Origin of the sequence: Bradyrhizobium sp. 197, from assembly GCF_023073375.1 — a bacterium.
Taxonomy (GTDB): Bacteria; Pseudomonadota; Alphaproteobacteria; order Rhizobiales; family Xanthobacteraceae; genus Bradyrhizobium.
The window spans coordinates 1-42,139 of the sequence record NZ_JADPJJ010000185.1 but is presented as its reverse complement, the minus strand read 5'-3'; the positions used below and the strand labels follow the sequence as shown (position 1 = coordinate 42,139).

47 protein-coding genes and 1 pseudogene are annotated in these 42,139 nt (G+C 61.3%); 20 read left to right on the top strand and 28 right to left on the bottom strand.

Annotated features, from left to right (window positions below; all coding sequences use genetic code 11):
• Window positions 1–415: 415 nt before the first annotated feature.
• Window positions 416–1,630 (bottom strand): cytochrome P450, encoded by a 1,215-nt coding sequence (locus tag IVB27_RS40255; protein ID WP_247398904.1) that lies wholly within the window; start codon window positions 1,628–1,630, stop codon window positions 416–418.
• A gap of 148 nt (window positions 1,631–1,778) precedes the next feature.
• Here IVB27_RS40255 and IVB27_RS40250 point away from each other — a divergent pair, with 148 nt between their 5' ends.
• Window positions 1,779–2,507, top strand: coding sequence for a TetR/AcrR family transcriptional regulator (locus tag IVB27_RS40250; RefSeq protein WP_247398907.1), 729 nt, complete (start codon window positions 1,779–1,781; stop codon window positions 2,505–2,507).
• A 406-nt stretch (window positions 2,508–2,913) separates the two neighbouring features.
• Here the strand turns inward: IVB27_RS40250 and IVB27_RS44000 are convergent, their stop codons facing one another.
• The gene (locus tag IVB27_RS44000) at window positions 2,914–3,054 is read right to left on the bottom strand and encodes a VapC50 family PIN domain-containing toxin (protein WP_524536563.1); all 141 of its coding nucleotides are present in this window, start codon (window positions 3,052–3,054) and stop codon (window positions 2,914–2,916) included.
• Window positions 3,055–3,381: 327 nt separating this feature from the next.
• Between IVB27_RS44000 and IVB27_RS40240 the strand changes: the two genes are divergently transcribed.
• The gene (locus tag IVB27_RS40240) at window positions 3,382–3,570 is read left to right on the top strand and encodes a hypothetical protein (protein WP_247398912.1); all 189 of its coding nucleotides are present in this window, start codon (window positions 3,382–3,384) and stop codon (window positions 3,568–3,570) included.
• Between the two features lie 111 nt (window positions 3,571–3,681).
• Here the strand turns inward: IVB27_RS40240 and IVB27_RS40235 are convergent, their stop codons facing one another.
• The 4 genes from IVB27_RS40235 to IVB27_RS40220 form a co-directional block, all read right to left on the bottom strand.
• The gene (locus IVB27_RS40235; RefSeq protein ID WP_247398915.1) at window positions 3,682–3,843 is read right to left on the bottom strand and encodes a hypothetical protein; all 162 of its coding nucleotides are present in this window, start codon (window positions 3,841–3,843) and stop codon (window positions 3,682–3,684) included.
• A complete protein-coding gene (locus IVB27_RS40230) occupies window positions 3,836–4,144 on the bottom strand; it encodes a hypothetical protein (protein ID WP_247398918.1) in 309 nt (102 codons plus the stop codon). The genes IVB27_RS40235 and IVB27_RS40230 overlap by 8 nt, the downstream gene beginning before the upstream one ends.
• Before the next feature lie 303 nt (window positions 4,145–4,447).
• A complete protein-coding gene (locus IVB27_RS40225; protein ID WP_256468510.1) occupies window positions 4,448–4,825 on the bottom strand; it encodes a response regulator in 378 nt (125 codons plus the stop codon).
• Between the two features lie 6 nt (window positions 4,826–4,831).
• Entirely contained in the window at window positions 4,832–5,221 is a 390-nt protein-coding gene (locus tag IVB27_RS40220) for a response regulator (protein WP_247398923.1), read from the bottom strand.
• A 529-nt stretch (window positions 5,222–5,750) separates the two neighbouring features.
• Here IVB27_RS40220 and IVB27_RS40215 point away from each other — a divergent pair.
• On the top strand, window positions 5,751–7,307 hold the full coding sequence (locus tag IVB27_RS40215) for an ISL3 family transposase (protein WP_247448071.1): 1,557 nt from the start codon (window positions 5,751–5,753) through the stop codon (window positions 7,305–7,307).
• A 134-nt stretch (window positions 7,308–7,441) separates the two neighbouring features.
• On the top strand, window positions 7,442–9,127 hold the full coding sequence (locus tag IVB27_RS40210) for an integrase catalytic domain-containing protein (protein WP_247398925.1): 1,686 nt from the start codon (window positions 7,442–7,444) through the stop codon (window positions 9,125–9,127).
• A 176-nt stretch (window positions 9,128–9,303) separates the two neighbouring features.
• Here the strand turns inward: IVB27_RS40210 and IVB27_RS43480 are convergent.
• From IVB27_RS43480 to IVB27_RS40150, 12 genes and pseudogenes are all read right to left on the bottom strand, one after another.
• Window positions 9,304–9,947, bottom strand: a pseudogene (locus IVB27_RS43480) (FMN-binding negative transcriptional regulator).
• Window positions 9,948–10,012: 65 nt separating this feature from the next.
• Window positions 10,013–10,231 carry a rubredoxin gene (locus tag IVB27_RS40200; RefSeq protein ID WP_524536562.1) on the bottom strand — a complete coding sequence of 73 codons (219 nt, stop codon included), beginning with the start codon at window positions 10,229–10,231 and terminating at the stop codon, window positions 10,013–10,015.
• A 301-nt stretch (window positions 10,232–10,532) separates the two neighbouring features.
• Window positions 10,533–12,086, bottom strand: coding sequence for a tripartite tricarboxylate transporter permease (locus tag IVB27_RS40195; protein ID WP_247448068.1), 1,554 nt, complete (start codon window positions 12,084–12,086; stop codon window positions 10,533–10,535).
• The gene (locus IVB27_RS40190; RefSeq protein WP_018456533.1) at window positions 12,087–12,554 is read right to left on the bottom strand and encodes a tripartite tricarboxylate transporter TctB family protein; all 468 of its coding nucleotides are present in this window, start codon (window positions 12,552–12,554) and stop codon (window positions 12,087–12,089) included.
• 10 nt (window positions 12,555–12,564) lie between these two features.
• Window positions 12,565–13,098: a helix-turn-helix domain-containing protein gene (locus tag IVB27_RS40185; RefSeq protein ID WP_256468509.1), complete on the bottom strand. Its 534-nt coding sequence runs from the start codon at window positions 13,096–13,098 to the stop codon at window positions 12,565–12,567.
• Between the two features lie 87 nt (window positions 13,099–13,185).
• Complete coding sequence (locus IVB27_RS40180) at window positions 13,186–14,136, bottom strand: PDR/VanB family oxidoreductase (RefSeq protein WP_018456531.1); 951 nt, start codon at window positions 14,134–14,136, stop codon at window positions 13,186–13,188.
• A complete protein-coding gene (locus tag IVB27_RS40175) occupies window positions 14,137–14,649 on the bottom strand; it encodes an MOSC domain-containing protein (RefSeq protein ID WP_018456530.1) in 513 nt (170 codons plus the stop codon). It lies immediately after the preceding gene.
• 32 nt (window positions 14,650–14,681) lie between these two features.
• A complete protein-coding gene (locus tag IVB27_RS40170) occupies window positions 14,682–16,325 on the bottom strand; it encodes a thiamine pyrophosphate-dependent enzyme (protein ID WP_247448066.1) in 1,644 nt (547 codons plus the stop codon).
• Window positions 16,322–16,999: a 3-oxoacid CoA-transferase subunit B gene (locus IVB27_RS40165; RefSeq protein WP_018456528.1), complete on the bottom strand. Its 678-nt coding sequence runs from the start codon at window positions 16,997–16,999 to the stop codon at window positions 16,322–16,324. The genes IVB27_RS40170 and IVB27_RS40165 overlap by 4 nt, the downstream gene beginning before the upstream one ends.
• Window positions 16,996–17,658 carry a 3-oxoacid CoA-transferase subunit A gene (locus IVB27_RS40160; RefSeq protein WP_247448065.1) on the bottom strand — a complete coding sequence of 221 codons (663 nt, stop codon included), beginning with the start codon at window positions 17,656–17,658 and terminating at the stop codon, window positions 16,996–16,998. Before IVB27_RS40160 ends, IVB27_RS40165 begins: the two co-directional genes overlap by 4 nt.
• Window positions 17,659–17,678: 20 nt before the next feature.
• Window positions 17,679–18,857: an acyl-CoA dehydrogenase family protein gene (locus tag IVB27_RS43475; protein ID WP_345946999.1), complete on the bottom strand. Its 1,179-nt coding sequence runs from the start codon at window positions 18,855–18,857 to the stop codon at window positions 17,679–17,681.
• A gap of 18 nt (window positions 18,858–18,875) precedes the next feature.
• Window positions 18,876–19,871, bottom strand: a complete 996-nt coding sequence (locus tag IVB27_RS40150; RefSeq protein WP_018456525.1) for a Bug family tripartite tricarboxylate transporter substrate binding protein — start codon at window positions 19,869–19,871, stop codon at window positions 18,876–18,878.
• A gap of 235 nt (window positions 19,872–20,106) precedes the next feature.
• On the opposite strand from IVB27_RS40150, the gene acuR reads away from it, so the two are divergent.
• From acuR to IVB27_RS40130, 4 genes are all read left to right on the top strand, one after another.
• Window positions 20,107–20,775 (top strand): acrylate utilization transcriptional regulator AcuR, encoded by a 669-nt coding sequence (gene acuR, locus IVB27_RS40145; protein WP_247397231.1) that lies wholly within the window; start codon window positions 20,107–20,109, stop codon window positions 20,773–20,775.
• Window positions 20,776–20,788: 13 nt separating this feature from the next.
• On the top strand, window positions 20,789–21,772 hold the full coding sequence (gene acuI, locus IVB27_RS40140) for an acrylyl-CoA reductase (NADPH) (RefSeq protein ID WP_247448062.1): 984 nt from the start codon (window positions 20,789–20,791) through the stop codon (window positions 21,770–21,772).
• Between the two features lie 98 nt (window positions 21,773–21,870).
• Window positions 21,871–23,079 (top strand): trans-sulfuration enzyme family protein, encoded by a 1,209-nt coding sequence (locus tag IVB27_RS40135; protein WP_247448060.1) that lies wholly within the window; start codon window positions 21,871–21,873, stop codon window positions 23,077–23,079.
• A 38-nt stretch (window positions 23,080–23,117) separates the two neighbouring features.
• Window positions 23,118–23,606: an ester cyclase gene (locus IVB27_RS40130; protein WP_247448059.1), complete on the top strand. Its 489-nt coding sequence runs from the start codon at window positions 23,118–23,120 to the stop codon at window positions 23,604–23,606.
• A gap of 1,108 nt (window positions 23,607–24,714) precedes the next feature.
• On the opposite strand, the gene IVB27_RS40125 is transcribed toward IVB27_RS40130, so the two are convergent.
• Window positions 24,715–24,882, bottom strand: coding sequence for a hypothetical protein (locus IVB27_RS40125; protein ID WP_198293368.1), 168 nt, complete (start codon window positions 24,880–24,882; stop codon window positions 24,715–24,717).
• Window positions 24,883–25,059: 177 nt separating this feature from the next.
• Entirely contained in the window at window positions 25,060–25,272 is a 213-nt protein-coding gene (locus IVB27_RS40120) for a hypothetical protein (protein ID WP_247406702.1), read from the bottom strand.
• Between the two features lie 1,277 nt (window positions 25,273–26,549).
• On the opposite strand from IVB27_RS40120, the gene IVB27_RS40115 reads away from it, so the two are divergent.
• The 5 genes from IVB27_RS40115 (at window position 26,550) to IVB27_RS40090 (ending at window position 31,326) form a co-directional block, all read left to right on the top strand.
• Window positions 26,550–27,128 (top strand): DUF2939 domain-containing protein, encoded by a 579-nt coding sequence (locus IVB27_RS40115; RefSeq protein WP_247448058.1) that lies wholly within the window; start codon window positions 26,550–26,552, stop codon window positions 27,126–27,128.
• Window positions 27,129–27,794: 666 nt separating this feature from the next.
• Window positions 27,795–28,412, top strand: coding sequence for a LabA-like NYN domain-containing protein (locus IVB27_RS40110; RefSeq protein ID WP_247448057.1), 618 nt, complete (start codon window positions 27,795–27,797; stop codon window positions 28,410–28,412).
• 820 nt (window positions 28,413–29,232) lie between these two features.
• The gene (locus IVB27_RS40100) at window positions 29,233–29,565 is read left to right on the top strand and encodes a hypothetical protein (RefSeq protein ID WP_026233190.1); all 333 of its coding nucleotides are present in this window, start codon (window positions 29,233–29,235) and stop codon (window positions 29,563–29,565) included.
• 521 nt (window positions 29,566–30,086) lie between these two features.
• Window positions 30,087–30,893: a PhzF family protein gene (locus tag IVB27_RS40095; RefSeq protein ID WP_247448054.1), complete on the top strand. Its 807-nt coding sequence runs from the start codon at window positions 30,087–30,089 to the stop codon at window positions 30,891–30,893.
• 286 nt (window positions 30,894–31,179) lie between these two features.
• Window positions 31,180–31,326 carry a hypothetical protein gene (locus tag IVB27_RS40090; protein WP_247448053.1) on the top strand — a complete coding sequence of 49 codons (147 nt, stop codon included), beginning with the start codon at window positions 31,180–31,182 and terminating at the stop codon, window positions 31,324–31,326.
• A gap of 104 nt (window positions 31,327–31,430) precedes the next feature.
• Here IVB27_RS40090 and IVB27_RS40085 read toward each other — a convergent pair whose 3' ends face one another.
• From IVB27_RS40085 to madL, 4 genes are all read right to left on the bottom strand, one after another.
• Window positions 31,431–31,535, bottom strand: a complete 105-nt coding sequence (locus tag IVB27_RS40085) for a LysR family transcriptional regulator (RefSeq protein WP_245288442.1) — start codon at window positions 31,533–31,535, stop codon at window positions 31,431–31,433.
• Between the two features lie 163 nt (window positions 31,536–31,698).
• Window positions 31,699–32,400 carry a GntR family transcriptional regulator gene (locus tag IVB27_RS40080; RefSeq protein WP_018456509.1) on the bottom strand — a complete coding sequence of 234 codons (702 nt, stop codon included), beginning with the start codon at window positions 32,398–32,400 and terminating at the stop codon, window positions 31,699–31,701.
• Entirely contained in the window at window positions 32,401–33,165 is a 765-nt protein-coding gene (madM, locus tag IVB27_RS40075) for a malonate transporter subunit MadM (RefSeq protein WP_247298855.1), read from the bottom strand.
• Window positions 33,162–33,596, bottom strand: coding sequence for a malonate transporter subunit MadL (gene madL / locus IVB27_RS40070; RefSeq protein WP_247448052.1), 435 nt, complete (start codon window positions 33,594–33,596; stop codon window positions 33,162–33,164). Before madL ends, madM begins: the two co-directional genes overlap by 4 nt.
• A gap of 193 nt (window positions 33,597–33,789) precedes the next feature.
• Between madL and mdcA the strand changes: the two genes are divergently transcribed.
• The 7 genes from mdcA to IVB27_RS40035 are packed head-to-tail and all read left to right on the top strand — an operon-like array spanning window position 33,790 to window position 39,801.
• Window positions 33,790–35,436: a malonate decarboxylase subunit alpha gene (mdcA, locus tag IVB27_RS40065; RefSeq protein WP_247448051.1), complete on the top strand. Its 1,647-nt coding sequence runs from the start codon at window positions 33,790–33,792 to the stop codon at window positions 35,434–35,436.
• 10 nt (window positions 35,437–35,446) lie between these two features.
• Window positions 35,447–35,764 carry a malonate decarboxylase acyl carrier protein gene (mdcC, locus tag IVB27_RS40060; protein ID WP_018456505.1) on the top strand — a complete coding sequence of 106 codons (318 nt, stop codon included), beginning with the start codon at window positions 35,447–35,449 and terminating at the stop codon, window positions 35,762–35,764.
• Complete coding sequence (locus IVB27_RS40055; RefSeq protein WP_247448050.1) at window positions 35,761–36,675, top strand: biotin-independent malonate decarboxylase subunit beta; 915 nt, start codon at window positions 35,761–35,763, stop codon at window positions 36,673–36,675. Before mdcC ends, IVB27_RS40055 begins: the two co-directional genes overlap by 4 nt.
• On the top strand, window positions 36,662–37,399 hold the full coding sequence (gene mdcE / locus IVB27_RS40050; protein WP_247360223.1) for a biotin-independent malonate decarboxylase subunit gamma: 738 nt from the start codon (window positions 36,662–36,664) through the stop codon (window positions 37,397–37,399). The genes IVB27_RS40055 and mdcE overlap by 14 nt, the downstream gene beginning before the upstream one ends.
• Window positions 37,392–38,039 (top strand): malonate decarboxylase holo-[acyl-carrier-protein] synthase, encoded by a 648-nt coding sequence (gene mdcG, locus IVB27_RS40045; RefSeq protein ID WP_247360224.1) that lies wholly within the window; start codon window positions 37,392–37,394, stop codon window positions 38,037–38,039. Before mdcE ends, mdcG begins: the two co-directional genes overlap by 8 nt.
• On the top strand, window positions 38,036–38,890 hold the full coding sequence (gene mdcB / locus IVB27_RS40040; protein ID WP_247448049.1) for a triphosphoribosyl-dephospho-CoA synthase MdcB: 855 nt from the start codon (window positions 38,036–38,038) through the stop codon (window positions 38,888–38,890). The genes mdcG and mdcB overlap by 4 nt, the downstream gene beginning before the upstream one ends.
• The gene (locus IVB27_RS40035) at window positions 38,884–39,801 is read left to right on the top strand and encodes an acyltransferase domain-containing protein (protein WP_247448048.1); all 918 of its coding nucleotides are present in this window, start codon (window positions 38,884–38,886) and stop codon (window positions 39,799–39,801) included. Before mdcB ends, IVB27_RS40035 begins: the two co-directional genes overlap by 7 nt.
• A gap of 138 nt (window positions 39,802–39,939) precedes the next feature.
• On the opposite strand, the gene IVB27_RS43995 is transcribed toward IVB27_RS40035, so the two are convergent.
• The 4 genes from IVB27_RS43995 to IVB27_RS40020 form a co-directional block, all read right to left on the bottom strand.
• Entirely contained in the window at window positions 39,940–40,206 is a 267-nt protein-coding gene (locus tag IVB27_RS43995; protein ID WP_524536561.1) for a styrene oxide isomerase, read from the bottom strand.
• 765 nt (window positions 40,207–40,971) lie between these two features.
• Window positions 40,972–41,394 (bottom strand): hypothetical protein, encoded by a 423-nt coding sequence (locus IVB27_RS40030; RefSeq protein WP_247448047.1) that lies wholly within the window; start codon window positions 41,392–41,394, stop codon window positions 40,972–40,974.
• Window positions 41,395–41,412: 18 nt separating this feature from the next.
• On the bottom strand, window positions 41,413–41,634 hold the full coding sequence (locus tag IVB27_RS40025; RefSeq protein ID WP_018457704.1) for a hypothetical protein: 222 nt from the start codon (window positions 41,632–41,634) through the stop codon (window positions 41,413–41,415).
• Between the two features lie 360 nt (window positions 41,635–41,994).
• Window positions 41,995–42,139 (bottom strand): transposase (locus tag IVB27_RS40020; RefSeq protein WP_247448069.1); only part of this gene is annotated, 145 nt, incomplete at its 5' end.

The following is a 42,139-nucleotide window of genomic DNA, read 5'->3' as shown; positions in this document are numbered from 1 at the left end:
GTGGGAATCGAATTTCGTGATTGCAGTTCGGACAATGTAAGGTAGGCTCGTATGCGCCATTCGTGGCTGCCGCTTTGAAGCTCATCGCGTTGATCTCATTCGTCGCTGAGTCGCGATTGAACCGTATTGGTGTGTCGGCGCCAGAGCGGAATGTGCGTGTCCACATGGGATTTCCACCTGTGGGCTTCAAAATCTGAAATCCGAACGTGCAGATCCGTCGAAATATTCCATAATCTATGTTATGCGAATCGAAAACGCCATTGAAATCAATTGGTTATACCTAGCAGCGACTGTTGCCCTCTCAATATCCTTGTTCCCGCGTCATCATCGTTGCAGGCGACGAGAAGCAGTGCCACCGGATCCGGTGTTGGAATTAGGTCGGTTCTAGCGGACTTCGCCCTAGGCTTGGCGGCCGCTAACGTGAGCCCCGGCGCGACCGCTGCGTGACAACGCGCACTGGTAACGAGCTGAGCGCACGCAATCCGCTGCTGTCCCGGTAGAGCGGCTCGCCTGCTATCTCAATCGATGCGACACGCCCAGCCAAAGCTGCCAGTACGGCTTCGCCTTCGAGCCGTGCGACCATCTGACCGACGCAGCCGTGGATGCCGGTACCGAACCCGATATGTCCGGCGACGCGCCGGGTGATGTCGAACTGATCGGCTCGCCCCCACCGCGCGTCGTCGCGATTTGCCGATGCAATCAGCAGCAACACCTTCTCGTGCTTGCCGATCGGCACACCAGCGACTTCGGTTTCGTGCGGCGTGGTCCGGAATACGTACGGCGCCGCCGAATCGTAGCGCAGGGTCTCGTCGAACGCCGCGCGCGCCAGCGACGGATTGGCGGCCAGGATGGCCCACTGCTGGGGATGACGGGCAAGGCTGTAGAGCGCCATGCCGATGGCACTGATGGTGGTATCCAGTCCGGCCGAGAGAAAGGATCGGACCAGCAGCGGCGCCTCTTCCTCTGTGATTTCGCCGGTATCCGCCGCCTCATAGACCTGCGCCCCGAAACTGCCGGGAGCCAACGCCTGCCGCAGGCATTTCGCGGCGACCCAGGGCAGCACCTTGGGCGCATGGGCCATCAGGCTTCGGAAGTAGTCGTTCTCCGGCCCCATGCCGGCAAACACCATCGCGCCATAGGTCAGGAAGTTTTCGCGGCCCTCATTGTCGATGCCGAGTGCGTCCGGGAACACGGTCAGCGGGAACACTTCTGCAAGATCGCGGATCGCATCGAACGACCCCTTTTCGACGAGGTCGTCGACCAGCGCGACGGCCTTGGCCTTGAACGCATCTTCCAACTTCCGCATCGCGCCAGGCGACATGATCCGCGCCAGCACTTTACGGGTGCGCGTATGCAGCGGCGGATCCGCCTCAAGGACGATGCTCGGTGGGCGCCAGGGCTTTTCCTTGAAGTAGTTGGCTAGTCCAGCACCGCCGGCATTACTGAAGTTCACATGATCGGCGAAGATTGCCTTGACCTCGGCGAAGCTGGGCACGGCGAAGATGCCGTACTTCTCAAGACGGATGATCGGCCCCGCGGCGCGAAGCTCGGCATAGGCCGGGTATGGATCGGCGCGGGTATCCGCGCCGAACGGATCGAAGTCACTGCAGGCATGATCGAGCGCCAACATCCCCATTGCTCCCTCCTACTGTCTGCCGTTTCTAGTTAATTGACCATAGTCATTTATCTTAAGCGCGGCAAGCCGCGAATGAACGATCTTTCTTCGCTTGTGATTCCAGTGACGTAGCGGCAAGGAGAGACCGGCGGAGATTCGGAAAATGTCGATCAAGCGGTCAGGAAATCCCGAGAGCGCGCGGCGGTTTCAGCGCCGCGCGCGCCAGGAAGCTGACAAGCAGGCGTTGCAGGTACGCATCCTTGAAACTGCGCGCAGGGAATTCGCGACGGGCACCCTCGAAACTGTGTCAATCCAGAAGATTGCCGACGCGCTTGGCTACTCGAAGGGCACGGTCCTCAAGTACTTCCCGACCAAGATACTTCTGTTGCTGGCGGTCAAAGAACGGAATCTTGAGGAAATGGCGGATCGGCTCGAGCGCGTCCGCGCGCGACATTCCAACAGCGAGGCGCGGCTGCGGCGTGTCATGGAGACCTATATCGACTACTGGGTCGACAACCCCGATCACTTCCGCTCGCTCTATTCGATGGCTGGGACTGTCGAGGACAGACGCTTTCCTGATGGCGTCTATTTCGGGCAGACCGACATTGCGCGGCGGGGATTTGGGATTTTTGTGACCTCGATCAGCGAGTATCTCTCCGAGCTGGGTGTGGAGACAACGCCGATGCTAACGCAACGACTGGCAACGGCCCTGCTCTCCGCGGCGCATGGAGTGATTTCACTGCCGCTCGGAACACCCACTATGAAATGGCCGGATATCCGTGGCAACGGCCGATTGGTACTCGGCAATCTCATTGACGCTTGGTCGGCGAAGATCGAAGCCGCGCGGCGAACGGACGCCTGGCCGAAAATTTCGATCATCAATTTCCTTTAGATCGGCCGCACGGAGCCAACAACTCGGTTTGTGAGACTCAACTTCGGCCATGTCTGTTCTATGCCAACCGCGGTCGCCGGCTTGGCCCCTACTGTGTGCCCTACGGCGCTCACCCTTGTCCTTCTTTATGTCCGCGTGACCTGCCTCTTCAGACGTCGACATCTCTCGCCACCGTCTCCCTGAATCGGGCCGACCTGCAAAAGTTCAGCGCAGCGCACCCTTACAGGAGCCACCTCCAATCCGCACGGTCGAGGAGCCGATGCAGGCCATGACGCTATCACCGATGCGTTCGTTAGCGCCGGTTCGACGCAAGCGCGACCATAACCTTCATTATGGAATATCCGAATCTGATTTGCGCCAGAATCTACCGAAAGCTGCGTCAAATTAATCACCAAATCGTCAAGGGCTAGAGAGATTCGACATGTGGCCTTAGTACGTCAACGCCATGTGGCCTTAGCACGTCAACCGTCTCGATCAGTCCCGCAGCCTCCATCACGAGCAATAGCTCCGCTGGCGTCATTTCCGGTTTCTTGAAACGTTCGCGCATACGCCGAATGGCGGCAACGGCGCGCGGCTGGTTTGCGTCGTGCGTTGACCTTGGTCACACCGTCTTTTATGCGCGCCTTAGGCACGCCGATGTCTTTTGCGATGATGTCGAGCGCGATCTTTCGCGCCGCCATGGCGGACCTATCGACAGCGCGCCGAATGGCATTGCGCATGCCGCGAGCGGATAGCTCAGTTGCCCACTTCTCCAATTTGCTGGCATCAACTGTCACGCTGATCGTAGACATGGTGCGTTATTACCTACTTGTTAGTTTGTAGATCGCGGTCGCTGTGCTAACAGCGCCGTCCATCGAAGAACTAAGGAGCTAACTTGAAACGTCCCGCCAAGAAGAAGAAGTTGATGCGCCGCGAATGGACGACCGCTGATTTGCGGTCACTTAAGAAGCACTCGAAGGATCGAACGCCAGTCCTGAAAATCTCGAAGGAGATGAAGCGCACCATCGGTTCGCTACGTCAGAAGGCCCTCGTCTTGGGCATCGGCTTGGGTCACCAGCGCTGACAAAAACAGAGCTGCGCAGCGAATATGCTGCGCGGCCTGCCCTTGAACTATACTTTCGGCGGTGTCCGCTTCGAGCGCTCAGCGGGTTGCGGCATCATTGCGGTGTACCGCTCACCCTGCTCGACCATGCGCGCGACTGGCGAGCCCCGGGGCAACGTGCGGCAAGAGCCCGCTCGCGACAGCGCTGCGGCTGATTGCATCGAGCGTCGCGGCGGCCTCATTCAGTGTATCGGCGAGATCGTTGAGCGCTGTTATCGTGGCACGATCATTCATCGCCGCTCTCCGCGTTGTCGGCGTCACACGCAAACGGTTTGGCGCCGTTGCCGGTGCGCAGATAGTTGAGCGGAGCTTCACTGCTAACCCGCTCCCCTTCGGCGTAGCACCGAGCGGACCCGACGCCGATGCAACTCGCGAGCAAAGCGGTCAGCGTCTCCATGGCGTCGGCTAGGCGCCCAAGTTGACGCGCCGCAGCCGCGATCTTTTCGAGCGCATCGGCGGCACGCCCTAGGCGGGCGTCTTCAGACAGCGCAAGCAAGTCGCCCACGCTGATCGTCTGGTCAGGTTGATTGGTCATGACGGCTTTCCGTTGGATGGCGGGTAGCGGGAGACGCCGCGCCAATCCCCGCCCGAAGCAGTAACGGACCGGCGCGACGGCTTTCAGTGCGCGGCGTGACCCAATCTGCGCAGAGGAAGCGCTCCCGCTCCGCGCCCTCCTACCATGGGCGACGCGACCAATAGAATCGTCCAATTCCCGGAATTGGTCGGCTAAGCCATGGAGCGATCTTTGCTTCTACGGAGGTCTGCTCCCGCAGGCGAAGCAGACCTATCGGGCCTGTGACCCGAAGCGATAAAGGGAGACTAGGAGCGTGGCGGGCACTCAACGCTCTCTTGCTGCGAGGAGCCGTCGAATGTGGTCAAGAACAGGACGATGGTCCAGCCGCTTCGACGCAGGAGGTCCCTCTTGGCAGAGGTCGCCTGCCAATGCGAGAACCTTAGCGATTGTCCCGCCCAGCAGCGTCTTCACGCTGGGGTAGTTGGTTTTGATCCACGTCGAGAGCGCGAACCCGGCGTTGGTGGGCTCGTTCATGTCGATCAGCGCAACGTCGATGGCATGCCTGTCATCGCGGAGGCACTCACGCGCTTCGTCGTAAGTGATCGCTTCTAGGACCCGATAGCCGCATTCACGGAGGTATTCGGCGAGCGGATGTCGCACCAGCACATTGTGCTCCACGACTAAAACACATGCTGTCTTCATGCTGCGTTACAGCGTCATCCCGAGTATCTCAGCGATCAGCTTGCCGATGCGTTTGGGGTCGTAGGGCTTGCTGACGAACTTACCTACTCGGCTCGCGACGCTCTCCAATGCTACGTTCCCAGAGGCAACTACGATAGGCAACATTGGTTGCTCGGCTCGAAGTCTTTCAGCTAAAGCTAGTCCGTCGAGATCTCCAGGCATCTGAATGTCGGTGACCAGCACGTCAATCCGCTCTCCGCTCCCTATGTATTGCAGAGCGTCGTCGGCTGATGCGGTTTCAATGACTTCAAAGCCGAGGCCACGAAGCTGATCAGCCAAATCTTCGCGGATAAAGAACTCATCCTCAACGATCAGCACCTTGACTCTCTGACCGTCCAATACCTCCAACGGAACCATTTCGACCTCCCGCCAAACCCTTGAACTTTTAAGAAGTGCGTGGTTCCTAGCAAGTTAGCCGCCTCCTTTGGCCACACGATGTTACCCGCCCCCTTTTGATATTGGCGACGGCTCACGCCATGAGCGGCAGCGGACCGCGGATGATCTTTGAAGAGCGGTTCTTTAACGGACCAGTCGAGCCGGGACAGGCACAACCGCTTCAAGGCTAAGAACAGATGATCTGACCATCTTCTCTACCCGTTCCCAGTCCATCCGTGCCACCCGCAGCCTTTCAGGCTGCGGGGAGGTGAGACATGGGGAGTTTGGACCGAAAGTGTGTCAGGTGACACGCTCTGACACGCGTGACACGACGGTCGCTTTTTCGATCATCATCTCTATAAAATTCAGCTTCCTTTGAAATGACGCAGCACGGGCCGCCAAGCGACCACGTTAGGCACTTTTGATGCCGGTTCGAAGGGCCGTTCCACACCATCACTTTTGATGAAGTTCAAGCGCCGGCTCGTGTTGGTTTCACAAAGGAATCAATATGATGCAGCGAGCACTACGTCCGTCGGCTCTGGTCCCTCACGGGTTTGACGTGGAAAGCGCCTTTTGTGATGGCGCTACGACCGTGATCACCGTGCGTCCCACGAGCGGGACGAGTCTCTGTCCCGGATGCGGGACCAGTTCTGGGCGGATCCATAGCCGATATCGGCGGCGCCTAACCGATCTGCCGCTTGCGGGGCGGCAGGTTCGCTTGGTGGTCGTGGCGCGCCGCTTCCGCTGCGTTACTGCTCTCTGCGGTCGGCGTATTTTCACCGAGCGCTTCGATGACGGCGCTCTAGCACCGTGGGCGCGGCGAACGACCCGGCTTGATCTGATCGTCCATCACCTTGGCCTCGCCTTGGGTGGCCGCCCGGCGGCGAGTTTTGCCCGTCGACTTATGCTGCCCGTGAGCAACGACACATTGCTTCGGGTGGTTAGAAGGCGCGGATGTCCGCCCTTTGCTGCGCCGAGTGTTATCGGCATCGACGATTGGGCCTGGCGGCGCAATCAGCGCTACGGAACGATCGTCTGCGACCTCGAGCGGCGACGGCCTATCGCCCTGTTACCCGACAGAGAGCCGGCCACCGCGCAGGCCTGGCTCGCGGGGCAGCCACAAATCGCTGTGGTCGCGCGTGACCGCGGCGGTGGTTATGCCCTTGCTGTGGCCAAGGCACTCCCGCATGCCACCCAGGTCGCCGACCGTTGGCACCTCATGGAGAACGCCAGCCACGCCTTCCTGGATGCGGTTCGCAAATCCATGCGCCAGGTCCGCGTCGCGGTCGGCTCCGCCACCATAAATCCCACTTTATTGACCGCCGCCGAGCGCATACAATATGAGGGCTATCTTCGGCGAGAAGACACCAACGCGGCAATCCTCAAACAGGCTGAGACGGGCATCTCCATAAAGGAGATCGTACGGCTCACCGGCCATAGCCGGGGCCTCATCCGCAGGGTATTGCGAGGTCAGCGATCCGACGTGTTCAGGGTGCGCGAGAGCTCGCTCGAGCACTACCTGCCATGGCTCGATGTTCAGTGGGCCGCTGGCCATTGTAATGGCGCCGACCTGTGGCGTTGCCTCAAGGCGCGGGGATTTAGAGGCTCGGTGCGAGTCGTTACCGAATGGGCGACACGCCGTCGGCGTGCCGAAATGCCCGATGCTCAGAGCCTGCAGCGCGTACCGTCCGCGAGAACTATCGCCCGCCTGATGACCAATGGCCGCGATACACTATCAAGGTCAGAGACCGTCACCATTGCGGCGATCGAGCAAGGCGTTCCTCTTCTAGTGGAAGCTCGAGAGATCGTAGCCGCTTTCCATGCGATGATCCGCAAGAAGGCTCACATAGAGCTTGAACCATGGTTGGAACGGGCACGCGCAAGCCTCGTCATGTCTTTCGCTAACGGAGTCATCAAGGACAAGGCCGCCGTCAGCGCAGCGATCACAACGTCCTGGTCCAACGGACAGACCGAGGGCCAGATCACCAGGCTTAAACTGGTGAAGCGCCAAATGTACGGACGCGCCAAGCTCGACTTGCTGCAGGCTCGACTAATCGGTGCCACATGACCAGTGCTGCACCAAAATTGCGTCAGAGCCCCCTTTGGACGCCGATCGGGGGCGCATTGCCTCACCCAGAATGTTACTGGACAACTTCTCGCCGATGAATGCAGCGGCGCCACCAAATTGGTTCGGTGGCCTCCATGGCGGGAAAGATCAGCATGGGCGCGAGGCGCGAGGTGGTGTCGGCGGTGATGGAACGTTACCGATCGGCCAAACGAGCGGAGAAGGGGCGGATCCTTGACGAGCTGTGCGCGACGACGGGCTGGCATCGCAAGCATGCGGTGCGCGCACTCCGGCGACGCGCAACGGTTGGGCCCGGCGCAGTTGAGGCACCGCGAGAGCGCAAGCGTAGATATGGTGCGACGATCAAGGACGCGATGACGGCGCTGTGGGAGGCGTCGGATCGGGTGTGCGGCAAGCGGCTCAAGGTGATGATCCCGACCTTGCTGCCTGCCCTCGAGCAACATGGCCGATTGCGACTTGGCCAGGCGGATCGTGACTGTGTTCTCTCGATCAGCCCCGCAACCATCGACCGCCTGCTCGTGGACGTGAAGGTCGCGGCGAGCGGTGGCAGGCGACGCCGTGCCGGATTTTATTCGGCAATCCGGCGCGAGGTCCCGATCCGCACGTTCAATGACTGGAACAGCCCGCCGCCTGGCTTCTGCGAGGTCGACATGGTCGCCCATGGCGGAACGTCGGTGGCTGGCTCGTTCATCCAGACTTTGACGATGGTCGATGTCGCCACGGGCTGGACGGAGTGTCTGCCGTTGGTGACGCGGGAAGGTTCGCTGGTCGTCGAGGCGATCAACCGCGCACAGAGCCTGTTCCCCTGGCTGTTGCGCGGCGTCGACTTCGACAACGACAGCGCCTTCATGAACGATGTCGTAGTGCCATGGTGTCGCGAACAGAAGCTCGAAGTCACACGCTCGCGCGCCTACAAGAAGAACGATCAGGCGTTCGTCGAGCAGAAGAATGGTGCCGTCGTCCGCCGCCTCATGGGTTATGGCCGCTTCGATGGCGTCGAGACGGCGCGCGTGATGGGTCGCCGCTATGCGGCGGCAAGGCTCTACGTCAACTTCTTCCAGCCGTCATTCAAGCTGAAGGAGAAGCGCCGCGAAGGGGCTAAAGTGATCAAGCGCTATCATCTCCCATCAACACCCTATGAGCGTGCATTGGCGCATCCCAAGGTCACCGCAGCCGTAAAGAAGCGGCTGCGCGATCAGTATCGCTCGCTCGATCCGGTCGGGCTGTTGGCCGAGATTCGCGCGACCCAGGACGAACTCGGCAATCGCGTCGATCGTCGTGCCGGACAAGTGCGCGGCCTGCAAGCCGCCAGCACGAGCACCGCGCCAGCCACCACAGCCACCTTTGCGAAGACGCTCGGCAAGACGACGACCTCCGGCGAGCCACGTGCCACACACCGGCGCACCCGTCGGCCCTACAAAACCAGGGTTCGCATGCCGTCCAAGCTCGATCCGCATATTGCTGTGATCGAGGGTTGGCTCGCCGAGCAGCCGCAGCTAACTGCGCTCGCCATTGTCTGCCGGCTGAGCGAGAAATACCCCGAGGATTTCGGGCCGACGCAGCATTCTATTGTGCAGCGTCTGCTGAGGGTGCTTCGACGGAAGACTGTTAAGCAGTTGCTCGCGAAGGAGCCGCTTGCGGACGTCACGACCGCAGCCCCATTGCCCGGGGTTGTGGACGGCTCGGGCTATGTAGGGCCCGACCCGCCCACAGCCCCTCTCATCGAGCAAGCCGGGAAAGCTACCTGGCGCGACCCATCAGGCGACCTCGGATCGTCATCGGCCACGGCGCCGCCAGGGTAACATCTGCAAGTGAGGCAATACGGGGGGTCCCAGTCCAACGCCGATTGACAGGCCGGATGCGTACGTTGGAGCGCAAGGCCGCCAAAATGAGCAGGTCAACCGAGGTGTTTCGATCGGAGATCGTTGCGGTATCGACGATCGGCGTCGCCGCGATGGTCGTTTTTTGGGATCTCTGGCTATGAGGCCTGCTCCGCCTTGACGGCGGCAACGGCCAGCATCGCGTCGCCGATCATGTTGCCCTGTGCCTTCAGGGCATTGCCGGCGCCGACGATATCCCGGACCTCTTTGTTCTGGCTGAGCTTCGACTTGCCGACCAAGCGTGTGATTTCGATCTCGATGCCGACAATCATCTTGAGCATCGTGTCGATGTAGTCCTTGGGGCTGTCGGTCATCTTCCAAGGATCGGCCTGTTTCGCCTCATGAATGCGCGTCAGGCGCGCGACCATGCCGCGGCGTTACGCTCATCATCGCGGATCGTGACACGTCCGTACACATGCGCAACCATGTAGTTCCACGACGGGACCTGCTTCTTGAACTCGACCTTGCTCGGATACCAGTTCGGCGAGATGTAGGCATCCGCGGCGCGGAAGACGATCAGAACCTCATCACCGGTGGCGAGATCCTGCCAAACAGGGTTCGCACGAGCTACATGCGAATGAAGCACGCCCTGCCGACCTTCGTGCGCATGCAGTTCGAACGGAATATGATTCGCGTCGAGTCCACTCTTCCCGTTCGTAAAGAGGATGCCGAGTGGATTATTTTCAATGAGATCGTGAAGCACCTCGGCGCGAGCCTCAACGAAGTGCGGAGGGACGTACATGACAACTCCTTGGCTATTGCAGGACGCTGTGCACCCTTGGGTCGCGCAGCATCAACAGGCTTGGTTCAGACCTCGGTCATCTCGAATTCACTCTTGCCAGCACCACATTCGGGGCAGATCCAATCTGCGGGCACGTCCTCCCAGCGGGTGCCGGGCGCAATGCCCTCGTCAGGCCATCCGTCTCGCTCGTTGTAAATGAGCCCGCACAGCGCACACATCCAGGTCTTGTAGACGGGCGCATCGCCTGCGATTTCCGTGTTCACGTGAGCAGTTTCGTTGCTCATGACAACTTCCCCTATTCCTGTGGCAGGGTTCACGAGTTCGATTTAGGGCAAGGCTGGCCTATCCAACAGTGCCAGATAACTGCAGTTTACCGGACCAGTTTCTTGCCTGCGATACTACTTTTCCCTTTGTTTCGCCGATCGTGATCATCACCTGCACCTTGCGTTTGCTGGCGTGCCGATGCTGCGCCATCGCGCGGGTGGCGCGTTCGTCGAGATACGACTCATCTTGGGGCTCTTGTTGCCTGGAGTGCCTGTCGTCTTTATTGGCCCGCGAAGCGACCTGCTCTTGAACGAATGAAGCTCACTCGGCAGGCCGGGCGGTCGAGACGGCGTTCCCCTCCGCATTGTCGAGCGCCGCAAGAGCCTTCGGCTTGCGCAAACGCACATAGACCTGCGCCGCCAGAAGCGCCACGCAAAGAAAAAGAAAGAACGCGCTGATCGGCCGCTCGACGAAAATCATGGCATCACCGCGCGAGACCAGCAGCGAACGGCGGAAGTTCTCCTCAAGTCGTGGCCCCAGCACGAAGCCGAGGAGGATCGAGGCCGGGTGGAAATCGAGCAGCAGGAGTAGATAGCCGATCAATCCAACGACGACGGTTTCGCCGACCTGGAACATGTCGTTGTTGGTCGAGTAGACGCCGATCGCGACGAAGAAGAGCGCGCTAGGATAGAGATATTTATACGGAATCATGAGGAGCTTCACCCACAGCCCGATCAGCGGGACGTTGAGCAAGACCAGCATGACGTTGCCGATCCAGAAGCTCGCGATCAGGCCCCAAAAGATGTCGGGGTGCTCTTTGATCAGTTGGGGACCGGGTACGATGCCCTGAATCATCAGCGCACCCAGGATCAGCGCCATGACTGCGTCCCCGGGAATACCAAGGCTCATTGTCGGAATGAAGTCGCCCTGTACCGACGAATGCGTCGACGCCTCTGGACAGGCGACGCCTTCGATCATGCCGGTGCCGAACTTCTCCGGCGTCTTCGAAATCTTTTTCTCGGCTGCGTAGGAGATAAAGGAAGCGATCGTTGGTCCCGTTCCCGGAATGAGCGAGCAAAGGCTCCCGATGACGGTGCCGCGCAACATCGCAGGGATGGAACGGCGCAGTTCGTCGCGTGATGGGCGCAGATCGCGCAAACCGACTTTCGAATAGCGCGTGTTCACCTCGGAGTATTGGTTCACGCTCTTCATGAACTCGGCGATGCCAAATAGGCCGAGAGCGAGTCCGACGAGTTCGATGCCGTCAAGGAGATTCGGGATGCCGAAGGTGAAGCGCTCCGAGCCGGTCTCGACATCCGTTCCCACGATTCCTAGAAACAGGCCGAGCAACGTCATGGCGATGCCTTTGAGAGGCGAGCCTTTCGCCAGCGTCGAACCGGCGAGCAGGCCCAGAAGCATCAGCGAGCATATTTCAGTTGGACCGAACTCCAGCGCGACCTTCACCAGCACCGGAGCCAGAAAGATCATTTCCAGGATGCCCCAGGAAGCGCCGACGAACGACGATAGGACCGTGATGCCGAGCGCCGCACCGCCGCGGCCCTGCTTCGTCAGCGGAAACCCATCGAGGCACGTCACCGCGTGCGGCGGATGGCACGGTAAGTTGAGCAGGATCGAACAAATCGCGCCGCCGTACTGGGCCCCATAGAAAACTCCTGACAGCATCAGGATGGCGCCGACCGGCTTGATGCCGAACGTCAGCGGCAGCAGCACCGAGATGGTGGCGAGTGGCCCCATTCCCGGCAGAACACCCACCATGTTGCCGACCAGGACGCCGACAAAACACCACATGAAATTCTGCGGCTCGAAAGCGACACCAAAGCCGTACCAGAGATCGGAAAGCGCGCTCGCGAACATCTAAAACCCCCAACGGTACAGCGGGAAAGGAACCTTCAGCACGTAGGAAAAGAGGAGGCAGCCGACGACCGCGACGACCGCGGCCAGGACGGCTGAGCCTTTCAGCGTGGCGGTCCTGTCGCCGAGCGCGGAGACGAAGACGCACATGAAGGTGGCCGCGGCCATTCCGAAATAGAGGCCGAAGAGGACGAACATCAGAGGACCCGCGAGGATGCAGGCCCAGCCACGCCATTCCATCGCCGCGGGCAAGACGCGCTCTCCCTCTTCGAGAGGCGTCGCCAATCCGGTGACGAAGATCAGGGCTCCGACGAGAACCATCATGAGGCCGAGCATCAACGGAAACATGCCCGGTCCCACGTGCGCGAAGGTCCCGAGCGAATATGTTGCTGAGTTGACGCCGATCCCGGCGCCCAGCAGCACCATGAGCAGCCCGGCGTAGAAGTCCTTCTTCCGCAGCATCATCGGCATATCGGCACCTCTAGTTGGTTGTGGTCGCTATCACGACGAGCGCCGAGGCTGGTTCGGAAGACACCTGCGTCAGTTTGTGCGGAATCGTGGAGTCGAACTGGACGCAATCGCCTGGCTTCAATGTCTCCTTGCGCTTTCCGATGACGAGCTCGATCCGGCCGGTCAGGATGAACAGGATTTCCTCACCTTCGTGGTGACTCATGATGCGACCGCGTTTCGCCGTCTTGGTCGGTCGCACGATAAAGGCGCGCATGGTGCGGTCGGGAGCCAGACCGGCGACTAGCGACAGGTGCGTGTCGACGTCGCCGGCCTTCCCGTTCTTCGCGCGGACAATTGTGATCGGGTCGTGGTCGTCCGGCTGGCCGTAGAAGCGGTCTAAGGTCGTTCCGAGAGCCGCGGCGATCTTGAGGGCGGAGCCTATCGACGGAGAGGAGAGCCCGCGTTCCAGCTTGGAAAGATAGCTGCGGGTCAAACCGGAATCGGCGGCAAGCTGCTCCAGCGTCATGCCGCTCTGCACGCGAAGGAATTTGAGGTTGAGTGTCATTGCGCTCGGCTCTTTCCCAAGTTACTGCCCGCATCGATCTCGCACCAAACCACCGATAGTTCAAACCTTTGGAAGGGTGCCGACTGATCACAGATCCAGCACTAGCCGTTGTCCGGCGCAATCGCCCACGCAGACGATGAGCTCATTCTGCCGCTCAGCAGGCGAAAGCACGCGATCGCGATGGATGGGGGGCCCTTCGGTCCAGCGCGTGCGGCAGGCGCCACAGATGCCGCCGCCGCAGGACACGGGGACGTCGACGCCGAGGGCATCGAGCGTTCCGAGAAGACCAACATCTGGCGTGACAGTTGCAAGCTTCTGGCTCGCCGACAGATACAGCTCGTAGGGAGGCACGTCGCTTCGGACGATGGCCTTGGGCGGGGTGAACATTTCGATGTGTTTGCGCTCTTCCGGCCAGGCCGAGACGGCATCTTCGAAAGCCTTCAGCATCGCTGCGGGTCCGCAGCAGGCCGCCAGGCCACATCTGGCAAATTCCCCGACAATTTCGGCGATGACGGGCTTGGCCTGCGCGGTCGTGTCGTACAGGCGGACACGGCCTGCTCCGATTGCCGGCGCGATCATGTCGGTCAGGACCGGTCGTCCGCGGCTGGTCCAGTGCAGCACGTAGTTCGAGCGCCCTCGTCGTTCGAGATGCCGAATTGCGGAGATGAACGGGGTTACGCCGATGCCTCCCGCGAGGAATACGTTCGTTCCCTCCTGGTCCAGTGCGATCCCGCCGCGCGGCAGCGAGACCGAAATCGGCTGTCCCGCCTCCACGCGATCGTGCAGGAAGTTCGAGCCGCCGCGGCCTTCGCGTTCGCGCTTCACCGCGATCACGTAGCGCCGATCATCGTCCGGTTCATTGCAGAGCGAATAGGTCCGGACGAGACCCTGCTCCAGGTGAACGTCGATATGGGCCCCGGCCCGAAAGGGTGGCAGCTCCCAATCGTCCTGGTCGACCAGCGTGAAGCGCTTGGTGTCGTTGCCGAGATCCTCGACCTTCGAGACGACGGTGGAGACCGTCTTGATCGCCTTCGCCATCTAGATCGGCCTCACGGCGTCGCCTACGCGTAGCGTGCCCCCTGCGATGATCTTGCAGTTCAGCCCCGACCGGTTGATCAACGGATCGAAGACGGACTTGCCGAGTATCTCCTCGATGTGCCGGCACGGCGTTGAAAGGCGGGTCGCCTCGACAATCGCTTCTCCGAGCCGGAAGCGACGGCCGACGAGATGATTCAGCGGGACGCCTTCGACGGTCACGTTCCGGCGATGTTCCTCGGGCAGCAACTCAATCTTGTGGTCGCGTTGCAGGGCCTCGAGCGTCTCCATCTCGAACAGGGTGACCTGCCGCCCCTCCTCCGGCTTGTGGGAGTAGAATCCTGTTTCCTGGCCGGCGAAATATCGATCGCCCTCGATACCGCGTCCAGCGACGAGCTCGAGCGAGGGAAACGAGCGCATCGGCAAAAAAGCACGCGGGGTCTTGTGCAAAAAGCGGACGACGCCCTGCCAGGACATGGTGACCTCGGGCTCATTGATTGCGGTCGCGTCCATCATGTTCTCTCCATGGGCCTTAATCCGAACTGGTCTCAACGTGATGCGGCGAGCGATTTGTCGAGGGTCTGGCGCACGTCTGATCGCACCTCGATGACGACCGGTCCCTTGGTCGTCATCGCCTCCGCGACGGTCCCGGGGGCACGTTCCGCATCCTCGATGACGAAGCCGGTCGCGCCGAAGGCGCGCGCCAAAGCGGCAAAGTCGGGATTCGAAAGATCCGTGCCGTACGGACGACCGGGATAGGCACGCTCCTGGTGCGACCGGATGGTCCCGTAGGACTGGTTATTGGATACGACGATCGTGAGGTTCGCGCCTCTGGCGACGGCCGTCGCAAGCTCATTGCCCGTCATCAGGAAGCCGCCGTCTCCGCAGAAGGCAACCACCTGCCGCTCCGGAAAGCGAAGGCTGGCAGCGAGCCCGGACGGGACCCCACTGCCCATCGCCCCGCAAGCCGAGCCGAGCAGCCGCGCGGTCGGCTCGAGGCTGAAGATGCGATGGACCCAGCCGGCGAAATTGCCTGAATCCGTCGTGACGATGCCATCGGGCCTGAAGTGCGCGGCGATCGCCGCCACCGCGTGACCGAAGACGTCCGCCGATGGTACGCCGAACTGAGGCCAACCATGCGTGGCCGTCCGCGCCGCGGCAGCCGCGGAGGACCACTCGGCGCAGGCCCGCGCCGTCGCGGGAGCTGCGAGCATCGCCGACACGAATGCATGCGATCCAGAGACGACCGCGACGTCGGTTCGGACGCGCTTTCCGATCGCATCGGGATCTGGATAGACATGGACCAATGGCTGGCGAGGCTCGGCCTGTCTCGGAAACGCAAAGCCGAGCGAGGACAGATCGCCCAGACGTGTTCCGACGGCAACGACGAGGTCGGCGCGTTCGAGCAGTTTCACATGAGGCTGAGACGTGAAGAACCCGAACTGACCGGCCCACAGCTGGTGAGAGTTCGGGAATTGGTCCTGCATCTTGTTCATAGTAACGACCGGCACGTTCCATTTCTCGGAAAACGCGATCAGATCTTGGCGGAACGATGCCGTCCGGCATTCGCCGCCGACCAGCAGGATCGGCCGCTCCGCGGCCCTCAACAACGCCCTCGCCTGTTCAATGGCCGCAGCACCGGGCTCTGGACGCACAGCTCCGTTGGCTGTGGCCACAAATCCCTTGGCCGGGTCTTCAAGGAGATCTTCCGGCAGTTCGATGGCGACGGGACCTGGCGTTCCCGCATGGGCCACGGCGAACGCGCGGGCCATCATCTCTGGAACGAGATCCGCCGAGTTCAGACGCACCGACCACTTCAGCACGCCATCGAAAGACCGGCCACAGTCGATCTCCTGCACCGCGTCCCTTGCGAGGTTCGGACGATCGACCTGACCGACCAGCATCACCAGCGGAATCGCCTCCTGCGCGGCCACATGCAACCCGAGCGCTGCGTTGAAGGCGCCCGGACCACGGCTCGTCATCACGACGCCTGCGCGCCCTGTGAGTTTGGCGTCAGCGACCGCCGCGAGGCTCGCGCTTCCTTCGTGCCGGCAAGTCACCAGATCGAAATCGTTACGGTCGCGCAGCGCGTCCAGCAGCGCCAGAAAGCTTTCTCCCGGGACGCCGAAGGCCCTGTCCACCCCGTGCGCGACGAGACAGTCCGCGACGAGTTCCGCGACGCGGTAGGTCATGCGACGCTCCCGTCCTGCCTGATGGTCAGGGGATCGCCCATGACGCGCAGTGGCGCCTCCGTCCGATCTCGCAGCGCCTCGATCGCGAGGCCGTCAAGTAGGGCCCGAACGGCAAGGCCATCCTCGGTTATGTCGATGATGCAGAGGTTGGTGAAGATGCGGGTCACCACTCCGCGCGCCGTGAGCGGATACCCACATCGCTCCACGATGCGGGAGCGGCCGTCCTTGGTGGTGTGGTCCATCATTACCCAGATCGACTTGGCGCCGACCGCCAGATCGATGGCTCCGCCGATGCCGGGCGGAGACCCGTTGTCACCCGTCGTCCAGTTGGCGAGATCACCGTCCTTGGACACCTGAAAGGCGCCGAGCACGGCCACGTCGAGATGACCGCCTCGCATCATCGCGAACGAGAGGCTGGAGTCGAAGTAGGAACCGCCGGTTCGGATCGAGATGGGCATCTTCCCTGCATTGATGAGATCCCAGTCCTCTTCGCCCGCCGGTGGCTTCGGACCCACGTTGAGGACTCCGTTCTCGCTGTGAAGGATCACGCCAGACCCCTCCGGCAGGTAGTCAGCGACGTGCGTCGGTGCGCCGATACCGAGATTGACGAATCCCTCCTGCGGCAGATGAAGTGCGACCATGCGGGCCAGCGCATCGCGTGCAAGCGGTGTCATCGGGAGCTCCTTGCGAAAACGCGATCGACGAAGATGCATGGAGTGACTATGGCTTCCGGATCCAAATCCCCGACGTTGACCACGCGGTCGACTTCCACGGCGACCGTCCGGCCGGCGGTCGCCATCACCGCGCAGTGGTTGCGCGCGGTCTTGTTATAGGTGACGTTGCCGAGCGTGTCGGCGAGATGACCTTTGACGAAAGCGAAATCTGCATGAAGCGGTAGCTCAAGAATAAATTCGCGGCCGTCGACGACGATCTTCTCCTTGCCGTCAGCGAATACCGTTCCGACGCCGACGGGAGAAAGGAAACCGCCGAGACCGGCGCCGCCCGCCCGGATGCGCTCCACCAACGTGCCCTGCGGAACGAGTTCGAGCTCGACCGTGCCGGCACGATATTGTTCGGCGAACTGCTTGGCGCTGCGCGGATAGGAGCAAACGATTCTGCGAACGATCCTGGCTTCGAACCACAGCGACAGATCGTCCTCCGTGGAGCCGGCGTTGTTCGATATCAGCGTCAGGTCGCGGACACCCCGGTCGAGCACCGCCTTGACCACTCCGAGCGGAAGACCCGCTCCGCCGAAGCCGCCCATCATGACGGTGTCGCCGTCCTTGATGCCTTCCACGGCCGCGGCCGCGTCTTCAACCACTACGTTGCGCATCGTTTCGTCCGCCGTGTTTGCTACGGGATTGATTTGAGGTACGTCGTGGACAGGCCACGGCCGACCCGGTCGAGCAGCATCTCGTTGGTGCCGTCGGCGTAGGCCGCCATCCGGACCTCGGCGAAATGCATGTTCAGGCGGTGGGCTGCGCCGGCGCCCGTCGCGCCCACGATCCGGACGCACTGATCGATGCCCCAAAGCGCGGTGTCGACAGCGAACTTCTTGGCTTGCGCCGCGAGCGCGACCGGATTTCCCCCGGTCTGTATCTGCTCGGCGGCGCGGAAGACGAGCGCGTTGGCGGCCTCAAGCCGGACCGACACCTCCGCCAGCTCCCAGCGCAGGCCCTGATGTCCGGTCAGCGGCTTTCCGAAGGCCTGCCGGCCTTCGCAGTAGTCCACCGCCTCGCACAGCGCCGCATGCAGAGTTGCGACGCACATGGCGGCCACGTGAACGCGGGCCGCGTTGACCGATGCCATCGATGCCTTGAGCGCGGCGCCGGGCGCTGCGATCAGACACCAATCGGGAATGAAGTGGGCGTCAAAGGCCACTTCGGCCAGACGGAAGGAACGCGCTCCGGGAACGACGATCTCGGTCCGCTTCACCGTCTCGGCCTGGCCGAAAGGCACGTAAAAGCTGGCGATCTCACCGGTCCCCGCAGCGTCTCCGACGCGGGCCAGGACGATCAGACCCCCGACCAGCAGGCCGTCGGTCATCCACGCCTTGGTGCCGCTCAGAGCCCAGCCGCCGTTGACTGGAACCGCGGTGGTGGTCAGGGCGGAGACATCGCTGCCACCAGCTGGCTCCGTCATGGCGGTTGTCAGAAGAAGCTCGCCGCGCAACGCGGGCTGCAGCAGGCGCTCGATCTGGATCGACGTACCGGTTTGTGATAGGCGCGTCGCTCCGCCTTGATGGTGGTTCAGGCAGAACGCTGCCGCAAACCCGTGGTGCGCCATTTCCTGCGCGACGCGGACTTTGCACAGATAAGACGCTTCCAAGCCACCGTGAGCGCGCTTGGCCTGGAGGCCCAGCATGCCGAGAGCGGCCCAGTCGGCGATCCACTTCTGCGGGAACGCGTCACCTGACACGTGCGCGGCGAAGACGCTCTCGGAGAAGGCACCCGCGCAGAACGCCCGCGCCTTCGCCACGTGATCACGCTCTTCGGCGGAGAGATGAACGTCATACTGGTAATAGAAGTCCACAGGAGATCCTTCGGCGAGCTACTTCTGAAGAGGCGCCCCAATGTCCTTGGCCCACTTATTCCAGTAGGCCTCTTCCTGTCCGACCTCGGCCGTGAAGGTCGAGACCGTTGAACCTGTGATCAGCGTGGCGCCGATCGTTTCCAGTTGCTTGAGGAATTCCGGGTCGCTCGAAGCCTTGTCAAGTGCGGCGCCAACCTTGGCGACGACGTCCGCGGGAAGGTTCGGCGGACCCGCGACCCCGAACCACGGCGAGATATCGAGAGGCTTGCCAGCGGCCTGCTCGATCGTCGGCAGATCCGGGAAGGCCGGCGACCGGTCGGCCGACGTCACCGCGAGCGCCTTCAGGGATCCGGCCTTGACCTGCTGGCCGATCGTGGCTTCGGTGAAGAAGCCCACCTGCAGGATGCCCGACATGCAATCGACGATCGGTTGATTGCCGCCCGAATAGTTGATGAACGTCATCTTCGTATCATAGGCCATGTCGAACAGCGTGCCGCCGACATGGGACGTCGCCCCGAACGTCCCGCCGAAGTTTACTTCTCCAGGGTGCGCTTTCAGATAGGCCACGAGTTCCGGAACAGTGGACACTGGAAGCTTCGGGTTCACCACGAGCAGGTTCCGCTGTTTCGCAACCTTGCGGATATAGGTGAAGCCCTTCTGCTGATCGTAGCGCACCGACGAATACAGTGCCTTTGCGCGAGTATTGGAGGACTCCACCGCGACGAGAAGCGTGTAGCCGTCAGGGTTTGCGCGGGAGACGTTGGACGCGGCGATCATGCCCCCGGCGCCGCCGTTGTTCTCGACGATAACGTTTTGATTCAACTCCTTCGCCAGCAGACGACCGATCACCCGGCCGATGATGTCCGTTGGCCCTCCGGGGGGAAATCCGACGACCAGCTTGATCGTGGTCGAGGGATAAGCATCGGCGGCCTCGATGGGTCCAGCAAGGAAGCCGAGACAAAGAACGGCGGCGCCGGCGCCAATCGACGCAGTTTTTCGGAGTGATCGAAACATGCAGCACCTCCCTCGAAGGACGACCCACCTTCAAGCCAAGGACACTTTGTGTCAAGTGTGAAACGATCGTGATCCGACCAGGAGGCGCACATTGACCGGGCAAACGTTGCGGAAAAAGCGTGCATCATGCCTATTAAGCCACATATAAGCCGAATGTGCCGCCCGGCAGTTCAACCTTCCAGGGTTGCCAAACGCCGTCGTTGTGTTCTAGACGATCGGTCTACAGAGAACACAGATGGCGAAATCTACAGACAACCACCGCGAGCTCAATTGGCAGGGCCGAAACCAAGTCGGCTATGCGCCGACCCGCGACGTTCTGATCCGTTGCGGAATGGAGGTGATGACCCAACAAGGTTTTGCAGCTACGGGCCTGGACGCGCTGCTGCGCCGCGCCACCGTGCCAAAGGGTTCGTTCTACCACTACTTCGAAAGCAAGGCCGACTACGGCCGCGAAATCATGAAGGCCTACGACTCCTTCTTCCGGCACAAGCTGGACCGCGCCCTGGACGACGGAACGCTTGCGCCGTTGGCGCGCATGCGAGCTTTCGTCGAAGGCGCCAAAGCGGGCATGGCGAAATACAGCTATACGCGCGGCTGCCTCGTCGGAAACCTCAGCCAAGAGGTCGAAGCGCTGCCCGACGATTACAGGTCCGCCTTGGACGAGATCGTCAAAGGATGGCAGCGGAAGGTGGCGCATTGCCTGGAACGCGCATACGAGGCTGGCGAGATCGGCAGCGCGGACTGCGATGCCCTGGCTGAGTTTTTCTGGATCGGTTGGGAGGGAGCGGTGATGCGTGCGCGCCTCGTCAAGAACGGCCTCCCGCTCGATACCTTCATCGCCGGCTTCGTCGCCGGCCTGCCGCGTCCGGACGAGCCGAAGGCCAGGTCCAGAAGAAAATCGTGAAGAGGAGTTCGAGTTGTTCAAAGCCGTGTTGATCGAGAAGGACGAGCGGGGATATCGCGCCGACGTCACTGAATTACCGGACAGCCGCCTCCCCGACGGTGAGGTGACGGTCGAAGTCGAGTTCAGCACGCTGAACTACAAGGATGGCCTCGCGATTACCGGCAAGGGCCCGATCGTGAGATCCTTCCCGCTGGTGCCCGGGATCGACTTCGCTGGCGTGGTGTCGTCGAGCTCCGACCCGACCTACACGCCGGGGGACCGCGTAGTTCTCAACGGCTGGGGTGTCGGCGAACAACATTGGGGCGGCCTGGCGCAGCGAGCAAAGGTCAAGGCCGACTGGTTGATCAAGCTGCCGCCCTCGATGCCTTCCCGCCGCGCGATGATCATCGGTACCGCCGGGTATACCGCGATGCTGTCGGTCGTAGCCCTCGAGAAGTATGGCATCCGTCCCGGCGCAGGCGACGTGCTGGTGACCGGCGCCGGCGGAGGCGTCGGCAGCATGGCCATCATGCTTCTCCACAAGCTCGGTTTCCGCGTCGTGGCTTCGACCGGCCGACCGGACGAGGAGCCCTATCTCAAGAGCCTGGGCGCTGCCGAGATCATCGACCGGTCACAATTGTCGCCGCCCGGCAAGCCGCTGCAGAAGGAACGATGGATCGCTGCGATCGACTCTGTAGGCAGCCATACGCTCGCCAATGTTTGCGCCGGAATCAAAGCGGACGGAGCGGTCGCCGCGTGCGGCATGGCGCAGGGATTGGATTTTCCCGCAAGCGTCGCCCCCTTCATTCTACGAGGAGTGGCGCTGTTCGGCATCAACAGCGTGACCCGCCCGAAGGCAGAACGCGTCGAAGCCTGGGATCGTCTCGCCTCCTTGCTTACCGAAATCGATCTGGAGAAGACGGCGGTCGAGATCGGTCTGAACGATGTCGTCGCCGCGGCCGGCGGCCTGATGAATGGCCAAGTGCGCGGGCGCACGGTCGTCAACGTCAATAGATGACATCGTCCGAAAAGTAGAGCGATACGACCGTGGCGGTCCGCCTCGGGGTAAATCTGAAAGCAATGACCGCTCGTCCAAAAAATGGGAGATCCCCAAATATGGCTGCTTCGGAACGAATTGGAACGGATGAACCTGCGTTCGGGTTCTCGACGCGAGCGATCCACCATGGGTATGACCCTGCCCATCACTCTCGCGCGGTATCCCATCCCATTCATATGACGTCGACCTTCGCCTTCGACAGCGTCGCCGAATTAGATGCGGTGGCCGCATTGGGGGGCAAACTGTATGGGCGGGAGTTCAATCCGACGACCGCATTGCTGGAATCCCGTTTGGCAAACTTGGAGGGTGCCGAAGACGCCGTCGTACTGGCCTCGGGAATGGCCGCGTTCGGTGCCTTGGTACTTTCGCTCCTATCCCAAGATGACGAACTCATCGTCCATCGGACCTTGTATTCGAATACGACGACCATGACGGAACAGGGCTTGCCGCGCTTCGGCATAAAGACCATCCCTGTCGATCTCAATGACCCCGCCAATCTGGATACTGTTCTCACATCTCGCAGTAGAGCCGTCTACTTTGAGACGCCGGTCAATCCCACAGGAGACGTGCTCGACATCGAAGCCATTGCGCAACGTGCTCGGCGGGCCGGCCTCCTGGTCATCGTCGACGGCACATTTGCATCTCCCGCGCTGCAGAGGCCTCTCCAATGGGCGGACATCGTGCTCCACTCCCTTACCAAGTATATCAGCGGGCATGGAGACGTTCTTGGAGGGGCTCTGCTGGGACGGACCGAGTTGATCGAAAAAATACGTGATCGCGGCTTGCGCTACATCACCGGTGCCGTCATGTCGCCGATGGTTTCTTCTCTGATTCTGCGCGGGATCAAGACGCTTCCTCTCCGAATGGACCGCCACGGGTCCAACGCACTTGCGATTGCGCGCATGCTCGATGCCCACTCGGCGGTAGAGTGGGTGAACTATCCATTTCTGCCGTCCCATCCGCGGCATGCAATCGCAAAGAGACAAATGTCAGCGGGCTCTGGAATGCTGTCCTTTGGTTTACGCGGGGGTTTTGATGCCGCCCGATGTTTTCTCGACCACCTCAAGCTCATTACGCTTGCCGTCAGTCTCGGAGATGCTGAAACGCTTATCATGCATCCCGCGAGCCTGGTTCATGCCCGGCGCGCCGTTCGTCCTGAAGCGCGCCTGCAAAGGGGAGTCGGAGATGACCTGATTCGCCTCTCGGTTGGTCTGGAAGACGAGGCAGATTTGCTCGGCGACCTTGAGCAGTCCCTGACTCGTCTCTAGGTCGCCCGCAACGAACGTAAGTCAAGGAGAGGCCAAAGATGATTGCGCCGCCGCCAGGACTCGAGCCCGCCATGGACTTTGCTCGGATTACTCTAAGCCCTCAGAAAGAGATCGTCCGAAAGTTCTACAAGGAAATGTGGGACAATGCGGATGTTGCTCTAATCCCCGAAATATTTCAGCCTGGGTTCACCATCCGGGGCTCTCTCGGTCCTGTCCTCGTCGGCTTCGATCAGTTCGCGGACTACGTCAGATGGGTGACAGACTCCCTCGAAAACTACACGTCTGACATCCTCGATCTCCTCGAGGAGGACAACGCAGTCTCGGGAAAGCTGCGCTTCCACGGCATCCATCGAAAGCCGATGTTCGGCCACGCGCCCACCGGGCGCCACGTGTGGTGGTACGGTGCGCCGATCTTCACGTTTCGAGACAAGGTGAGCGATCTGTGGGTCTTGGGCGACATCCATGGACTGATGGGTCGTCTCGCGCCGGATACAACTAGCGAACCGGAATTCACAACAAACAAGTAGCCCATGCTCCATGCCCCTTCGCGCCGAGCGGACCACCTCTGGAAACGCAGACAAGCGATGTAGACGCCTCCAACCTTCAAGAACGAAGACGTCGAGAATATCCGCTGAGGGCGGGCGCCTCGTTGTGCGGTAAGACGCGGCGGCCTCACCATCCCTGCTTTCCCGTAGGGTTTGGCGGAGCCAGCATAGAGGAATTTTAGCAGCGCCTTTTACGGCTACTCTCTGTGTGCAGCACCCCTCTCGCTTCGCAGCAAAATGTCGATGTCTCCTGTCGCGCGTTTTACGCACGCGATATACCTCAAACCTCGGTTAAGATTTCAGCCGCGGCCAAGCCGAAAGTTTGATCAGCGTCTACCGCGCCTCGGTCCACTGCTTGGGTTTGTCGTTTGGCACCGCCACGCTCTGGCTCGCCGGGAGAACAGCAAAATCGTTCCGTTCTCGGACCTAAATGCCCATTCAGTGGAGTTCGGTTCCGCCGAAATGGTGGTTGCAAACGAGACAAAGCTAGGGCAGATTTTTGTCACCGGGGCTGGCTACATATTTCACTTGTTTTTTTTAACCCGGCTTCATTCGACCGTGCGCAGGCCGCAGCGGTTTAAATCTCCCGCTGCGGCCTTTGTATTTGCCATTCGCCCTCCAGCATGAGCCGGCGACCACCACAGATTCCTAAGGTCAATAGCTATGCGCGGCCGCAAAGGCCCCATAGCCGACGATGAGGACGGCTCCGTCGCCAAGGGCTAGCAGCAATAGAAAGGCTGTGTCCTTCGAACCGTTTCCTGCCTAGAAGAAGAGGCTTTACGCCAGGGACGTTCTCGCCAACAAGATGCAGATACGTCGCTATTCAGCCCCCGGCGGCGCTCGAGGGCTGCTCCAGGGGCGAAACTCCAATGAAAACCGGCAAGCTGGCGGACGAGATATTCCAACTTCCGATGTTCTCATAGAAGATCGACAGTCGTGACACATGCGTTGGAATGCGAGTTAAAGAATGAGATTGCGCGGGAGCAGAGCAGCTCGAAGCCGGGGTGAGCACCCGTACCAGCGTTTACCCTCTGCGGACGTGCACAAATTGACGGCCTGAACCATTGCGCGGGCGGGTCGATAAAACCGGTCAATGCTGTCGGTCGAAGCTGCGCGAGATCAACTGCCGATCTAGTTCGATCAGGCGCTGGAGCACCTTCTCCACGATCTCCACGCAATCGGAATACCCCAATGATTGTACGCCTCGCGCAACTAGCTCGCGCTCCAGCATTGCCGCCATGACAACTTTGATGCTCACGATTCCCGCCGAACGTTATGGTTGATAAGGTACTGCCAAAGCAGCGGGGGTGGGCTGATCCGTACTTTTATTTCGGAGGATCAGAGAGCCCGCCAAAATTGACATGCGACCACACGCAATCTAGCCCCAGCTTGTAGAAGGAAGTCAGATGGAGCTACCCCGGCGATTTAGCAGCGATCATCCTGCAACTGGTCCAGAAAGGGTATGCAAGCCCGCTTCGATAGCCGCGATGTCCTGCTCGACCTGTGTGATTGACAAACCATAGTCGAAACCGGTCCTTGCCTTCAAATCGACTGCCAACCGCCGGCGGTGCATTCTGAGCTCTTCAAGCGATCTCCGGTCGTTCAGTTGGGTGAAGCCTTCGACGATCAACTCAATGGCACTCGACATAACGCAACCCCACAATGTCATTTTCGCAATGTTGGAAGGCTAGAGGGAAACCCGATTTGAGTAAATCCAAAAGTCCTGCCGAGCTTGCGATCAGCGGGAGTAGTTTGATCAAAGACTGTTGACCGCCGCCGGGCACTGGCCGCTGTTGTGTGTATCATGATTCCGACATGGGTCCGGATCGCAGGATGAGCCGGCCGCCTCCACATCTCTCGAGCTACCAAGAACGGGGGCCGATGGACGCGTTCGGGGCGACCGAAACTATCAGGCAACCCCAAGGATGGTGCTTAGGCTCCTCCACAAAGGGTGGGTCGAACGCGCCGGTGCTGGCAATTATCGCCTTACCGCGGGAGGCCACTTGGCACTCAGATCGAAGGTGTAAATTCCCCACTCAAACCTCCCCCGCCAACCACCCGTAATGGCCCAATTGAACAACCCGCCACCTCGAAGGCAGCGCGTTATCACAATGCCCCAGCGTGCCTCGGTACTCGTCACTAATCCGCGTTGATCAATCGTACCGCGACACTTGTCGACGGCGGGTTAGCGCCTCAGCTGACGATGGTGGAGAAGATCAACAAGAAGTCCAGAGACAAGCAACAGTGAGATCGCTGCTGGGATGGTGCGCGGTCGAGCATAGGCGGGGGCGTCACAAAAACAGGCTGTGGCCCCGGTCCTTTCGGGACCGCTCGGCGCATCTAAGCCATGATCAGACGCGAACACGAAACAAGAAACAACATGGAGTGTTGACAGACAAGTGTACAATCCGGAGAAAACGGCCTGTAGGTCAGCCGGTCTGGATTTTCCGAAGCGCCCGAGCGTGCTCGCTCACCGCTATGTCTCGGTTTGCGGAGTTTAAGCATGAGCCACTTTTTATCCGTGCTGCTGTTGGTGACGGCCGTATTGCTGACCGGCTGCTTTGGCGTGGCGGCCTGGCGGACCCCGGATGAAAGGGGTGTGGAAATCACCGGCTAAATCCCGCACCAGTCCTTTGGTTTAAGCCCGGCCGCTCATTAGGAACGTTTCGACGGCAGAAGGGTCGGATGCCCATAAAGCTGCCCTCGGACCAATGGACCAAGCGGTTGCCTATGCGATCTCATTCATCGTCGTCCTCGGCGTCGGCATCCTTATTGCCGGTATCGCTTCCAGCTCGCCAGCCTTATGGACGTGCCTTGCGGTCGGTCTCAGTTCGATTGATCTCGTGAGTGCCTTTGGCGACTGTTAACGAGCGTCCGGCGCGCGCGGGCCTTGGAACAATGCTCAGTTGGCTCCATTGCAATTCCATGAAATGGCTGATCGGCGTCGTGTTGGCCGTCCTGGTCTGTGTAGGAATCTATGGCGGATCGGCTTTCGTTTCGCTGGTGGGTTTAGTTTCCGCAGTCCGGGGTGCCGATGTTGCGCAAATCCTGGCTCGGACGGATATGCCGCGCCTCCGCCATTCCATCGTCGACCAGGTGATGACGGCCTACCTGGACCGGCTCGGACAAAAACGCCAGCTGCGGCCGATCGAGCGAATAGCCATCAACGCTTTTGGTGCAACCATCGCTGATGATCTGGCAGCCAAGCTCATGACCTCGGAAAATCTGTCGGTACTTCTGAAAAGCGGAGCTGTTCGCAATGCCACGGAGAACATTACTTTCGGAACCATGTCCTCAGTGGCCGAGCTCGACATCTCGAGCATCTTTGCCTTGGCCGGACGGATCACCTTTGTGAAGCCCGTTGAGTTTGCATTGCGGCTTGGAGGAGGCCAGGAGGCAGGCAGCATCAGCATGCATCTTGAAGGGACAACTTGGAAGCTCTCTGGAATCGGGCTGCCACCCAAGATTCTCACCAACATCGTGGACCGACTCCCGGCGCGATGAGGCTTGCGACGAAGCGCTTTCGGAATCTCGTTCGGGTGGCCGGTCTGCTCGGTGGACCAGTCCTTCAAGGTCTCCGTGGCACCCCGCTTCTATCCGGTCAGCCGCTCCGATAGCGTCTGCAGACCCGCCTCAATGGCCGGGATGTCCGTCTCGGCCCATGCGATGCACCGCCGAAATCCCTTGCTGGCATTCAGGTCGACGCCACCGCGCCGACCTATCTTTAGATCTCATTCCGTTGCGATAAGGAGCGGTCAGCAGCAACTGGAACATAGCTCGAGAAGCCATGTAACGCGCTGCGGACCGGCTTCTCTCCCTTCCAACCAACAGAAGGTCTCCGGATGGACTCGAAACAGACCACCGCCAGCCGCGGCCGCGCCGATCAATCCAAAGATCAAAGAGAGCAAAATCGCCAACTCTCATGGCGCGAGCACCCTGAAATAAGCACTTGGAAATAGACAGGACACATTACAAATCTGACAGCCCAACTTTCGGCTAATGTCGGGTTTCCAAGGCGTGATACCGTTTGAAAAAAGTAGAAGGTTGAAGCGTCTGTCTACTCGACGATCTTCGGTAGTGATCTATATAGAATGCGACCGCCCGTGCGCATCGCGTATCCGAGATGCTTCCAGGCTTGCTCCGAGCTGCTCCACCGAAAGCGTGAATCGAATGTCAACTTCCTCTACGGACAAGATCGCGCTCTTCATCGATGGAGCCAATCTCTACGCGACGGCGAAAACTCTCGGCTTCGACATCGATTACAAGCGCCTGCTGAAGGAGTTTCAGAGCCGCGGGACGCTGACGCGAGCGTTCTATTACACCGCCATCATCGAGGATCAGGAGTACTCCTCGATCCGACCGCTGATCGATTGGCTCGACTACAACGGCTACACCGTGGTCACCAAGGCGACCAAGGAGTTCATCGACCCCTCCGGCCGCCGCAAGGTCAAGGGCAACATGGACATCGAGCTCGCCGTGGATGCCATGGAACTCGCCGAGCACATCGACCAGATGGTGCTGTTCTCGGGTGACGGCGACTTCCGCTCCCTGGTCGAGGCCGTTCAGCGCCGCGGCGTGCGGGTCACCGTGATTTCCACGATCGCCAGCCAGCCGCCGATGATCGCCGACGAACTGCGCCGTCAGGCCGACGTTTTCACCGACCTCGTCGAGCTCCAGTCCAAGCTCGGCCGCGACCCGTCCGAACGCCCCGCCCCGCGCGACCGCGAAACGCGCGGACACCTGCCAAAAATCTTGCAAGAGCCGAAAGGAAACGACCCACACGATTAGACGGCTAAGGCCGCGCACGCTTCGATCAATTTGGGCAGATTAATCACGATCGATTTCAGAAGAAAAAACGCCGCCTGCTTGAATGATCGCAGGCGGCGGCTTCCCAGCCCCGGGGGATGAGCAAAATCCCGGTGCCAAAGCCTGAGCATAAGTCGTGCCAAGAATTGGCATCGGTTCTGACCTTCTATGTCAGCGCCCTGGCACCGCTATTGCTCAGTCACCGCTAATAAGCAGACCCGTGACGGCGTTTGTTTCAAATTGGAGCGATCACATGCACCGACATCCCCATTTCGATGCAACTGCGTCCCTCCACCTCCACGCTCTCATTTCCGACTTGCATCGACGGGTCCGGATGCTGGGGAGCGATATCCAAGAGGAGGAGCGAAAGGCGGGAAATCCCGACCCGGCCAGCCTCTCCTACCCCATGCTCGCGCTGGACCTCCGAGCTCGGCGCGCCAATCTTCACGATACGATCGCGACGCTCGAACGCACATCTAAGCGTCACCCGGGTTTCGAGGTGGCGCGGGCGGCCTAAGCCGCACCGGCCGATCTCGTCGCGGAGCAAAATTTCTTATGCGATCTCAGGATGGTGGACGGAGTTCTTTATCTGGAACCCACTCAGTCCCGCCGCCTCCTATCTATAGAGCAGAATTTTGCGACTGGTATCGCAGCAGAGGAAATCGAATCGAAGCCGACCATCCATAAGCGGACCATAAGAATGGCTCGGGGGGCCCCCAGCCGGTTCGCGACGGCTCGATCCTGCTTGCATGAAAGGATCGGGATCCGGCATTATGCTTTTGCTGGGCGAAGCGAACCTGCCGTGGCTCTCAAGAACCCCTACGCTATTGCGGTAATCGTGACCGCCCTCCGGCTTACTCACGGCGATGAAGCTGCACGAGCCATGCTGGTCGGCGGCATGAGCCTGACCGCCCTGATAGAGGCGATGTTCTCCGCACCGGTGGGGCGACGCGATGCCGTTCACAACATCACAAGCGCCTTGGACGACTTCGCCATTTCGCCGGAACTCGGCCCGGTCTGGCACCTTTGCTACGTCTACGAAAATCATGGCTCGTTTCGCGTCGTCGATATGGAGATCGCGACGCCAACCGGCACGCTATCCAGTAAAGACGTTTGGCTTCGTCTGCCCGACTAGCTACTCATTCAATCCAAGTCCATATAACGCTGGCCGCACAATGCGAGTTCGGATCTGTGAAGGGAGGCGTCGTCTGGCGGCGGCGCGGGGCCAAGTATCCTATGGCTTAAGGGGTCGAGTGAAAGCCGATCATCTCGCGCAATAGATCGGCAGTCGAGACACTCTCTCGCCTTGACGACCGATGAAGCAAAACAGTTGCTCCGATTTGTCCCAGTGTTCTGAGAATGCCAATCCTGATTGATTGGGCTCCGTCCCGCTCTGAATGATCTCGCACGGATTGCCTGATCCAGAAGCTACTGCCCGCCGGGCACAATGTTGGCGAGACATCAAACTATGCCTCTCACTTCAGGAGTCAGTAGCCTACAGCGCAGTATCGAGCGCCAGGTCGCCTATGGGCTATGAGCCGATGTTGTAAGTGGGAGAGTGAAGTCATAGTTTGGCTTCCTGAAGAAGGCAGCTTGGTCCGAGCGAGCAACGAGCGCCAAAAGCGATTACGAGCGACGCGCCTCCGTGAGGTCCTCATGCGCATGTATCAGGTCGACGCCTTCACAGACCGTCTTTTCACGGGAAACCCCGCGGCTGTCCTAGTACTAGAAGACTGGCTGACCAACGAGCTGATGCTTGCGATTGCGCAAGAGAATAATTTGGCCGAAACCGCGTTTGTCAAGGCCCGATCCGATGGGGCGTGGGATCTGCGCTGGTTCGCTCCGGCTCACGAAGTCGATTTCTGCGGCCACGCCACTCTTGCGACAGCGCACGTGCTATTCACTGCAGCCGGAGCCGCCTCGCCTCTTATCTTTCACACCCGGGTCGGCGAATTGCGGGTGGCGCGCAGTTCGCTCGGTTATCGGCTCGACGTTCCGCGTTTGCAGCCAGAGCCGCTGGAGGAGGTTCCTGAAGAAATCAAAGGCATTTTCGAGGTGGCTCCCATCCGGCTCTTCCGCAACTTTGAGAACATCTTCGCCGACCTAGGCAGTGCGGACGCCGTGATTCGCTTCATCCCCGATCTGACCGGTATTGCCCGCCTTGGGACGGTCGGCCTAGTCGTGACCGGGCGGGCATCCGACGGCGGGCGGGCGGATTTCTTCTCACGCTATTTCGCCCCCGGTGCCGGCATTCCTGAGGATCCCGTCACCGGGTCAATCCATGCTACGCTTGTTCCGTACTGGGCCAAGCAATTAGGGCGCGAAAGGCTCACCGCCTATCAGGCATCGGCACGCGGCGGCTGGATCGATTGCGAACTCGCTGCAGACCGGGTGTTTTTAGGGGGCAATGCCGTGACTTTTATGGAGGCCAATATTTCTCTGCCTGGCGATTTCATCAAGTAGTGCGGCCAGCGGCAGATTTGTCCTGAACGCGTGGGGCGGCCGAAGTGGCCCAGGATCACAGTGGCAGTCACTGCAAGCGCCGCCAACTCCGGTTGTGTGGCCCATCACGACCGTGAGCGCAGCGTTTCATCTGGGCAGCGGAGAACGGGCATGCAGGGATCGCGTTTAAGGCCGGCGTCTCCATCTGCTCGGTCGCGGAGGACAGTCGATCCGCATCGTGCCGGAGTTAGAGAGAGCCGATCTACGGGATCGACACCTGGATTTTTAGCCACGACAGATAGGCCGCGTGATTGAAGTGATCAGGAGTGCGCTTAAAGCCCCCAAAAGCGGCTTGGCGGCCATACGCAGGTGCAAGGCCGAACTTGGGCGTTTCGCGCAGTTCGTCACGAGCCGCGTCGCCTACGGCGTGAACAAGCCGGTCATGGTCAGCTAGCGCCTGTCGCGCCCATGCAAGAATGTTTTCGCCTCGGCCGAAAACCCATGGAAGCCCGATTGGTGCCGAAGCACGATCGCGACAGCAAAACACCAAAATGCTTCTCAGTCTGCTGGACCCGCCTGAGACAGCGCCGGCTGGCTGATCAGTAATCCCTTTGCCGCCCTGCCAAAATGCCGCTCCCTCGCTAAAACGAGGAGATAGTGCAAATGCTTGATCTGAAGGTTTGTCTTCAATACCCATGTCGCCCCTAAGTAGCTCGAACGGCTGAACTAACCGCAACTCCAACGAACAAGGCTTCTGCCTGAATAGTAGAGCGGAGATCTCACCCGACCAGCGATTACCGAACGCGCAAGTAGGGTGATCCTACTGTCACGCTCGACCTTCTCCGCTCGCGCGGTCGTCGATGTAGCGCCGAAGCGCCGCGGCGGCGTTCAACATGTGCGCGCGCATTCGGCGAGCGGCCGTATCGCCATCGCCCTCTGCAATCGCCTGCATGATAGAATCATGCTCGTCCCGGGACTTGCGGATACGATCGCCCTGCCGCAATTGCGTGCGGCGGAAGGCGCTGAGACGCGCACGGACCTCCTGCGCCTGCTCGGCCATGAACGCGTTGTGCGTTGCGCTATAGATGCCTTCGTGGAACAGCCGGTTAAACGCATCGTAGGCATCCACGTCGTTGGCGTCGACCATTGCCAGCGAGCTGTCGTGGAGCTCGATCAGATCGCTGCGCTCCAGCGGTGTCATGCGATAGGTCGCGAGCCTGACGCACATGGCTTCCACCTCTGCGCTGGTCTCAAACATGTCCATGATGCGTTCGGGTGTCATCCGTGCCACGACGAGCCCGCGACGGCCCCGCACCTCGACGAGCCCGCTGACGACAAGCTGCCGGAGGGCTTCCCGCACCGGCGTGCGGGAAGCCCCAAAGCGATCGGCAAGCTGCTGCTCTTCCAGCGCCGAACCGGCAGCCAGCGCACCGGAGGCAATCTCGTCGGTGAGCGCATTACGGATGCGATCGGAGAGAAGGCCGCTATCTTCTTCTGCCTCAGCCGCAACTTTAAACAGACCTGCCATTCAGCTTCCTATGATTGCGCGCACCGTGAAGTAGAGAATGGACGGTGCGACGAGGCATCCCAACCCGGTATGAAACGTTGCTGTTAATGCGCCGTAAGGCACTAGACGCCGATCTGTTGCCGCCAGGCCTCCGGAAACGCCGCTGACCGTACCCATCAAGCCGCCAAACACCATTGCGCTGCGCGGATTATTTAGGCCGATCATCTTCGCAACAAAGGGCGTACCGATCATCACGATCACCGCCTTGAATACACCGGTCGCGATCGACAGCGCAATAACCGGCGAGGAGGCGCCAATCGCCGCTCCCGTGACCGGCCCGACGATGTAGGTGACCGCGCCGGCGCCGATCGTCGTCAGCGATTCGGCGTCAGTGTAGCCAAAGGCTGCGGCGACGAGAACGCCCAGAATGAACGGAACGACCGTCCCCAATCCGAGCGCGACCGCACCGATCAGTCCGGCCTTGCGCGCATGGACGACGTCGACCTCGAAGGCGGTGGCGACGATGGCGAAATCCCGCAGCATCGCGCCTCCCATCAGTCCGATCCCGGTTAGCGCCGGCAGGTCGGCGAGGCCCTTTTCACCGCCGGTGGCGAGGCCTCCGAAAAACGCGAGCAAAAGCCCGAGCATGATCGCGATCGCCGAGGCGTGAATGCGCCCGAAGGTGAGATATTTCGAGATCGCTCCGGAGATCCACATCAGGATGCCCACCGCGGCGAACGCCGTGATCAGCGAGTTTGCGGCAAGAACGTGGGATATCATGGTCATCCGATCCTCCCGGACTTGAAGTGGGGCACATTCGCCTCGATCGCCTCGCGCGCCTCGATCTCGTCCATCGTCTCGACACGGCCGCTGAGTCGACTGATCAAATCGACCTGGGCGAAACACACCGCCACCGCGCCGATCCCCGCAATGACAACGATGGGACCGCCTTTTGCCGCAGCGACGACGTTCTGCTGCGCGGCCATGGCGACCACGATGGGAATGTAGAAGCTGCCCCAGAACTCGACGCCCGTCTTCAGCCCGTGGCTGAGGAGACCGTGGCGTAGCAGCCAAAGCCGGGCGGCGATCAAGAACATCATCGCGATGCCGACGCCGCCGACATTGGCCTTCACACCGAGGACGACGCCGAGCAGGTCGCCGAGCAGGACCCCGAGCAGCGTGCAGATCGCGAGCAGAGCTACGCCGGAAATGGTCACGGGCGCCTCCCGGCTGTGAGCGGGGCGCTGACCCCCAGAGATCGAAGCTGTGTATGCACTCGCATCGAAAGTTCCCCCCTGTGTATGCGATTGTCTGCCGCTTTGCACCCTGCGTATACATTAATTGACATCGGAAGGCAACACGCATACACTCTGCCTCATGGAAGCCAACCTCGCATGCCAAGGAGCCGAAATGAGTAGTTGGGGTATGCAAAGGGCCGCCCTGGGAGAGCGCTTGGCGGCCGGCCGAAAGCACGCGAAGGGAAAGGTCGTCCCGATCCCGAGCCTGCCCGCATTTTTGAATGCGGTGATCCGGTCAGGAGACCGGGTGTGCCTGGAGGGTGACAATCAGAAGCAGGCTGACATCCTCGCCTCGGCGCTCGCGAACCTTGACCCCGAAGACGTCCGTGACCTCCACATGGTCCAGTCCGGGGTGGTCCTCCCATCCCACCTCGACATCTTCGACAAGGGCATCGCGCGGCGGCTCGACTTCTCCTATTCAGGCCCGCAGTCGGCGCGGATCGCGCGGATGCTATTCGGGCGAAAGATCGAGCTCGGTGCCGTCCATACCTATCTCGAGTTGTTCGCCCGCTACTTCATCGATCTCACGCCGAACGTCGCGTTGATCGCCGCGGTGAGTGCCGACAAGGACGGCAACCTCTATACGGGGCCAAATACCGAGGACACTCCGACCGTCGTCGAGGCGACGAGCTACAAGAACGGCCTCGTCGTGGCGCAGGTCACGGAGATCGTCGACAAGGTGCCCCGCGTCGACATTCCCGGCGACCTCGTGCATTTCGTGGTCGAAGCCGGGCGCCCCTTCTATGTCGAGCCGCTCTTCACCCGCGATCCCGCCGCCATCACCGAGACCCAGATCCTGACGGCGATGCTCGCCATCAAGGGCATCTATGCGCCCTACGGCGTGCGCCGGCTCAATCACGGCATCGGCTTCAACACCGCCGCAATCGAGCTCTTGCTGCCGACTTACGGCGAGAAGCTCGGCCTCAAGGGCAAGGTCTGCACCCATTTCGCGCTCAACCCGCATCCCACGATGATTCCGGCGATCGAATCCGGCTGGGTCGAGCAGATCCACTGCTTCGGATCGGAGGTCGGCATGGAGGATTATGTTGCGGCGCGCTCCGATATCTTCTTCACGGGTCCCGACGGCTCGCTGCGATCCAACCGCGCCTTCTGCCAGACGGCGGGCCTCTATGCCTGCGACATGTTCATCGGATCGACGTTGCAGATCGACCTCGAAGGCCACAGCTCGACGGTGACGACGAGCCGCATCGCGGGATTCGGCGGCGCGCCCAACATGGGCTCCGATCCGCGCGGGCGCCGTCACCCGAGCGAACCCTGGCTCAAAGCGGGTGCCGAGGCCGACCCCGCCTCCAATGCTGCCCTGCGCCGAGGCCGCAAGCTCGTGGTGCAGATCGGTGAGACATTCGGTGACGGCAATGCCCCGCTCTTCGTCGAGCAACTCGATGCGCTAGAGCTGGCGCGCAAGCTCGACCTCGATCTGGCACCGGTGATGGTCTACTCCGACGACGTCACCCACATCGTCACCGAGGAAGGCATCGCCAACCTGCTGATGTGCCGCAGCAAGGACGAGCGCGAGCAGGCGATCCGCGGCGTTGCCGGCTACACCGACATCGGGCGCGCGCGTGACGCGAAGCTCGTCGAGCAGCTCAGGCAGCGCGGCGTGATCCGGCGCCCCGAGGATCTCGGCATCGATCCGCTTGACGCCGACCGGCGCCTGCTGGCGGCCCGTTCGATCAAGGATCTCATGCTGGCCTCCGGCGGTCTCTACCGCCCGCCCAGCCGCTTCCGCAACTGGTGAGGAGTTTCGCATGGAAAAGCTCAGCTTCAGACTGACTGCACCGAACCGCGCCGGCGGCACCCGCGCGCAGGCGATCGTCGGCGTGGTCGCCTCCGGCAATCTCGAAGTGCTGCTGGAACGGACCTCGCCGGCCGACAGCTGCACGATCGACATCGCAACCGCAGCTCACGGCTTTGGCCCCGTGTGGGACGCTGTGGTCCGCGATTTCGTCGCCCGCCGCTCTGCCGGGGGCTTGCGCATCTCCATCAATGACGGCGGAGCCCGACCTGACACGGTCGCGCTGCGCCTCGCGCAAGGCATCCGCAAGATCGAGGAGCCGGAACGATGACGGTGGCCACAGCCAATACGGTTTCGCTGAGCTGGTATGAGGCGAGCGCCCGGCAACGCATAGAAGCGCTGGTCGATGCCGGCAGCTTTGCCGAATTCATCGGTCCCGAGCAGCGCGAGATGAGCCCGCATCTGGCGATCTTCGACCTGCCGGAGCAGTTCGACGACGGCATCGTCATCGGCCGCGGTCGCCTGGATGGCTCGCCGGTGTTCGTCGCCGCACAGGAAGGACGCTTCATGGGCGGCGCCTTCGGTGAGGTCCACGGCGCCAAGCTCACCGGCCTCCTGCGCGCAGCTCGCACGCTCAAGCAAGATCTGCTGATCCTGTTCGACACCGGCGGCGTGCGGCTCCAGGAGGCCAATGCCGGCGAGCTTGCGATCGCCGAGATCATGCGCGCGATCATCGAGGCACGCCGCGGCGGCATCCACGTCGTCGGCCTGATCGGGGGGCGCGCCGGCTGCTATGGCGGCGGCAGCCTGATCGCGGGCACCTGCTCGCGGCTGATCATCTCCGAACAGGGGCGGCTCAGCGTCAGCGGCCCCGAGGTGATCGAAACCAACAAGGGGATCGAGGAATTCGACTCGCGCGACCGCGCGCTGGTCTGGCGCACGATGGGCGGCAAGCACCGCTATCTCATCGGCGGTGCCGATATCTTCGTCGACGACGAAGCGACGGCGTTTCGCGAGGCGGCCATTGACGCGATCAAAATAGCCAGACGATGCGACGCCGAGATTCTCGAGGCCGAGCAGAAGCGCCTCGAACGACGGCTGCAGCGCTTTGGCGAGGCTGAGGACGCCGTCGATATCTGGGAGACGCTCGGCATCGGGCAGCCGACCGAGATTCCCGCACTTCCGACCGGCGCATTTCTTCGCGCGGCAGCCAACAGGGAGAATGCCGATGACGCTCGATGACATCCTGGCCGGCCTATTCCCGAACGGCCACAAGATCAAAACGACCGGCGCGATGATCGCGGGGGAGGCGACGCTGCCTGACGGCGGACCAATCCACGTGCTCGGCATCACGCAGGGGCAGCCGCTCGGCGTGGACGAAGCCATCGTGCTCGCGGGGCGGCTGGTCGAGATCGTCCAAACGAAGGACCGTGCGCCGATCCTGTTCCTGGTGGATTCCGCCAGCCAGCGCATGAGCAAGCGCGACGAACTGCTGGGCCTCAGCGAATATCTGTCGCATCTCGCCAAGGCCCTGCTGCTGGCGGAAGCCGAAGGACACCGCACCGTCGGCCTGCTCTATGGCGGCAGCGCCGCCGGCGCATTCATCGCCACCGCGCTTGCCGCCGGCACGCTGGTGGCGCTGCCCGGCGCGCATCCCGCGGTGATGGATCTGCCGTCGATGGCCCGGGTCACCAAGCTTCCGATCGACGTCTTGAAAGCCAAGGCCGAAGCCACGCCGGTGTTCGCGCCCGGGCTCGACAACATGGTGCAGACCGGCGGCATTCACGCCGTCTGGGATGAACATGCGCCGCTGGCGCCGCAGCTTGCGGCCGTGCTGCAACGACCGCACGGACAGGATGATCGCGGCCAGATCGGTGCCCAACGTGGCGGCCGGCGGAAAGCGGCCGAACTTGCCGAGCGCGTTGTCGTCTCAGCCACTTCACATCAAGGAGCGCCAAATGGGTGAAGCTCTCGCGCGCCACAGCATGGTCAAGGTCACAGCCGCCGGCTGGACGGCCGTGATGAAGCGTTATCCGGAACTCGCCCGCGAGCCGATCGTCGCAGGCTGGGTGCACGTCGGCCGTCCCCTCGTCGTTCGCCGACCGGCTTGCAGCGATACTGCAGGCCTCGTTCCGCTCGGACTGCCGCTGCCGCCGAGCCATGGTAAACGTCGTATTGCGGTCTCGCTGGCCGCAGCCGATATCGTCGCGTTCGCTCAGCCTCCGTTGCTGGCCGACGCCGCGGCCGCGGCGCCGCCCGCTTGGCGCGAGACGATCGAGAAACTGGTCCAACTCCTGCCGGAGACCCGCGCCTATGGCAGCCTTGCGTGGCAGCACCTTACCGGCCTGCCCTATCTTTCGGAAGGCTCGGACCTCGATCTGCTGTGGCCTCTCTCGTCGGCCGACAAGACAGGAATTCTGTTGTCCGACATCGCGCGGATCGCAAGGCAGTCGCCGATGCGGCTGGACGGTGAGATCACAGGTCCCGCCGGCGGGGTTCAATGGCGCGAACTGACCGGCACTGACGAAGACGAAGTGCTTGTGAAGAGCCCGGCAGGAGTGACCACCACGACTCGCGCGGCCTTCCTCACAGGTCATGTCTCATGACCATTGCGCTCAGATGGCAATCACAGCCGGGCGGCGCGCTTGATGCCGAGCAGCTCGGTCATCTTGCTTCGCTATGCCTGAAGCTGGAAGTAAAAACCTATCCGAAGCCCGGGCTTGTCAGCCATGTCGACAACGGTGCGCATCGCGACATGGACGCCGGGCTGTTGTGCCTGAGCGCTGAGACCTTGATGCCTTTCTTCAGCGATCTCGCCCTCGCGGGCGCCGCAGGTGCGGGCATGAACCGGCTGCGCGCCATCGGGGTTGCCGCGGAGCGCGCGATGATGGCTGCGACCTCCGGCGTCAACACCCATCGCGGCGCGATTTTCGGACTGGGCCTGCTCTGCGCCGCGGCCGGCTATCGGAGTGCCGTCGGCATTCGCAAATCTCTTGGCCGGCTGGTTTCGGAGCGTTGGGGCGAGGACATCCTATCTGGCCCGGTATTGCTGCGCAGCCACGGCGCTGTGGCCGCGCGGCGCTATGGCGCCGGGGGCGCCAGAGGGGAAGCCGCCGACGGATTCCCGTCTGTCTACGACATCGCCCTACCCGCGCTGCAGGCAGCGCGCGAGCTTGCGCCTCATGACGAGGAAGCCGCTCGCGTTCAGACGTGCATGAGCTTGATTAGTAGCGTCACCGACACCAACCTCCTGCATCGAGGCGGGCCCGAGGGACTGTGCTTCGCGCAAGCCAGCGCGTCAGCGTTCCTTTCCGCCGGCGGTGTTGGATCACCGGAATGGCGCAGGCGTGCCGCCGACATTCACCAAGCGTTCCTGACCCGCAATCTCAGTCCCGGCGGCTCCGCAGACCTGCTGGCCATGGCGCTATTCGTCGATCGGATAGATCGCGGATGTTAGCACTGCTCTGCGGCGGACAAGGTGCGCTTTCGGGCAAGATCTTTGATCTTGTCGCGGACCAGCCTGCCGCGGAGTCAATCTTCACCGCGGCGACGGCTTGGCTCGGTGAGGACCCGCGGGAATTCGTTCGGACGCGCAGCCCCGAGCAACTGTCCGAGAATTATGCCAGCCAGATCCTGACCGTCACATCGGCTCTCGCGACCCACGCCTGCATCGCTGACCTGTTGGCCGAAGAGACCGCTGTCACCGGGTATAGCGTCGGCGAGATGGCGGCCTGGAGTATCGCGGGAATCTGGACTGCCGAAGAAGCGTTGCGGCTCACCAATATTCGTGCCCGGCTGATGGAAAGCGCAGCGAGGCCCCCCGGTCGCCTGGGTTACATCCGCGGGCTCGACCGGGCTACGATTGAACCTCTCCTTGCAAAACACCGCTGCGAGATCGCGATCAGGAATCCGGACCTTCTTTTCGTGATCGGAGGCGTGGAGCGGGAGGTCATTGCGCTCTGCGACGAGGCTGCCCGGAAAGGAGCGCGAACGGGGCTTCTGGCCGTCAAAATCGCGTCGCATACGACAAGGCTCGCGCAGGCCTGCCGACCTCTGCAACAGGCACTCGATGTCAACAGGGACGCGGCCGTCGCAAACCATCGCGTCTTACTTGCCGGCGGTGACGGCGAACGCATCTTCTCGGTCGCGGGCGCGACGGTGAAGCTGGCAAACCAGGTCGCCCATCCTATTGATTGGGCGGCAACCCTGGACGCGCTTACAGAGCTGGGCGTCACCGAGGTACTAGACCTCGGGCCCGGACACGCGCTGGCGGAGATGATGCTAGCATCTCAGCCTGACATGCGCTGCTACGCCGCCGACGGCTTTCGCACGATCGAGGGCCTACGTAACTGGGTTGCTGCCGTATAGCAGGAGATCCGGAAGCGAGCCACGCTCGCTTGCGTTGCAAAGCAGGTCGGATCCACATGGGCCCGAACGGGACTACCAACCGATCGTCGCACGGGTACGGTACCTCCGACAGAAGATCCTGGTTGATTTCTGCCCACCTCATCGCCTCAGCCCCCAGAGCACGATGCAAGAGCTGGCCAGCCTCAGGATGCCGACCCGCACGAAGCCGGTCGTCACCAGCATCTCTTGCCAGGCCGGCGCACCTCGACCCGCGGCTGTGATGGGTGAGAGTGCGGCTGTGCCGGTCACAGCGGCGAGCGTTGTCGTCGCCCAATTGCGGTATGTCCCCGCCACCAACGCTGCAAACGTGCCGCGCTCAAGCGCGGCGGATAGTCGAACCTGCGTCCAACAGCACCCCAGCCCCAAAGGAAAGTCCCGTTCATGACGCCCTAGAGGTGCGCCGCAAGCCCACTCTCCTGTTCGAAAAGCTTTGTTCGGCCAAGCCGGTCAGCAACCCCAATAGGAACAGAACCATCCCGTGCCACAGCAGCCAACGTCCGATTGTCTGCACGCTTCGCCGTCTGCGATTTTGGGTTCCGGTATTTAACCTGCAGCCCCGACATCAAGCCTAATTCGCGACTTAGGTTGACCCGGCCTCCGGCGACGCTAGGCTGAACACCGGACATTGCCCCCGTCCGGGTCCATCAATGGCGAAGTCGGCGCGCCATCACATTCGGCGCGTCGGTTTCGCGCTTTTGCTACGGATAGCGCGAGCCCCGTTTTGACGAATAATCCCGGATGATCACCCGCTCGATTTAGTCGAGACACGAGGAGAGATCACGGCGTTGCGTTCGCAAGACTCTGACAATCGTCTCGTCACATCGCGATTGAACCGCTTCCTCGTCGAGATTCTTAGAGCCAAAAGATGCGGCGCACACTCGACATCTTCGGTCTAAATCCGCTCGGATGCTGCGAGCTGTCGAGGAAATGGTCTCACGCGGCCGATCCACGAAGCGGCCGAACGTAGTTAGGCCGCGGTTCAAGTAACACTAACGCACGGACGATCTTGCGTCGATCGGGCCCAGCGCCCATGCTGGATGCAGTCGCGAAGTGGTCCGCGTCTCGCGTAACGGCGCCTTCGCGGCGAGGGGTCGCCGCCGTCACAAGCGACGGCCCCGCCCATGATCAGCTCTAGTGGCCGCGCCGCGCTGCTCGGGGCACAAACGGCAGTCTCGGAGAAAACGACTTCGCGATCGCGAGAACTGCGGCTTCGTCAGTTTCGAGTGCGATCTTCTGGGCGAGCATCACATCGCCAACTGCCAACGCCCGTTCGGGGAGGAAGCACCACCCCACCTTAGGCTCCAACTGTTCATCCAGCTCCAAAACATTACTCATCGTGCCCTGATAAATTCGGTATCGACGGCCAGTAAGAGAACCAGCGACTTCAAAAAAGCCATTGGCATCAAATTGCGCGCGCTGTTCTGGAGATAGCCATGCCCGCAAAAGACGACGTGCACGCGCCTCCGGGCCATTGTGCTCGTTGAAGCTCCGATAGAGGGCACGCAGGGCACGCAGACGCGCGCCCTGGGCGACGTTACGTCCGAACAAAAACATCTTTGATGCTGGACGGTTCTAACCGCCGACTAAGTGCGGATAGAACAGCGTTTCCTCCGCTGTTGGATCAAATGACCGTATCAGCTTGAGATCGCCGGCCGGCGTCCGAGTGGCAGCGGTAAATCCCTGGGCGGTGAACTTCTTGAAGCGCCGCTCAGCCTCGGCGAGCCCCTTCGGGTCCTCTCGCTCAAAAAAATGTCTGCTGTCGCCTGTGCTGTCCATTACGATCTGGGTAGCCATGGAAGAGAACTCCGCGATGCCTAGCCTCTGATGAAGAACAAACCTCGCCCCTGTGAATAGTGTTCCTGCTCTCGGGAAATTTCGTTCTGCCGTCTTTATAATCGGGATCGTCTGGCTCGCTGAAATCGATGAGAACCTGATCCGCCGCGACCTGAGGGCGGCACAACGGGCGAAGCTGGTCGGAAAGCGGAAGCCGGCTTATGAGGCGGTGCATCCGAGACGAAGAAGGGCGGCGACCGCAGATCAATCCGCCAAATTGGCGGTACGGGCAGCTTCGCAAGGGACACGGCAGAAAAGAGCGGGACACCGCTTCGTACGGTCGAACGGATAGTACGCGCACTCGGAAGCTAGGGTTCAGACTCAATTGATCCAATAAGCGACGAGAGCGGCGAGGTCGACGGCGGCCAAGAAGTTTCTGGCAAGTTTGTCGTAGCGAGTAGCAACACGCCTGAAATCCTTGAGCCGGCAGAAACAGCGCTCGATAACATTGCGCCCTTTATAGAGG

What these genes read in the sequence shown, in the direction of transcription:
- IVB27_RS40255 (WP_247398904.1), bottom strand. Translation starts at nt 1,630, where the DNA reads ATGTTGGCGCTCGATCATGCCTGCAGTGACTTCGATCCGTTCGGCGCG.
- IVB27_RS40250 (WP_247398907.1), top strand. Translation starts at nt 1,779, where the DNA reads ATGTCGATCAAGCGGTCAGGAAATCCCGAGAGCGCGCGGCGGTTTCAG.
- IVB27_RS44000 (WP_524536563.1), bottom strand. Translation starts at nt 3,054, where the DNA reads ATGCGCGAACGTTTCAAGAAACCGGAAATGACGCCAGCGGAGCTATTG.
- IVB27_RS40235 (WP_247398915.1), bottom strand. Translation starts at nt 3,843, where the DNA reads ATGAATGATCGTGCCACGATAACAGCGCTCAACGATCTCGCCGATACA.
- IVB27_RS40230 (WP_247398918.1), bottom strand. Translation starts at nt 4,144, where the DNA reads ATGACCAATCAACCTGACCAGACGATCAGCGTGGGCGACTTGCTTGCG.
- IVB27_RS40225 (WP_256468510.1), bottom strand. Translation starts at nt 4,825, where the DNA reads ATGAAGACAGCATGTGTTTTAGTCGTGGAGCACAATGTGCTGGTGCGA.
- IVB27_RS40220 (WP_247398923.1), bottom strand. Translation starts at nt 5,221, where the DNA reads ATGGTTCCGTTGGAGGTATTGGACGGTCAGAGAGTCAAGGTGCTGATC.
- IVB27_RS40215 (WP_247448071.1), top strand. Translation starts at nt 5,751, where the DNA reads ATGCAGCGAGCACTACGTCCGTCGGCTCTGGTCCCTCACGGGTTTGAC.
- IVB27_RS40210 (WP_247398925.1), top strand. Translation starts at nt 7,442, where the DNA reads ATGGCGGGAAAGATCAGCATGGGCGCGAGGCGCGAGGTGGTGTCGGCG.
- IVB27_RS40200 (WP_524536562.1), bottom strand. Translation starts at nt 10,231, where the DNA reads ATGAGCAACGAAACTGCTCACGTGAACACGGAAATCGCAGGCGATGCG.
- IVB27_RS40195 (WP_247448068.1), bottom strand. Translation starts at nt 12,086, where the DNA reads ATGTTCGCGAGCGCGCTTTCCGATCTCTGGTACGGCTTTGGTGTCGCT.
- IVB27_RS40190 (WP_018456533.1), bottom strand. Translation starts at nt 12,554, where the DNA reads ATGCCGATGATGCTGCGGAAGAAGGACTTCTACGCCGGGCTGCTCATG.
- IVB27_RS40185 (WP_256468509.1), bottom strand. Translation starts at nt 13,098, where the DNA reads ATGACACTCAACCTCAAATTCCTTCGCGTGCAGAGCGGCATGACGCTG.
- IVB27_RS40180 (WP_018456531.1), bottom strand. Translation starts at nt 14,136, where the DNA reads ATGGCGAAGGCGATCAAGACGGTCTCCACCGTCGTCTCGAAGGTCGAG.
- IVB27_RS40175 (WP_018456530.1), bottom strand. Translation starts at nt 14,649, where the DNA reads ATGATGGACGCGACCGCAATCAATGAGCCCGAGGTCACCATGTCCTGG.
- IVB27_RS40170 (WP_247448066.1), bottom strand. Translation starts at nt 16,325, where the DNA reads ATGACCTACCGCGTCGCGGAACTCGTCGCGGACTGTCTCGTCGCGCAC.
- IVB27_RS40165 (WP_018456528.1), bottom strand. Translation starts at nt 16,999, where the DNA reads ATGACACCGCTTGCACGCGATGCGCTGGCCCGCATGGTCGCACTTCAT.
- IVB27_RS40160 (WP_247448065.1), bottom strand. Translation starts at nt 17,658, where the DNA reads ATGCGCAACGTAGTGGTTGAAGACGCGGCCGCGGCCGTGGAAGGCATC.
- IVB27_RS40150 (WP_018456525.1), bottom strand. Translation starts at nt 19,871, where the DNA reads ATGTTTCGATCACTCCGAAAAACTGCGTCGATTGGCGCCGGCGCCGCC.
- acuR (WP_247397231.1), top strand. Translation starts at nt 20,107, where the DNA reads ATGGCGAAATCTACAGACAACCACCGCGAGCTCAATTGGCAGGGCCGA.
- IVB27_RS40135 (WP_247448060.1), top strand. Translation starts at nt 21,871, where the DNA reads ATGGCTGCTTCGGAACGAATTGGAACGGATGAACCTGCGTTCGGGTTC.
- IVB27_RS40130 (WP_247448059.1), top strand. Translation starts at nt 23,118, where the DNA reads ATGATTGCGCCGCCGCCAGGACTCGAGCCCGCCATGGACTTTGCTCGG.
- IVB27_RS40120 (WP_247406702.1), bottom strand. Translation starts at nt 25,272, where the DNA reads ATGTCGAGTGCCATTGAGTTGATCGTCGAAGGCTTCACCCAACTGAAC.
- IVB27_RS40115 (WP_247448058.1), top strand. Translation starts at nt 26,550, where the DNA reads ATGAAATGGCTGATCGGCGTCGTGTTGGCCGTCCTGGTCTGTGTAGGA.
- IVB27_RS40110 (WP_247448057.1), top strand. Translation starts at nt 27,795, where the DNA reads ATGTCAACTTCCTCTACGGACAAGATCGCGCTCTTCATCGATGGAGCC.
- IVB27_RS40095 (WP_247448054.1), top strand. Translation starts at nt 30,087, where the DNA reads ATGCGCATGTATCAGGTCGACGCCTTCACAGACCGTCTTTTCACGGGA.
- IVB27_RS40080 (WP_018456509.1), bottom strand. Translation starts at nt 32,400, where the DNA reads ATGGCAGGTCTGTTTAAAGTTGCGGCTGAGGCAGAAGAAGATAGCGGC.
- madM (WP_247298855.1), bottom strand. Translation starts at nt 33,165, where the DNA reads ATGACCATGATATCCCACGTTCTTGCCGCAAACTCGCTGATCACGGCG.
- mdcA (WP_247448051.1), top strand. Translation starts at nt 33,790, where the DNA reads ATGAGTAGTTGGGGTATGCAAAGGGCCGCCCTGGGAGAGCGCTTGGCG.
- mdcC (WP_018456505.1), top strand. Translation starts at nt 35,447, where the DNA reads ATGGAAAAGCTCAGCTTCAGACTGACTGCACCGAACCGCGCCGGCGGC.
- IVB27_RS40055 (WP_247448050.1), top strand. Translation starts at nt 35,761, where the DNA reads ATGACGGTGGCCACAGCCAATACGGTTTCGCTGAGCTGGTATGAGGCG.
- mdcE (WP_247360223.1), top strand. Translation starts at nt 36,662, where the DNA reads ATGACGCTCGATGACATCCTGGCCGGCCTATTCCCGAACGGCCACAAG.
- mdcG (WP_247360224.1), top strand. Translation starts at nt 37,392, where the DNA reads ATGGGTGAAGCTCTCGCGCGCCACAGCATGGTCAAGGTCACAGCCGCC.
- mdcB (WP_247448049.1), top strand. Translation starts at nt 38,036, where the DNA reads ATGACCATTGCGCTCAGATGGCAATCACAGCCGGGCGGCGCGCTTGAT.
- IVB27_RS40035 (WP_247448048.1), top strand. Translation starts at nt 38,884, where the DNA reads ATGTTAGCACTGCTCTGCGGCGGACAAGGTGCGCTTTCGGGCAAGATC.
- IVB27_RS40030 (WP_247448047.1), bottom strand. Translation starts at nt 41,394, where the DNA reads ATGTTTTTGTTCGGACGTAACGTCGCCCAGGGCGCGCGTCTGCGTGCC.
- IVB27_RS40025 (WP_018457704.1), bottom strand. Translation starts at nt 41,634, where the DNA reads ATGGCTACCCAGATCGTAATGGACAGCACAGGCGACAGCAGACATTTT.